This window comes from Pantoea sp. GW821-FHT03E06 (assembly GCF_059420725.1).
Window position 1 is genome coordinate 4,129,877 of sequence record NZ_JBWKUG010000001.1, and the last position, 57,671, is coordinate 4,187,547.

General features: G+C 53.4%; 48 protein-coding genes, 1 tRNA gene and 3 rRNA genes (2 of these 52 running past the window's edge). 32 read left to right on the forward strand and 20 right to left on the reverse strand.

Annotated features, from left to right (window positions below; genetic code table 11):
• Positions 1 to 523, reverse strand: partial view of a ribosome-dependent GTPase TypA gene (gene typA / locus AC07WB_RS19320; protein ID WP_097095544.1) — the 5' portion only. It extends 1,298 nt beyond the left edge of the window; the window shows 523 of its 1,821 coding nt (coding positions 1-523); the start codon lies at positions 521 to 523; its stop codon lies beyond the left edge, outside the window.
• Positions 524 to 962: 439 nt separating this feature from the next.
• Here typA and glnA point away from each other — a divergent pair, with 439 nt between their 5' ends.
• From glnA to glnG, 3 genes are all read left to right on the forward strand, one after another.
• Positions 963 to 2,372: a glutamate--ammonia ligase gene (gene glnA, locus AC07WB_RS19325; RefSeq protein WP_097095542.1), complete on the forward strand. Its 1,410-nt coding sequence runs from the start codon at positions 963 to 965 to the stop codon at positions 2,370 to 2,372.
• 260 nt (positions 2,373 to 2,632) lie between these two features.
• Positions 2,633 to 3,682: a nitrogen regulation protein NR(II) gene (glnL, locus tag AC07WB_RS19330; RefSeq protein ID WP_008109798.1), complete on the forward strand. Its 1,050-nt coding sequence runs from the start codon at positions 2,633 to 2,635 to the stop codon at positions 3,680 to 3,682.
• A 7-nt stretch (positions 3,683 to 3,689) separates the two neighbouring features.
• The gene (glnG, locus tag AC07WB_RS19335) at positions 3,690 to 5,099 is read left to right on the forward strand and encodes a nitrogen regulation protein NR(I) (protein WP_008109800.1); all 1,410 of its coding nucleotides are present in this window, start codon (positions 3,690 to 3,692) and stop codon (positions 5,097 to 5,099) included.
• Between the two features lie 48 nt (positions 5,100 to 5,147).
• On the opposite strand, the gene hemN is transcribed toward glnG, so the two are convergent.
• Both hemN and yihI read right to left on the reverse strand, forming a co-directional pair.
• Entirely contained in the window at positions 5,148 to 6,521 is a 1,374-nt protein-coding gene (gene hemN, locus AC07WB_RS19340; protein ID WP_494941034.1) for an oxygen-independent coproporphyrinogen III oxidase, read from the reverse strand.
• Positions 6,522 to 6,757: 236 nt separating this feature from the next.
• Positions 6,758 to 7,279: a Der GTPase-activating protein YihI gene (gene yihI, locus AC07WB_RS19345; RefSeq protein ID WP_097095539.1), complete on the reverse strand. Its 522-nt coding sequence runs from the start codon at positions 7,277 to 7,279 to the stop codon at positions 6,758 to 6,760.
• Positions 7,280 to 7,834: 555 nt separating this feature from the next.
• On the opposite strand from yihI, the gene yihA reads away from it, so the two are divergent.
• Entirely contained in the window at positions 7,835 to 8,476 is a 642-nt protein-coding gene (gene yihA / locus AC07WB_RS19350) for a ribosome biogenesis GTP-binding protein YihA/YsxC (RefSeq protein ID WP_345827678.1), read from the forward strand.
• Positions 8,477 to 8,548: 72 nt separating this feature from the next.
• Here the strand turns inward: yihA and spfP are convergent, their stop codons facing one another.
• From spfP to AC07WB_RS19375, 5 genes are all read right to left on the reverse strand, one after another.
• The gene (spfP, locus tag AC07WB_RS19355) at positions 8,549 to 8,596 is read right to left on the reverse strand and encodes a small protein SpfP (protein WP_071892919.1); all 48 of its coding nucleotides are present in this window, start codon (positions 8,594 to 8,596) and stop codon (positions 8,549 to 8,551) included.
• 274 nt (positions 8,597 to 8,870) lie between these two features.
• Positions 8,871 to 11,660, reverse strand: coding sequence for a DNA polymerase I (gene polA, locus AC07WB_RS19360; RefSeq protein WP_494941035.1), 2,790 nt, complete (start codon positions 11,658 to 11,660; stop codon positions 8,871 to 8,873).
• Between the two features lie 370 nt (positions 11,661 to 12,030).
• Positions 12,031 to 12,660, reverse strand: a complete 630-nt coding sequence (gene dsbA / locus AC07WB_RS19365) for a thiol:disulfide interchange protein DsbA (RefSeq protein ID WP_097095536.1) — start codon at positions 12,658 to 12,660, stop codon at positions 12,031 to 12,033.
• A 26-nt stretch (positions 12,661 to 12,686) separates the two neighbouring features.
• A complete protein-coding gene (locus tag AC07WB_RS19370) occupies positions 12,687 to 13,673 on the reverse strand; it encodes a serine/threonine protein kinase (RefSeq protein WP_494941036.1) in 987 nt (328 codons plus the stop codon).
• Positions 13,674 to 13,719: 46 nt separating this feature from the next.
• Complete coding sequence (locus AC07WB_RS19375) at positions 13,720 to 13,995, reverse strand: YihD family protein (RefSeq protein WP_494941037.1); 276 nt, start codon at positions 13,993 to 13,995, stop codon at positions 13,720 to 13,722.
• Between the two features lie 72 nt (positions 13,996 to 14,067).
• Here AC07WB_RS19375 and mobA point away from each other — a divergent pair, with 72 nt between their 5' ends.
• Entirely contained in the window at positions 14,068 to 14,643 is a 576-nt protein-coding gene (mobA, locus tag AC07WB_RS19380) for a molybdenum cofactor guanylyltransferase MobA (protein WP_494941038.1), read from the forward strand.
• The gene (mobB, locus tag AC07WB_RS19385) at positions 14,640 to 15,137 is read left to right on the forward strand and encodes a molybdopterin-guanine dinucleotide biosynthesis protein MobB (protein WP_097095532.1); all 498 of its coding nucleotides are present in this window, start codon (positions 14,640 to 14,642) and stop codon (positions 15,135 to 15,137) included. Before mobA ends, mobB begins: the two co-directional genes overlap by 4 nt.
• A 92-nt stretch (positions 15,138 to 15,229) precedes the next feature.
• On the opposite strand, the gene rrf is transcribed toward mobB, so the two are convergent.
• The 4 genes from rrf to AC07WB_RS19405 all read right to left on the reverse strand — a co-directional run bounded on the left by rrf (position 15,230) and on the right by AC07WB_RS19405 (position 20,270).
• Positions 15,230 to 15,345: ribosomal RNA gene (gene rrf / locus AC07WB_RS19390) — 5S ribosomal RNA — on the reverse strand.
• A gap of 102 nt (positions 15,346 to 15,447) precedes the next feature.
• Positions 15,448 to 18,352 (reverse strand): 23S ribosomal RNA (locus tag AC07WB_RS19395).
• A 213-nt stretch (positions 18,353 to 18,565) separates the two neighbouring features.
• A tRNA-Glu gene (locus AC07WB_RS19400) sits at positions 18,566 to 18,640 on the reverse strand.
• Between the two features lie 89 nt (positions 18,641 to 18,729).
• Positions 18,730 to 20,270 (reverse strand): 16S ribosomal RNA (locus AC07WB_RS19405).
• The 16S, 23S and 5S rRNA genes sit together here with 1 tRNA gene alongside, the layout of an rRNA operon.
• Positions 20,271 to 20,825: 555 nt before the next feature.
• On the opposite strand from AC07WB_RS19405, the gene mdtD reads away from it, so the two are divergent.
• Positions 20,826 to 22,229, forward strand: a complete 1,404-nt coding sequence (gene mdtD, locus AC07WB_RS19410; protein WP_097095531.1) for a multidrug transporter subunit MdtD — start codon at positions 20,826 to 20,828, stop codon at positions 22,227 to 22,229.
• Here the strand turns inward: mdtD and rbsR are convergent.
• The 7 genes from rbsR to AC07WB_RS19445 form a co-directional block, all read right to left on the reverse strand.
• Positions 22,226 to 23,218, reverse strand: coding sequence for a ribose operon transcriptional repressor RbsR (gene rbsR, locus AC07WB_RS19415; protein ID WP_370659788.1), 993 nt, complete (start codon positions 23,216 to 23,218; stop codon positions 22,226 to 22,228). The genes mdtD and rbsR overlap by 4 nt on opposite strands.
• A 4-nt stretch (positions 23,219 to 23,222) precedes the next feature.
• Entirely contained in the window at positions 23,223 to 24,152 is a 930-nt protein-coding gene (gene rbsK / locus AC07WB_RS19420) for a ribokinase (protein ID WP_494941039.1), read from the reverse strand.
• Positions 24,153 to 24,216: 64 nt separating this feature from the next.
• Positions 24,217 to 25,092, reverse strand: a complete 876-nt coding sequence (rbsB, locus tag AC07WB_RS19425) for a ribose ABC transporter substrate-binding protein RbsB (RefSeq protein ID WP_097095528.1) — start codon at positions 25,090 to 25,092, stop codon at positions 24,217 to 24,219.
• Positions 25,093 to 25,118: 26 nt separating this feature from the next.
• The gene (gene rbsC, locus AC07WB_RS19430; protein WP_345827667.1) at positions 25,119 to 26,090 is read right to left on the reverse strand and encodes a ribose ABC transporter permease; all 972 of its coding nucleotides are present in this window, start codon (positions 26,088 to 26,090) and stop codon (positions 25,119 to 25,121) included.
• Entirely contained in the window at positions 26,087 to 27,595 is a 1,509-nt protein-coding gene (rbsA, locus tag AC07WB_RS19435) for a ribose ABC transporter ATP-binding protein RbsA (protein ID WP_345827665.1), read from the reverse strand. The genes rbsC and rbsA overlap by 4 nt, the downstream gene beginning before the upstream one ends.
• A 7-nt stretch (positions 27,596 to 27,602) precedes the next feature.
• Complete coding sequence (gene rbsD, locus AC07WB_RS19440; RefSeq protein WP_097095525.1) at positions 27,603 to 28,022, reverse strand: D-ribose pyranase; 420 nt, start codon at positions 28,020 to 28,022, stop codon at positions 27,603 to 27,605.
• A gap of 172 nt (positions 28,023 to 28,194) precedes the next feature.
• Positions 28,195 to 28,590, reverse strand: a complete 396-nt coding sequence (locus AC07WB_RS19445; protein WP_097095524.1) for a YgiW/YdeI family stress tolerance OB fold protein — start codon at positions 28,588 to 28,590, stop codon at positions 28,195 to 28,197.
• Between the two features lie 180 nt (positions 28,591 to 28,770).
• On the opposite strand from AC07WB_RS19445, the gene qseB reads away from it, so the two are divergent.
• Positions 28,771 to 29,433, forward strand: coding sequence for a quorum sensing response regulator transcription factor QseB (qseB, locus tag AC07WB_RS19450; RefSeq protein ID WP_494941040.1), 663 nt, complete (start codon positions 28,771 to 28,773; stop codon positions 29,431 to 29,433).
• Entirely contained in the window at positions 29,430 to 30,761 is a 1,332-nt protein-coding gene (gene qseC, locus AC07WB_RS19455) for a quorum sensing histidine kinase QseC (RefSeq protein ID WP_345827662.1), read from the forward strand. Before qseB ends, qseC begins: the two co-directional genes overlap by 4 nt.
• Positions 30,762 to 30,772: 11 nt before the next feature.
• Here qseC and kup read toward each other — a convergent pair whose 3' ends face one another.
• A complete protein-coding gene (gene kup / locus AC07WB_RS19460) occupies positions 30,773 to 32,641 on the reverse strand; it encodes a low affinity potassium transporter Kup (protein ID WP_345827661.1) in 1,869 nt (622 codons plus the stop codon).
• A gap of 297 nt (positions 32,642 to 32,938) precedes the next feature.
• On the opposite strand from kup, the gene ravA reads away from it, so the two are divergent.
• The 23 genes from ravA to phoU form a co-directional block, all read left to right on the forward strand.
• Positions 32,939 to 34,435, forward strand: a complete 1,497-nt coding sequence (gene ravA, locus AC07WB_RS19465; protein ID WP_097097620.1) for an ATPase RavA — start codon at positions 32,939 to 32,941, stop codon at positions 34,433 to 34,435.
• Entirely contained in the window at positions 34,432 to 35,892 is a 1,461-nt protein-coding gene (gene viaA, locus AC07WB_RS19470; protein ID WP_097095520.1) for an ATPase RavA stimulator ViaA, read from the forward strand. Before ravA ends, viaA begins: the two co-directional genes overlap by 4 nt.
• Before the next feature lie 54 nt (positions 35,893 to 35,946).
• Positions 35,947 to 38,085, forward strand: a complete 2,139-nt coding sequence (ovoA, locus tag AC07WB_RS19475) for a 5-histidylcysteine sulfoxide synthase (RefSeq protein WP_494941041.1) — start codon at positions 35,947 to 35,949, stop codon at positions 38,083 to 38,085.
• Between the two features lie 107 nt (positions 38,086 to 38,192).
• Entirely contained in the window at positions 38,193 to 38,654 is a 462-nt protein-coding gene (asnC, locus tag AC07WB_RS19480) for a transcriptional regulator AsnC (protein ID WP_097095518.1), read from the forward strand.
• Between the two features lie 154 nt (positions 38,655 to 38,808).
• Positions 38,809 to 39,249, forward strand: a complete 441-nt coding sequence (gene mioC, locus AC07WB_RS19485; RefSeq protein WP_097095517.1) for an FMN-binding protein MioC — start codon at positions 38,809 to 38,811, stop codon at positions 39,247 to 39,249.
• A 441-nt stretch (positions 39,250 to 39,690) separates the two neighbouring features.
• Positions 39,691 to 41,580 (forward strand): tRNA uridine-5-carboxymethylaminomethyl(34) synthesis enzyme MnmG, encoded by a 1,890-nt coding sequence (gene mnmG / locus AC07WB_RS19490; RefSeq protein ID WP_097095516.1) that lies wholly within the window; start codon positions 39,691 to 39,693, stop codon positions 41,578 to 41,580.
• 47 nt (positions 41,581 to 41,627) lie between these two features.
• On the forward strand, positions 41,628 to 42,245 hold the full coding sequence (gene rsmG / locus AC07WB_RS19495) for a 16S rRNA (guanine(527)-N(7))-methyltransferase RsmG (protein WP_400458590.1): 618 nt from the start codon (positions 41,628 to 41,630) through the stop codon (positions 42,243 to 42,245).
• Between the two features lie 713 nt (positions 42,246 to 42,958).
• Positions 42,959 to 43,339: a F0F1 ATP synthase subunit I gene (gene atpI, locus AC07WB_RS19500; protein WP_097095514.1), complete on the forward strand. Its 381-nt coding sequence runs from the start codon at positions 42,959 to 42,961 to the stop codon at positions 43,337 to 43,339.
• Between the two features lie 8 nt (positions 43,340 to 43,347).
• On the forward strand, positions 43,348 to 44,166 hold the full coding sequence (gene atpB, locus AC07WB_RS19505) for a F0F1 ATP synthase subunit A (protein ID WP_097095513.1): 819 nt from the start codon (positions 43,348 to 43,350) through the stop codon (positions 44,164 to 44,166).
• Between the two features lie 49 nt (positions 44,167 to 44,215).
• Positions 44,216 to 44,455, forward strand: a complete 240-nt coding sequence (atpE, locus tag AC07WB_RS19510) for a F0F1 ATP synthase subunit C (RefSeq protein WP_003849523.1) — start codon at positions 44,216 to 44,218, stop codon at positions 44,453 to 44,455.
• A 107-nt stretch (positions 44,456 to 44,562) separates the two neighbouring features.
• Positions 44,563 to 45,033, forward strand: a complete 471-nt coding sequence (atpF, locus tag AC07WB_RS19515) for a F0F1 ATP synthase subunit B (protein WP_345827654.1) — start codon at positions 44,563 to 44,565, stop codon at positions 45,031 to 45,033.
• A gap of 14 nt (positions 45,034 to 45,047) precedes the next feature.
• The gene (gene atpH, locus AC07WB_RS19520) at positions 45,048 to 45,581 is read left to right on the forward strand and encodes a F0F1 ATP synthase subunit delta (RefSeq protein WP_097095511.1); all 534 of its coding nucleotides are present in this window, start codon (positions 45,048 to 45,050) and stop codon (positions 45,579 to 45,581) included.
• A 14-nt stretch (positions 45,582 to 45,595) separates the two neighbouring features.
• On the forward strand, positions 45,596 to 47,137 hold the full coding sequence (atpA, locus tag AC07WB_RS19525; RefSeq protein ID WP_097095510.1) for a F0F1 ATP synthase subunit alpha: 1,542 nt from the start codon (positions 45,596 to 45,598) through the stop codon (positions 47,135 to 47,137).
• 52 nt (positions 47,138 to 47,189) lie between these two features.
• Positions 47,190 to 48,056 (forward strand): F0F1 ATP synthase subunit gamma, encoded by an 867-nt coding sequence (gene atpG, locus AC07WB_RS19530; protein ID WP_097095509.1) that lies wholly within the window; start codon positions 47,190 to 47,192, stop codon positions 48,054 to 48,056.
• A 63-nt stretch (positions 48,057 to 48,119) separates the two neighbouring features.
• Positions 48,120 to 49,517 (forward strand): F0F1 ATP synthase subunit beta, encoded by a 1,398-nt coding sequence (atpD, locus tag AC07WB_RS19535; protein ID WP_007893594.1) that lies wholly within the window; start codon positions 48,120 to 48,122, stop codon positions 49,515 to 49,517.
• A gap of 24 nt (positions 49,518 to 49,541) precedes the next feature.
• Complete coding sequence (locus AC07WB_RS19540; RefSeq protein WP_097095508.1) at positions 49,542 to 49,961, forward strand: F0F1 ATP synthase subunit epsilon; 420 nt, start codon at positions 49,542 to 49,544, stop codon at positions 49,959 to 49,961.
• Between the two features lie 163 nt (positions 49,962 to 50,124).
• On the forward strand, positions 50,125 to 51,495 hold the full coding sequence (gene glmU / locus AC07WB_RS19545; protein WP_494941042.1) for a bifunctional UDP-N-acetylglucosamine diphosphorylase/glucosamine-1-phosphate N-acetyltransferase GlmU: 1,371 nt from the start codon (positions 50,125 to 50,127) through the stop codon (positions 51,493 to 51,495).
• Positions 51,496 to 51,624: 129 nt separating this feature from the next.
• The gene (gene glmS / locus AC07WB_RS19550; RefSeq protein ID WP_400458596.1) at positions 51,625 to 53,454 is read left to right on the forward strand and encodes a glutamine--fructose-6-phosphate transaminase (isomerizing); all 1,830 of its coding nucleotides are present in this window, start codon (positions 51,625 to 51,627) and stop codon (positions 53,452 to 53,454) included.
• Positions 53,455 to 53,630: 176 nt separating this feature from the next.
• Positions 53,631 to 54,674 (forward strand): phosphate ABC transporter substrate-binding protein PstS, encoded by a 1,044-nt coding sequence (gene pstS, locus AC07WB_RS19555; RefSeq protein WP_097095505.1) that lies wholly within the window; start codon positions 53,631 to 53,633, stop codon positions 54,672 to 54,674.
• Between the two features lie 89 nt (positions 54,675 to 54,763).
• Positions 54,764 to 55,726 (forward strand): phosphate ABC transporter permease PstC, encoded by a 963-nt coding sequence (gene pstC, locus AC07WB_RS19560; protein WP_345827648.1) that lies wholly within the window; start codon positions 54,764 to 54,766, stop codon positions 55,724 to 55,726.
• The gene (gene pstA / locus AC07WB_RS19565) at positions 55,723 to 56,610 is read left to right on the forward strand and encodes a phosphate ABC transporter permease PstA (RefSeq protein WP_097095503.1); all 888 of its coding nucleotides are present in this window, start codon (positions 55,723 to 55,725) and stop codon (positions 56,608 to 56,610) included. Before pstC ends, pstA begins: the two co-directional genes overlap by 4 nt.
• 43 nt (positions 56,611 to 56,653) lie before the next feature.
• A complete protein-coding gene (gene pstB / locus AC07WB_RS19570) occupies positions 56,654 to 57,427 on the forward strand; it encodes a phosphate ABC transporter ATP-binding protein PstB (RefSeq protein WP_007893584.1) in 774 nt (257 codons plus the stop codon).
• Positions 57,428 to 57,441: 14 nt separating this feature from the next.
• A protein-coding gene (gene phoU / locus AC07WB_RS19575) for a phosphate signaling complex protein PhoU (RefSeq protein ID WP_097095502.1) crosses the window boundary here: on the forward strand, positions 57,442 to 57,671 show its beginning. It continues 505 nt past the right edge of the window; 230 of the gene's 735 nt are visible here — the first part of the coding sequence; its start codon is at positions 57,442 to 57,444; the stop codon falls past the right edge of the window.

A 57,671-nucleotide genomic window follows, 5' to 3' on the forward strand; every position in this document is an offset into this window, starting at 1 on the left:
CCAGACCCGCGATACCATTCAACGCCGAAGCGAAGATGATCGGGAAGTCCAGCTGCTCGTCAGTCGCATCCAGGTTAACGAACAGGTCAAATACCTGATCAACAACCCAGTCAGGACGCGCGCCCGGACGGTCAACTTTGTTGATAACCACAATCGGCTTCAAACCATGAGCAAATGCTTTCTTGGTTACGAAGCGGGTTTGCGGCATAGGGCCATCCATCGCATCTACAACCAGCAGCACCGAATCCACCATGGACATGACGCGCTCCACTTCACCACCGAAGTCGGCGTGTCCTGGGGTATCAACGATGTTGATACGGTAATCATTCCATTTGATGGCGGTGTTTTTTGCGAGGATGGTAATCCCACGCTCTTTCTCCAAATCGTTGGAGTCCATTACGCGCTCAGTCGCTTCGGTACGAGCATCAAAAGTACCGGACTGTTGTAGCAGCTTGTCAACCAGGGTGGTCTTACCATGGTCAACGTGCGCGATGATGGCGATGTTACGCAAATTTTCGATCACAGCTTTGCCTCAGGCATTATAGAAATAACGCGGTATTGTACACGGATTAAGCGGAAGACTGAACATGATCACAGATTTCGCCGAAAGTTTCTCGTAGCGCTGGTTTTTAGCACCATTTACGGTGCATTAATCTGCACTGCGGTGGCGTTTTGCACCAATTTGGTGCTTATCTTCATCCGTGTTGCACCACAACAATGCAGGAAATCCATCCTGGTGCAGCCTTCGACTCACGAAAGCGCGCATTGTAGCGCCATTTTCGCCATTGTCATAAAGTTGGCACAGAATTCGCTTTATCTATTTCAAGCGATAACGACAGTTATAAAACGGTTGAAAGAGCTTGCCGAGATCTTTGGTTAGGAGTGGTCAGCAGTAGTGGCGCATTCCCGGCAACGAAGTTCTCTCACCATGACGATAATGACCATTTCCAGGAGAGTTGAGTATGTCCGCTGAACACGTTCTCTCGATGATGAACGAGCATGAAGTTAAGTTTGTTGACCTGCGTTTTACCGATACCAAAGGTAAAGAACAGCACGTTACTATCCCTGCTCACCAGGTTAACGCTGACTTCTTCGAAGAAGGCAAAATGTTCGATGGCTCCTCCATCGGTGGCTGGAAAGGCATTAACGAATCAGACATGGTGCTGATGCCGGATGCAACCACTGCAGTGATGGATCCGTTCTTCGAAGACTCGACCCTGATCATCCGTTGCGACATCCTTGAGCCAGGCACACTGCAGGGCTACGATCGTGACCCGCGCTCCATTGCTAAGCGTGCAGAAGAGTTCCTGCGTTCTTCCGGCATCGCGGATACCGTGCTGTTTGGACCAGAGCCAGAGTTCTTCCTGTTCGATGATATCCGTTTCGGTTCTTCTACTTCAGGTTCACACGTTGCTATCGATGATATCGAAGCCGCATGGAACACCGGTAAAGAGTACGAAGGCGGTAACAAAGGTCACCGTCCAGGTCTGAAAGGCGGTTACTTCCCAGTGCCACCGGTTGACTCCGCGCAGGACATCCGTTCTGCCATGTGTCTGACCATGGAGCAAATGGGCCTGGTGGTTGAAGCACATCACCACGAAGTCGCCACTGCTGGTCAGAACGAAGTGGCAACCCGCTTCAACACCATGACCAAAAAAGCGGACGAAATTCAGATCTACAAATATGTGGTGCACAACGTTGCTCACGCGTACGGCAAAACGGCAACCTTCATGCCTAAGCCAATGTTCGGCGATAACGGTTCTGGTATGCACTGCCACATGTCCCTGTCAAAAGGCGGCGTGAACCTGTTCTCTGGCGACAAGTACGGCGGCCTGTCTGAAACTGCTCTGTTCTACATCGGCGGTATCATCAAGCACGCTAAAGCGATCAACGCCCTGGCAAACCCAACCACCAACTCATACAAGCGTCTGGTCCCAGGCTACGAAGCACCGGTTATGCTGGCTTACTCTGCCCGTAACCGTTCTGCTTCTATCCGTATCCCAGTGGTTGCTAGCCCGAAAGCACGCCGTATCGAAGCACGCTTCCCGGATCCAGCGGCTAACCCATACCTGGCCTTCACCGCGCTGCTGATGGCGGGTCTTGATGGTGTTATCAACAAGATCCACCCTGGCGATGCGATGGACAAAAACCTGTATGACCTGCCACCGGAAGAAGAAGCTGAGATTCCAAAAGTTGCAGGTTCTCTGGAAGAAGCACTGAACGCACTGAACGAAGACCGCGAGTTCCTGACCCGTGGCGGCGTGTTCACTGATGACGCCATCGATGCTTACATCGAACTGCGTAAAGCCGACAATGACCGCGTGCGTATGACTCCGCACCCCGTTGAGTTCGAGCTGTACTACAGCGTTTAATCAGCATTAAAGATTCGCGGACTTTGCATCGCCGCAAGGCGGCAATCGAGAGGATCCCGGGGAGCTGAGATAACTCAGTGACTCGGGGGAACGAGTGCAGCCAACGCAGCGGGGTGTAAAAGACGCCGAAGATTTTATATTGCCGTGGAAACTTTAGCCCATCTCCGGATGGGCTTTTTTCTCCGCGTATTCATGGTTCGAAGCACAGATTTCCGTCCTGTAAGGCTATAATGCACTAAATTAGTGCAGAGGAACGCTGTATGGCAACTGGCACGCTGCCCGACGCGGGGCAGATTCTCAACTCCCTAATCAACAGTATTTTGCTGGTCGATAACGATTTAGTTATCCATTACGCCAATCCGGCGGCTCAGCAATTACTGGCGCAAAGCTCACGTAAATTGTTCGGCACGCCATTACCGGAATTAACCGGCTATTTTTCGCTGAATATTGAGGTGATGAGCGAGAGTCTCGGGGCTGGCCAGGGCTTTACCGATAGCGAAGTCACCTTAGTGGTGGATGGCCGCGCGCACATTATGTCGCTGACGGCACAGCGTTTACCGGATGGCTTTATTCTGCTGGAAATGGCGCCGATGGATAATCAACGTCGTCTTAGCCAGGAACAAATTCAGCATGCTCAGCAGGTTGCTGCCCGCGACTTAGTCCGCGGTCTGGCGCATGAAATAAAAAACCCGCTGGGGGGATTACGTGGTGCCGCGCAACTGCTTACCCGCGCATTGCCCGATCCTTCGCTGCATGAGTACACGCGCATCATCATTGAGCAAGCCGACCGACTGCGTAATCTGGTCGATCGCCTGTTAGGCCCGCAACAGCCAGGTCTGCACGTGACGCAAAGTATTCATCAGGTGGCGGAGCGCGTGGTGAATCTGGTGTCGATGGAGCTGCCGGATAATGTTTCGCTGGTACGTGATTACGACCCAAGCCTGCCGGAACTGCCGCACGATCCCGACCAGATTGAACAGGTGCTGTTAAACGTGGTGCGCAATGCGCTGCAAGCCTTAGGTGATGAAGGTGGCACCATCGTGATTCGCACGCGTACCGCCTTCCAGCTCACGCTGCACGGCACGCGTTATCGTCTGGTCGCACGCATTGATATTGAAGATGATGGCCCAGGCATTCCGGCCCAGCTACAAGATACGCTGTTCTATCCGATGGTGAGCGGACGCGAAGGTGGCACCGGCTTAGGTCTCTCCATCGCCCGTAGCCTGATCGATCAGCATTCAGGAAAAATAGAATTTAACAGTTGGCCAGGTCACACCGAATTCTCGGTTTACCTGCCTATTCGCCAGTGAGGTTTGTATGCAACGAGGGATAGTCTGGATCGTCGATGACGATAGCTCCATCCGCTGGGTGCTTGAACGAGCGCTCACTGGAGCCGGTTTGAGCTGTGCAACCTTTGACAGCGCTAACGAGGTATTGGACGCGCTCGCAAGCAAAACCCCAGACGTATTATTGTCAGATATTCGTATGCCTGGCATGGATGGTCTTGCGCTGCTGAAACAGATTAAACAGCGCCATCCGATGCTGCCGGTCATCATTATGACCGCGCACTCCGATCTGGACGCGGCGGTTAGCGCTTATCAGCAAGGGGCGTTTGATTACCTGCCAAAGCCGTTTGATATTGATGAAGCGGTGGCGTTGGTTGAACGTGCGATTAGCCATTATCAGGAACAGCAGCAGCCGCGTAATCAACCCGTTAGCGGCCCAACCACCGATATCATCGGCGAAGCGCCGGCAATGCAGGATGTGTTCCGCATCATTGGTCGCCTTTCGCGCTCTTCCATTAGCGTGCTGATCAACGGGGAATCCGGTACCGGTAAAGAGTTGGTCGCGCATGCGCTGCATCGTCATAGTCCACGCGCGAAGTCTCCTTTTATCGCGCTGAACATGGCGGCGATTCCTAAAGATTTGATCGAATCTGAGCTGTTTGGTCACGAGAAAGGCGCATTTACCGGCGCGAACCAGATTCGTCAGGGACGTTTTGAGCAGGCTGATGGCGGCACGCTGTTCCTCGACGAAATTGGTGATATGCCGCTCGACGTGCAAACCCGATTATTGCGCGTCTTGGCCGATGGCCAGTTTTATCGTGTGGGCGGCTATGCGCCGGTGAAAGTGGACGTGCGCATCATCGCGGCAACCCACCAGAACCTTGAATTGCGCGTGCAGGAAGGCAAATTCCGTGAAGACTTGTTCCATCGTCTTAACGTGATTCGCGTTCATCTGCCACCGTTGCGTGAACGTCGTGAAGATATTCCGCGCCTGGCGCGCTACTTCCTGCAGGTTGCTGCACGTGAGTTGGGCGTGGAAGCAAAGATTCTGCATCCGGAAACCGAAACCGCGCTGACACGTCTGCATTGGTCCGGTAACGTGCGCCAGTTGGAAAACACCTGTCGCTGGTTAACCGTAATGGCGGCGGGCCAGGAAGTGTTGATTCAGGATCTGCCGCCTGAACTGTTTGAATCCAGCACGCCGGACAATCCAGTGCAGTCGCTGCCGGATAGCTGGGCCACGCTGCTGGCGCAGTGGGCCGATCGCGCCTTGCGTTCCGGTCATCAAAACCTGTTGTCCGAAGCGCAGCCGGAGATGGAGCGAACGCTGCTCACCACCGCGCTGCGTCACACGCAGGGGCATAAACAGGAAGCAGCGCGTCTGCTCGGCTGGGGACGTAATACCCTGACGCGCAAGTTGAAAGAGCTGGGAATGGAATAACGCAGAAGTTTGCGTTTTGAAGCAGGGGAGCACATTGCTCCCCTGTTTTTATATCACTCGCGAAAACTGCTGCATGCGCGCTTTTTGCCGCATATATACATCGAAGCACATACAGATGTTACGAATCAGCAATCGCCCCACGCCAGTAACGCGCAGGCTGCGACCGCGCTGCTCCAGTAAACCATCGGCCACCAGCGGCGCTAACAGCGCCAAATCCTCGGCAAAATACGCTTCAAATGCCACCGGGTATTGCGCCTCTATCGCCGCAAAATCCAGTGCGAAGTTGCAGATTAATGACTTAATCACATCCCGGCGCAGACAGTCATCATCGCTGAGCGTCAGTCCGCGCCACAGCGCATCACCGCGCTGCTCGACGTCCGCGTAATACGCCTTCAGCTCTTTATGATTTTGCGCATAGCCGTCGCCCAGCATGCTGATTGCTGACACGCCCAATCCCAGCAGATCGGTTTCGCCCTGCGTCGTGTAGCCCTGAAAGTTACGATGCAACTCGCCGGCGCGTTGTGCGACCGCCAGCTCATCATCCGGACGCGCGAAGTGATCCATGCCGATGAACTGATAACCTTCGCCGGTTAAGGTGGTGATGGTTTCCTGCAGGATTTGCAGTTTCTGCGCCGCGCCCGGCAGCTCATCATCTTTAATTTTGCGCTGTGCAGCGAACAAGGTTGGCATGTGCGCATAGTTGAAAACGCTGAGGCGATCGGGATTGAGTGCAATCACGCGCTGTAAGGTAAACGCGAAGCTTTCCGGCGTTTGCAGCGGCAGACCATAAATCAGATCAAGGCTAACCGAACGAAAACCCTGTTCACGCGCGCGCTGCACCAGCGCGAAGATGGTCTCTTCATCCTGAACGCGATTGACGCGCTCCTGCACCGCTTTATTGAAGTCCTGCACGCCCATGCTGAGGCGATTGAAACCTTCTGCCCGCAGATGATCGATCATCTCCAGCTCAATTTCGCGCGGATCAACCTCGATCGACATTTCGATATCATCGGCCAGCGTAAAATGATCGCGTAGCAGCGCCACCAGCCGGCTCACCTGCTGCGTGTTAAGGAATGTTGGTGTGCCACCGCCCCAGTGCAATTGGGTGACCAGCCGCCCAGTAAACAGCGGTGCGCGCTGGCGGATTTCCTGCTCCAGCACGTCCAGATAGCGATCGGCTTTATGCAGCTGACGCGTCACAATTTTATTGCAGCCACAGAAGTAGCAAAGACGATGGCAAAACGGGATATGCACATACAGCGATAATGGACGATCGGGATAGCGCTCAACCGCCTGCTGGAAATCTCCCTCACTAAAGTTCTCACTGAACTCCAGCGCAGTGGGATAAGAGGTATAACGCGGGCCCGCGTAATTATATTTTTCGATGAGGCTCTGGTCCCAATCAATCTGCGGCGATGACATGCTCACTCCTTACGGTGACGTCGTCTGAGAGAGGGTCGCGTAGCAGAAGAGTGGACGAAGCGATGGGCTGAACGCCGACGTAAACGCGACTTCAGACGCGACAGGCGGCGTAGTTTAAACAATAACCAGATCAGATAACATGTCAGCAACAGCGCGAAAATTGATCCAGGCCAAAGCATAGGTGAATACCTGTTTAGCGCGGCATGCCTTTATACGCATGCCGATCAAAATTGGCCTTAATTACCTTTTAGCAGGCGCATCATATCTTCTTCGGCCTGCTCATCTTCTACTTCATCATCAAGTGCGATGCCCAGCGCTTCCATCAGTTCGTCGATGCGATCTAAGGTTTGATCCAGCCAGGCCTGATCTTCGCCGCTGAGGGTTTCACCGTTTTCCAGGCGATCCAATAAGGTATCCAGACGTTCATCATTTTCCAGCTTCGCCAGCTCTTCTTGTGGCGTCAGACGAACTTTCTCCGCTTTTGGCTTCGGTTTGGCAGCGGGCTTCTTCGCCGGCTGGGTTTTACCATCAGCAACGAGTGCAATAGGGGTTTTGCTGCCCAGGCGCGGATCCTGAACCTTTTTACCCTGGCCTTTGCCAGCAGTTTGCGTTTCTGGATTAGCACGGCTGCCAGATTTGTGGCCGCTGTGCTTTTTGTCGCGTTTGCGATCGCGCGCTTCCTGATTGAGGTCTTCACGCGATTTGCGTTTGGCTTTCGCAGCAGGTTTGCCACGCGGGGCTGATGCAGGTTGCTTCATGGTGTCCGGTCTCGGCGATGCTTTGTGAGTTCAGTATAGAATTGCGGCGAAATCTAGCAGAAAGTAAGCAAAGAAAAAAGGCGATAGCCTGTGCTATCGCCTTATTTCGCACCTTCATCCGAAGGAAACACGTGATAAATCCTTTACGGCTCACAACGTCCCGGTTGCTCCCTCGCCACATCGCTCCTGCGATTATTCCCTTTCCCTGTCCGATTCCTACCTGAATCGCTTCCTGCCATGCTCTTGGTCATCCCCGACGCTCCTGAGCTCATCATCCTGATGGGTGCTGCCGTGCACTGACAACAAATGTAGACTAATGGGTAAAATGAACAAGTGAGACTTGTCTCTAATTAAGAGCGGTATTTCCCATAAACAAACCAAGCTATTGAAAAATAACCTTTAAACTAAAGATTAACTTTCAATGAAACGGTAATAACTGGCAGTAAAAATCCTAGATCTCTTACAAAATGGCGTGTTAAGACGCTATCGGGCACTTTTGCGCCATTACAGGTATAATCAGCCCCATTGCCCGATTCATTTTGCTGGAGTTTCACTTTGTCTGCTTTGAACTATCACATGACCCATTTCATGCTCAGCGCCCCTGATATTCGCCACCTACCGGCGGATGTGGGTATTGAAGTTGCTTTTGCCGGGCGCTCGAATGCAGGCAAATCCAGCGCGCTGAACACCATTACCAATCAAAAAGGTCTGGCTCGTACCAGTAAAACGCCAGGTCGAACTCAGCTAATTAACCTGTTTGAAGTGGTTGAAGGTAAATGTCTGGTCGATTTGCCCGGTTACGGCTATGCCCAGGTGCCGGAGGAGATGAAACGTAAATGGCAGCGCTCGCTGGCAGAATATCTGCAAAAACGTCAGGCGCTGAAAGGGCTGGTGGTATTGATGGATATTCGCCACCCGCTGAAAGACCTCGATCAGAACATGATTGAATGGGCAGTTCAGAGCCAAATTCCAGTGCTGGTGCTGCTTACCAAAGCCGATAAGCTGGCATCTGGCGCACGTAAAGCGCAACTCACCATGGTGCGTGAGGCCTCGCTGGCGTTCAATGGCGATGTCCAGGTGGAAATGTTTTCTTCACTGAAGAAGATGGGCGTTGATATTGTGCGCAAGAAACTGGATAGCTGGTTTAACGAACTGGAGCCAGCACAGGAAGGCGACGGCGAAGAGAGCGAAGAGTAATTTCGCAACGGCTTTTGAGAGAAAGCCCAATAAAAAACGCCCCAGTCATAAATGACTGGGGCGGCTAAATATTCAGCCAAATCCGATTACGTGAAGTAAAAGGTCTGAAAGATAGAACATCTTACCTCTGTACCCTACGCGATAAACTCTACCTGATTTTCTGCGCCCTACAAAGGGTTTTTTGTTGCTAACTTTCAGAGTTTGGCATCTTTTTTACTAAGCTCATCACACTTTCACGCGTGCGATGTAGTTTAATTACTAAAAAAATGCTTAGCCGTTAGGCAGTTACAAAACGCGTATCCTGAAGGCCGCTTTGCGACGTGGCTGAACCGATTAAGTAAACTTTTTTCTTATGATGGTGTCAGCGGCTGACATTTGCCGCTGACTGGCAGCATCAGTGTGCCTCATCCCAGTTATCACCGGTTCCAACTTCAACCTGCAACGGCACATCCAGCTTCATGCTGTTTTCCATCAGTGCACGGATGCTCTTTATCGCGCCGTCCACCGCATCGCTGCGGATCTCAAACACCAGTTCATCGTGGACCTGCATAATCATCCGTACGGCATCGTCCTTTTGCTCTAACAGCCAACCATCTACCGCAATCATGGCACGCTTGATGATATCTGCAGCCGTGCCTTGCATTGGGGCGTTGATTGCAGCGCGTTCGGCAGCTTTACGACGGATCGCATTGCTGGAGGTGATATCCGGCAACCATAGACGACGACCATCGAGCGTTTCGACATAGCCTTTTTCGGCTGCTTTTGAACGCGTCTCTTCCATATAGCGCAGCACGCCCGGATAACGTTCAAAGTAGAGGTCCATGTATTTCTTCGCCTCGCCCGCGCCAATATTCAACTGACGTGAAAGGCCAAAAGCGCTCATCCCGTAGATCAGCCCAAAGTTGATGGCTTTAGCACTGCGACGCTGCTCGCCAGAAACCTTACTGAGCGTGACGCCAAACACTTCTGCCGCAGTCGCACGGTGGATGTCTTCCCCTTGTGCAAAGGCCTCCAGCAAGCCTTTATCTTGCGACAGATGCGCCATAATACGCAGCTCAATCTGTGAATAGTCCGCAGCAACAATAATATTGCCCGGCCCAGCAATAAACGCCTGGCGAATACGGCGGCCTTCTTCGTTGCGCACAGGGATATTTTGCAAGTTAGGATCGGTGGAAGAGAGTCGCCCCGTCGCCGTTACCGCCTGATGATAGGACGTATGCACGCGACCCGTTACCGGATTGATCATCTGCGGCAGCTTGTCGGTATAGGTCGATTTTAGCTTGGAGAGACCGCGATGCTCGAGGATGACCTTCGGCAACGGATAATCCAGCGCCAGTTCGGCCAACACTTCTTCACTGGTGGAAGGGGCGCCACCGGGGGTTTTTTTCGTCGGCTTAATACCCTGCTTTTCAAACAGAATGGTTTGCAGCTGCTTAGGTGATGAGAGATTAAATGGCTCGCCCGCCAGCTCATGAGCCTTTAGCTCCAGTTCCGCCACGCGGGTGGTAAGTTCCTGAGAGTGTTTTGCCAGAATGTTTTGATCAATCAGCACGCCATTGCGTTCAATGCGCGAGATGACCTTTAACAAAGGCATTTCAATCTCTTCAAATACCTTCTTCGGCCCGGCTTCAGGCTCCAGCTTCGCCCAAATTTTCAAATGCAGTTGCAGGGTGACATCCGCGTCTTCAGCAGCATAGTGCCCTGCTTGCTCAATGGCGATCTGGTTGAAGGTGAGCTGGTTTTTCCCTTTTCCTGCGATCTCTTCAAAGGTCACCGTTTTATGGTTCAGCCAGCGTGCGGCCAGGCTATCCATATCATGTTTACCTCCCACGCTGTTGAGGCAATAGGACTCCAGCATGGTGTCGAACTTGATGCCGTTCAGCTCAATATCGTAATTCTTCAACACGCCGCGATCATATTTAAGGTTCTGCCCAACCTTTGCCGCTTTGCCATCTTCCAGCAAGGGTTTCAGCTGTTTCATTACCTCGCTACGGTCAAGCTGGTCTGGTGCATCAAGATAATCATGGCCAACCGGTAGATATGCCGCTTCTCCCGGTGCAACGGCAAATGCAATACCAACAATGTTGGCACTGAGCGTATCCAGTGAATCGGTTTCCAGATCGAAAGCGAACAGCTCGGCGCTTTTCAGCTTCTGCAACCACTCAGCAAATGTCGCCTCATCGAGAATGGTAACGTAGCCATCCGCGGAGAGTACGCTGGTGGTTTCCACTGCAGGTGTGGCAGGCTCATTAAGCTGGGTTTTCTGGGCCTGAATATTGCTCTTTTTACCCTGTAGCCAGGATCCATCCTGCAAATCAGCGATCCAGCGTTTGAATTCAAACCGGCTGAATAACGTTTGCAGTGCGACCACGTCCGGTTCATTGACCGTAAGTTGATCGCAGGTTAGGTCAAGTTCAACGTCAGTTTTGATCGTTGCCAGCTGATAAGAAAGGAAGGCCACTTCACGATTCTGTTCCAGTTTCGCCGCCATGGTTTTCGCACCGCGGAAGGAGAGCTCGGCCACTTTGTCGAGATTATCGTAAATTGATTGCATCCCGCCCAACCCCTGCAGCAAGGCTTGGGCAGTCTTCTCACCCACGCCCGGCACGCCAGGGATGTTATCTGAACTGTCACCCATCATGGCGAGAAAATCGATAATCAATTCCGGTGGCACGCCATATTTTTGCTCAACCTCTTCCGGACCTAGCACGGTATTCGTCATGGTGTTAATCAGCGTAATCGCCGGCGTCACCAGCTGCGCCATGTCTTTATCACCGGTGCTAATCAGTACCGGACGACCACGTTTTTCCGCCTGCTGCGCCAGCGTACCGATGACGTCATCTGCCTCAACGCCAGATACCGCTAACAGCGGCAGGCCCATCGCTTTCACCATTTCATGCAGAGGCTCAATCTGCGCACGCAGATCATCCGGCATAGGTGGACGATGCGATTTGTAGTGCTCAAATAACTCATCGCGGAAGGTTTTTCCTTTGGCATCGAAGACCACAGCCACATGGCTGGGTTGATACTGCATCAGCAAGCTTTTGAGCATGTTGAGCACACCGTACATGGCGCCAGTTGGCTCGCCCGCACTGTTCGTTAGCGGCGGAAAGGCATGATATGCACGGTATAGATAAGATGAGCCGTCGACCAGAATCAGGGGGTTTTCTGCAATTTGCGCCATAGGTTCGTATTTTCTTCGTTGCGATGTTGAGGGCTATAAGGATGCCACAACCGGAGGAGAATGTTGAATGCGCTCAGAGATGTCAGGATCTTTTTCATCGTTACGCGGGGCCGATCGCAAGGATCGGGTTGTGGATAAGTTTGTGCGTAAAAATCATAACGTATTGTTATTTCCGTTAATTGTAATTATATTTATTTCACAACCTGATTAAAATCAAATAGTTATTTAGTTTTTGCGACTTAACGCACCAAAATGAAAAGACGATCGTCCATGTGGATATTTAGTGAAGGGGAATAATCGAGACGAGAGAATAACAAGGCGATATATAAAATAAAAATGCCGACAATGTCGGCATTTTTATTAGGCTAAATTACTTCTTTTCAACCAGGAACTTCACTACGTTGGCGTAATCGGCAACGAAATTGTCCATTGAGCTGGTGTCTAACCCACCGTTGTTAACCATGTATTTGCCGTTAACAAAGATCGCTGGCACACCTTGAAGATTGACATCCGCAGCGGCTTTCTGTTGCTGAGCAACCAGCGCTTTTACTGCGAAGCTATTCCACGCAGCATCGTAATCTTCAGAAGAAATACCGGCTGCTTTAATAAAGGTCTCTTTCAGGCTCGCTGCATCGGTCACGGTTTGGGTCTTCTGAATACCGTCGAATATCGGTGCAGTTACTTTGCTTTCTACGCCCAGCGCCATTGCAACAGCCCATGCCTGAGTAACGATTGGACCGAATTGGCCACCAAGGAAATCAACGTGGTATTTCGTCACTTTAGTGTCAGCCGGCAGGTTCTTTTTCACTGCATCGCTCACGTGATAAACGCGTTCGAACTGGTAGCAATGCGGGCAGAAGAAGGAGAAGAACTCCAGAACCTGCGGCTCACCTGCCACTGGTTTTGGCAGAGTATTAAACTGCTTACCATCAGTGAACTGTGCCGCTGAGGCGCCAAATGCCAGCATTAGACCTACCAGCGCAAACATGATCTTTTTCATCGTGAAACTATCTCCTGAGTACTTCATTAATATTGCGGGCTAAGCTGCAACGGCGGTTCGTGTAACAGCCTTTCCTGCTCGATAAATAATCCAATCTGCCGGCGCCAAAAATCCTCATCTGTCATCCAGGGAAAGGCGCGCGGAAATGCGGGGTCCTGCCAGCGGCGTACCACCCAGGCCAAATAATAAACCATGCGCATAGCGCGTAAAGGCTCAATCAGTGACAATTCATGTAAATCGAAATCGCCGAATTCATTGTAAGCTTCCAGCAAAATATCCCATTGAATCAACTGTTCCTGACGATCGCCATTGATCAGCATCCATAAATCCTGCACTGCCGGTCCGCTGCGCGCATCATCAAGATCGACAAACATTGGGCCTTCACGCCACAAAATATTGCCGGGATGACAGTCGCCGTGCAACCTGAGCGGCTGCCATTCGGTGTGCCAACGCTGCTGCAGTGTCGCGGCTAGCTTATCAACGGCGGCAAGCAGTGAATCTTTGAGAGAAGTCGGTACTAATGCGCTTTGCTCCAGCTCACAACGCGGTTGAAGTACATACTCTTCCAGTCCAAATGTTGGGCGCTGTTGAAACGGACTTTGTCTGCCAGTTTGATGAATTCGCCCAAGAAAGCGGCCAACCCATTCCATCTGTTCCTCATTGTCAGTTTCATACTGCCGCCCACCCAAACTGGGGAAGACCGCGTACATAAATCCGGCATGATGATTAAGCGTGCTCCCCTTGAGGCTCAGCGGTGCGGCTACCGGCACTTCATCGGCCAACAGATCATGAGTGAATTGATGTTCTTCAAGGATTTGTTGTTCACTCCAGCGCTGCGGACGATAAAATTTCGCCACGTAGCGTCGCTTCTCATCATCGCTAAATTGATAGACGCGGTTTTCGTAGCTGTTGAGGGCGGTTAAGCCTGATTCGACACGCAGACCCGCGTCCCAAAGAGCATCTAGAATGACATCGGGATTCAGCGTCTGGAAATTAAAGGCGGCTTCGCTCATCATTTTGCCTGTGTATTACCTTTGCTATTAATGCGCAAGGATAACACTACTCATCATCCTTAATCACACCGCGTGCTCGTAATAGCGCGGTTTTGAAGTCCATTTCATAATCCTTTTTTAGTCCGGGGATCTCTGCATCACTACCTGCTTCTCGCATTTTGAGATGGTAAATCAATACATCATCCGTTAATTCACTTAATGGGCCACTGAAACCAGATTCTTGCGCCAGTTTTTGTAAAAATGCCAACAAGTTGAGATCGGAATCCTTTTGCCATGCAGGCTGCAGGAGTTCAAGCAGTTCATTTAGACGGTGGTATTTCATCATGGATTCCTTTATGCAAGTGGTACGCTGCCGCTATGTAAGTATCGTCCAGAATGAAGCAAGGAGACGAAGATGACAGCATTTACCGGCGTGATCCTCGCAGGTGGGCAAGGCAACCGTATGGGTGGACAGGATAAAGGGTTGCTGGTGCTACAGGGACAACCGCTTTATCAGCACGTTTTGCGGAAATTGCGACCGCAGGTCAATATTGTGTTGATAAGTGCCAACCGTAACATTGATCGCTATCAGGCAAGTGGTTGTCAGGTTGTTACAGATTCAATGCCGGATTATCCCGGACCGCTGGCCGGCATGCTCAGCGGACTGCGCCACAGTAAAACTGAATGGGTGGCTTTCTCTGCTTGTGATACCCCGTGGCTTCCACACGATTTTGTTGCTCGTTTATGGCAGCAACGAGGGACAGCACCTGCGGTGTGGGTGAAATCTTCACAGCGCGACCATCCGGCTTTGGCACTGGTCAATTGCTCGCTAGCGGATGAGCTTGAGGCCTGGCTGCTGCGCGGTGAGCGACGTCTCATGCAGTTTTTACGTGAGCATGGTGGACATCCAGTTGAATTTTTAGACCCAGAATCATCCTTCCGTAATATTAATACGCCGGACGATTTAGCAAATGAGGAAACTTTGCCATGAACGTGCCTTTACTGGCATTTACTGCCTGGAGCGGAACCGGGAAAACCACACTCCTTGAAAAAGTCATTCCGCTGCTAAAGGCGCAAGGAATACGATCGGGATTGATTAAGCATACGCATCATCAAATGGATATTGATACGCCGGGAAAAGACAGCTATTTGCTGCGCAAGGCTGGAGCGGATCAGGTTATTGTCGCCAGTAATCAGCGATGGGCTTTGATGTCTGAAACGCCTAATCAGCCACTTAATCTCGTGGCATTAGCATCCAGAATGGAGCTTTCCACGCTGGATTTGGTACTGGTCGAAGGCTTCAAAGATGAGCCGGTACCTAAAATTGCGCTTTGGCGGCGTGGTGTTAAGGGAGAGATTGAAGATTTACTCGACAGTCATGTGATCGCAATCGCCACTGACGAAGATTTAGAGATCAAATTGCCTCTTTTAGATATTAACCAGCCGCAAAGGGTTGCTGATTTTATTGTTGAATGGCTGAAATAATATGGAGATAGATGTTGTTTTAGCTGTTTTTGCTATTCCCTGGACGTAAAAAAGCCCTGAACGTCAGTTCAGGGCTTCTTCACTTATTTAATGCCTGGCAGTTCCCTACTCTCGCATGGGGAGACCCCACACTACCATCGGCGCTACGGCGTTTCACTTCTGAGTTCGGCATGGGGTCAGGTGGGACCACCGCGCTAAAGCCGCCAGGCAAATTCTGTTTCGTTCACGAAGCCCTGTCAGGCACCGCAAACCAATCCATAAACAAGCTGAAAATCTCTGGTCTCTCTCACCAAAACGCCTCTGGCGTTGTAAGGTTAAGCCTCACGGGTCATTAGTACCGGTTAGCTCAACGCATCGCTGCGCTTACACACCCGGCCTATCAACGTCGTAGTCTTCAACGTCCCTTCAGGACTCTCAAGGAGTCAGGGAGAACTCATCTCGGGGCAAGTTTCGTGCTTAGATGCTTTCAGCACTTATCTTTTCCGCACTTAGCTACCGGGCAGTGCCATTGGCATGACAACCCGAACACCAGTGGTGCGTTCACTCCGGTCCTCTCGTACTAGGAGCAACCCCCCTCAATTCTCCAGCGCCCACGGCAGATAGGGACCGAACTGTCTCACGACGTTCTAAACCCAGCTCGCGTACCACTTTAAACGGCGAACAGCCGTACCCTTGGGACCTACTTCAGCCCCAGGATGTGATGAGCCGACATCGAGGTGCCAAACACCGCCGTCGATATGAACTCTTGGGCGGTATCAGCCTGTTATCCCCGGAGTACCTTTTATCCGTTGAGCGATGGCCCTTCCATTCAGAACCACCGGATCACTATGACCTGCTTTCGCACCTGCTCGAGCCGTCACTCTCGCAGTCAAGCTGGCTTATGCCATTGCACTAACCTCCTGATGTCCGACCAGGATTAGCCAACCTTCGTGCTCCTCCGTTACTCTTTGGGAGGAGACCGCCCCAGTCAAACTACCCACCAGACACTGTCCGCAGCCCGGATTACGGGCCTACGTTAGAACATCAAACATTAAAGGGTGGTATTTCAAGGTTGGCTCCACGCAGACTGGCGTCCACGCTTCAAAGCCTCCCACCTATCCTACACATCAAGGCTCAATGTTCAGTGTCAAGCTATAGTAAAGGTTCACGGGGTCTTTCCGTCTTGCCGCGGGTACACTGCATCTTCACAGCGATTTCAATTTCACTGAGTCTCGGGTGGAGACAGCCTGGCCATCATTACGCCATTCGTGCAGGTCGGAACTTACCCGACAAGGAATTTCGCTACCTTAGGACCGTTATAGTTACGGCCGCCGTTTACCGGGGCTTCGATCAAGAGCTTCTCCTTGCGGATAACCCCATCAATTAACCTTCCGGCACCGGGCAGGCGTCACACCGTATACGTCCACTTTCGTGTTTGCACAGTGCTGTGTTTTTAATAAACAGTTGCAGCCAGCTGGTATCTTCGACTGGCTTCAGCTCCGGGAGCAAGTCCCTTCACCTACGCGCCAGCGTGCCTTCTCCCGAAGTTACGGCACCATTTTGCCTAGTTCCTTCACCCGAGTTCTCTCAAGCGCCTTGGTATTCTCTACCTGACCACCTGTGTCGGTTTGGGGTACGATTTCGTGTTACCTGGAGCTTAGAGGCTTTTCCTGGAAGCAGGGCATCAGTTACTTCACCACCGTGGTGGCTCGTCGTCACGCCTCAGCCTTAAGACACCCCGGATTTACCAAAGATGTCAGCCTACACGCTTAAACCGGGACAACCGTCGCCCGGATAACCTAGCCTTCTCCGTCCCCCCTTCGCAGTAACACCAAGTGCAGGAATATTAACCTGCTTCCCATCGACTACGCTTTTCAGCCTCGCCTTAGGGGTCGACTCACCCTGCTCCGATTAACGTTGAACAGGAACCCTTGGTCTTCCGGCGAGCGGGCTTTTCACCCGCTTTATCGTTACTTATGTCAGCATTCGCACTTCTGATACCTCCAGCATGCCTCACAGCACACCTTCAACGGCTTACAGAACGCTCCCCTACCCAACAACACATAGTGTCGCTGCCGCAGCTTCGGTGCATGGTTTAGCCCCGTTACATCTTCCGCGCAGGCCGACTCGACCAGTGAGCTATTACGCTTTCTTTAAATGATGGCTGCTTCTAAGCCAACATCCTGGCTGTCTGTGCCTTCCCACATCGTTTCCCACTTAACCATGACTTTGGGACCTTAGCTGGCGGTCTGGGTTGTTTCCCTCTTCACGACGGACGTTAGCACCCGCCGTGTGTCTCCCGTGATAACATTCCTCGGTATTCGCAGTTTGCATCGGGTTGGTAAGCCGGGATGGCCCCCTAGCCGAAACAGTGCTCTACCCCCGAGGATGAGTTCACGAGGCGCTACCTAAATAGCTTTCGGGGAGAACCAGCTATCTCCCGGTTTGATTGGCCTTTCACCCCCAGCCACAAGTCATCCGCTAATTTTTCAACATTAGTCGGTTCGGTCCTCCAGTTAGTGTTACCCAACCTTCAACCTGCCCATGGCTAGATCACCGGGTTTCGGGTCTATACCCTGCAACTTAACGCCCAGTTAAGACTCGGTTTCCCTGCGGCTCCCCTATACGGTTAACCTTGCTACAGAATATAAGTCGCTGACCCATTATACAAAAGGTACGCAGTCACCCCATAAAGAGGCTCCCACTGCTTGTACGTACACGGTTTCAGGTTCTGTTTCACTCCCCTCGCCGGGGTTCTTTTCGCCTTTCCCTCACGGTACTGGTTCACTATCGGTCAGTCAGGAGTATTTAGCCTTGGAGGATGGTCCCCCCATATTCAGACAGGATACCACGTGTCCCGCCCTACTCTTCGAACTCACAGAATGTGCACTTTCGTGTACGGGACTATCACCCGGTGTCGTGCGACTTTCCAGACGCTTCCACTAATGCACAAACTGATTCAGGTTCTGGGCTGCTCCCCGTTCGCTCGCCGCTACTGGGGGAATCTCGGTTGATTTCTTTTCCTCCGGGTACTTAGATGTTTCAGTTCCCCGGGTTCGCCTCGCAACACTATGTATTCATGTTGCGATGATGCACTGGGTGCACCGGGTTTCCCCATTCGGACATCGTCGGCTGTAGCGGTTCATATCACCTTACCGACGCTTTACGCAGATTAGCACGTCCTTCATCGCCTCTGACTGCCAGGGCATCCACCGTGTACGCTTAGTCGCTTAACCTCACAACCCACAGGCGTTTTGCAACGCTTGGGACTGCAGGCATTGAGAGACTCGAACATGTTGTTATTCATTTCTTATTACGGAGAAATGAACCAACACGTCGTTTCAATTTTCAGCTTGTTCCGGATTGTTAAAGAGCAGTATCTCAAACATGACGGTTACGTCAGTTTTGAGATACGTCGTGGAGACACCTTTCACCTGTCACCAAGCAAGTGGCGTCCCCTAGGGGATTCGAACCCCTGTTGCCGCCGTGAAAGGGCGGAGTCCTAACCGCTAGACGAAGGGGACACGGTAGTGTCACGACTTCGCAGCCGTCTTGCTCATTACTTTTCTATCAGACAATCTGTGTGAGCACTTCGCGGGAAGGTATCTTCAGGTAAGGAGGTGATCCAACCGCAGGTTCCCCTACGGTTACCTTGTTACGACTTCACCCCAGTCATGAATCACAAAGTGGTAAGCGCCCTCCCGAAGGTTAAGCTACCTACTTCTTTTGCAACCCACTCCCATGGTGTGACGGGCGGTGTGTACAAGGCCCGGGAACGTATTCACCGTAGCATTCTGATCTACGATTACTAGCGATTCCGACTTCACGGAGTCGAGTTGCAGACTCCGATCCGGACTACGACGCACTTTATGAGGTCCGCTTGCTCTCGCGAGGTCGCTTCTCTTTGTATGCGCCATTGTAGCACGTGTGTAGCCCTACTCGTAAGGGCCATGATGACTTGACGTCATCCCCACCTTCCTCCAGTTTATCACTGGCAGTCTCCTTTGAGTTCCCGGCATTACCCGCTGGCAACAAAGGATAAGGGTTGCGCTCGTTGCGGGACTTAACCCAACATTTCACAACACGAGCTGACGACAGCCATGCAGCACCTGTCTCACGGTTCCCGAAGGCACCAAAGCATCTCTGCCAAGTTCCGTGGATGTCAAGAGTAGGTAAGGTTCTTCGCGTTGCATCGAATTAAACCACATGCTCCACCGCTTGTGCGGGCCCCCGTCAATTCATTTGAGTTTTAACCTTGCGGCCGTACTCCCCAGGCGGTCGACTTAACGCGTTAGCTCCGGAAGCCACTCCTCAAGGGAACAACCTCCAAGTCGACATCGTTTACGGCGTGGACTACCAGGGTATCTAATCCTGTTTGCTCCCCACGCTTTCGCACCTGAGCGTCAGTCTTTGTCCAGGGGGCCGCCTTCGCCACCGGTATTCCTCCAGATCTCTACGCATTTCACCGCTACACCTGGAATTCTACCCCCCTCTACAAGACTCTAGCCTGCCAGTTTCGAATGCAGTTCCCAGGTTAAGCCCGGGGATTTCACATCCGACTTGACAGACCGCCTGCGTGCGCTTTACGCCCAGTAATTCCGATTAACGCTTGCACCCTCCGTATTACCGCGGCTGCTGGCACGGAGTTAGCCGGTGCTTCTTCTGCGGGTAACGTCAATCGGTGAGGTTATTAACCTCACCGCCTTCCTCCCCGCTGAAAGTACTTTACAACCCGAAGGCCTTCTTCATACACGCGGCATGGCTGCATCAGGCTTGCGCCCATTGTGCAATATTCCCCACTGCTGCCTCCCGTAGGAGTCTGGACCGTGTCTCAGTTCCAGTGTGGCTGGTCATCCTCTCAGACCAGCTAGGGATCGTCGCCTAGGTGAGCCATTACCCCACCTACTAGCTAATCCCATCTGGGCACATCCGATGGTGTGAGGCCCGAAGGTCCCCCACTTTGGTCTTGCGACGTTATGCGGTATTAGCTACCGTTTCCAGTAGTTATCCCCCTCCATCGGGCAGTTTCCCAGACATTACTCACCCGTCCGCCACTCGTCACCCGAGAGCAAGCTCTCTGTGCTACCGTCCGACTTGCATGTGTTAGGCCTGCCGCCAGCGTTCAATCTGAGCCATGATCAAACTCTTCAATTTAAGTTTGATTTGCTGCAACAAGTGCAGCGATGCTCATCTGTAAAACGTCATAATGAATTTCATTATGTGTTCACTCGTGAGGCTTTGATATTTTTTTACGTCCGGAGACGCTGATATCAATCCTGCGAGTGCCCACACAGATTGTCTGATAAATTGTTAAAGAGCGTTGCGAGCAGCGGGTTAACCGCCTGTCGCGAGGTGGCGTATATTACGCTTTCCCTCTTCAGAGTCAAACACTTTTTTCAGCGCTTTCATCCGGCGGGATGAATTTCTTCACTCCCTGCTGAGCCGCCTGCGTTGCCGCTTTGCCGTCTCAGTGGTGGCGCATTATAGGGAGTTATTCGGAGCTGACAAGCATTTCCTGTAAAAAAATAACTGAGCGCCTCTTTTTTAAACGAACGCGTTAAAAACAGACATTTCTCGCTGAAGAATCAGTCAAAATCGCCAATGCAGTGACATAAATCAGCGCCACCACCTTAAACTCCAATGCTATTCTGTTTAGCCAAATGCAATTAACTTTGTTGTAGGCTGACAATTATTAGAGAAGGATTTTCAATGATTCGCTCCGCGCGCAGTATGGCCGGTTTGCCCTGGATCGCCGCCATGGCGTTTTTCATGCAAGCCCTCGACGCCACCATCCTTAATACTGCGCTTCCCGCTATTGCCACCAGCCTTGAACGCTCTCCACTCGCCATGCAATCCGCCATCATCAGTTACACGTTAACGGTAGCGATGCTGATCCCGGTAAGTGGCTGGCTGGCCGATCGCTACGGCACACGCAAAATCTTCATTCTTGCCGTTTCGCTGTTTACCTTGGGTTCACTGGCTTGTGCCTTATCTGGCTCACTGAGCATGTTGGTGATTTCACGCGTGATACAAGGGATTGGCGGAGCAATGATGATGCCCGTCGCGCGCCTGGCACTGCTGCGTGCTTATCCGCGTAGCGAACTGCTACCCGTTTTGAACTTCGTCACTATGCCGGGTTTAGTTGGACCGATTCTCGGCCCGATGCTCGGTGGCTTGCTGGTAACCTACGCCAGCTGGCACTGGATATTCCTGATCAACATTCCAATCGGCATCGCAGGCATCTTTTATGCGCGTAAATATATGCCAGACTTCACCACGCCAAAACGTCGCTTTGATTTTTTAGGCTTCCTGCTGTTTGGTTTGGGCCTTGTGCTGATTTCCGTTGGCATCGAACTGTTTGGCGAGCGCGTCGTGTTGCCATGGCAAGCCGTATTGGTGTTAGTAAGCGGTATTGTGTTACTGCTTCTTTATATTGTGCATGCACGGCGTCATGCAGCACCGCTGATCAATCTTCCCATGTTCAAAACCCGCACCTTCTCGGTCGGCATCCTTGGCAATATTGCCTCACGTCTGGGTACAGGTTGTATCCCCTTCCTGATGCCGCTGATGTTACAGGTGGGCTTTGGTTATCCTGCGATAATCGCAGGATGCATGATGGGACCAACCGCGATTGGCGCAATACTGGCTAAATCCACGGTGACGCAAGTGCTTCGGCGTCTCGGTTATCGCCGTACGTTGGTTGGCATCACAATGATTATCGGTGTACTCATCGCGACGTTCTCATTGCAATCACCGGGCGGGAGCGTAGTTATGCTGCTGGCAGCGCTATTGATTTTGGGTATGGCGATGTCGACACAGTTCACCGCAATGAACACCATAACGCTCGCAGATTTGAATGATGAGAACGCCAGCGGGGGGAACAGTGTGCTGGCAGTCACGCAGCAGCTGTCGATCAGCTTTGGTGTGGCAGTTAGCGCCGCGGTGCTGCGTTTTTATCAGGATTTCGAGACGACCACCGTGCAGCAATTCCACGCCACCTTCCTAACGATGGGCGTTGTCACCGTGTTGTCGGCCTTTACCTTTATGATGTTGCGTCCAGGCGATGGCCGAAATCTCATCGCCAACCGCGAGAAAAAGAAAAAAGCGGTTTAAACCGAACCACGTTCTACCAGCTCCGGCGTCAGCACCAGCGTTTGCTGACTGGCGTCGGGATCGCTCATGCGATGTATCAAGGTATCAATCGCCAGTTCGCCGAGCTCATCTTTCGGTTGATGGACGGTGCTGAGCGGCGGCGTCAGGTAACGCGCCAGCTCGATGTTGTCATAGCCCATCACCGCAATATCCTGCGGCACACGCAATCCAGCCTGAAACAAGGCGTGATAGACGCCAACGGCCATCGCATCGTTGCTGGTAAAGACCGCTTCAGGCAACGAATCTAAAGTCAGTAATTGATTCATGGCGTTAAAACCGCCCTGAAACTCAAAATCACCATCAACGACATAGCCCGGCGGTACCAACAACCCGCTATTAACCATCGCTTTATGGAAACCCTCAAGACGCAAACGCGCCGGGGTTTTATCCTGTGGACCCGCAATACACGCGATGCGCGTATAGCCGCGATCGATCAGATGCTGGGTAGCCAGTTCGCCGCCGAGCAGGGCGTTATCCTGAATGATGTCACCCCGTCCTTCAAACGGTGCCCAGTCCATCATCACCATCGGCACCGACGGATAACGATTGAGGATCTCCGCTGAAGGCAGATGCGTTTCGGTACACATCATTAGCAAACCATCGACACGCTTTTGCATCAGCGTTTCGAGGCTGCGGTTCATGCGTTCTTCATCACCTTCGGTATTGCACAGAATCAGGCTATAGCCGCGTTCGTAACAGCTGTTTTCCACGCCGCGCACCACTTCGGAGTAAAACGGGTTGCTGCTGGCGGTCAGCAACATGCCAATGGTGCGCGTTTGCTTAATCTTCAGGCTGCGCGCCAGCGCGGACGGCGCATAGTTGAGTTCGCGAATCGCCTGATCGACCTTTTCCCGCACCTGTTCGCTAACAAAGCGATTGTTATTGATGACGTGCGAAACGGTGGAGGTCGAGACGCCCGCCAGGCGGGCGACATCTTTCATGGTAGCCAAGCGCTTAACCCTGTTGTTGCAGGAAGGCGTCGATCTCAGTGCGCCACGGCACTGAGGGCTGCGCGCCTGGACGCGTCACCGCAATCGCCGCGGCGGCATGGGCGAAACGCACGGCATCATGCATCGCCACACCTTCCAGACGCGCGGTGATAAACGCACCGTTAAAGGTATCGCCCGCAGCGATGGTATCGATGGCCTGCACGCTGAAGCCCGGAATACGCACGCCGTTTCCTTGTTCACTCAGCCACACGCCGCGACGGCCTAACGTGATTAATACGGTAGCAATACCTTTGGCATGCAATGCCTGCGCGGCACGCGCTGCGTCTTCATCGTTCTTTACCGCGATGCCGGTGAGAATTTCTGCTTCGGTTTCATTTGGCGTGATGATGTCAATCAATCCGAGCAGCTCATTAGAAAGCTGTGTAGCCGGCGCGGGATTGAGAATGACCTGGGTATGCTGCTCACGGGCAATTTTCGCCGCCGCCAGTACGCTTTCCAGCGGTGATTCCAGCTGCATCAGTAACGCATCGGCATCGGCAATTACCTGCTGATGGTGTGCAACGCGAGCCGGCGTCAGCGCTGCATTGGCGCCGGAATAAATGCCGATATTATTTTCGCCTTCGCCATTCACGAAGATCATCGCCACACCGGTGGCTTCATCCGCAACGATTTCGACCGGCGCAGTATCAATGCGATCCTGCTGCAGCTGCTGACGAATGCGTGCGCCAATATCATCGGCACCGACGCAGGCAATAAAGGCAATGTCAGCACCGGCACGGCCAGCGGCCACCGCCTGATTGGCCCCTTTGCCGCCAAAGGCAATTTGATACTGTTTCCCGATCACCGTTTCGCCCGGACGTGGAAAGTGGGTGAGGTTAAGGATGTGATCGGCATTAATGCTGCCGAGAACGGCCAGTTTTGCGCGTTTGCTCATTGGGATTCATCCAGAAAGATGCGCCACCGGGAAGGTGGCGCGTTGCCCTGCTTTTCTTTACTTATTATTTAGTCACCAGCTTCAGGTCAACCGGGTTCACCGACTGCACCTTCTCGCCTTTCAGTACTTTATCGGCGGTCTGCACGCCAATCACGCCAATTTTGTCTGGCATCTGTGCCACAGTAGCGGTCAGTTTACCCGATTCTACCGCTTTCACGCCGTCAGCAGTGCCATCGAAGCCCACCACCAGCACGTCGGTTTTACCGGCCGTTTGCAGCGCACGCAGCGCGCCCAGCGCCATTTCGTCATTCTGTGCGAACACCGCCTGCACATCCGGATGGCCCTGCAGCAGGTTCTGCATGACGTTCAAACCTTTAGTACGGTCAAAGTCAGCAGGCTGGCTCGCCAGGATGTTGAATTTGTGCGCATCTGCCGCTTGTTTAAAGCCTTCGCCACGCTCGCGCGCCGCAGACGTACCGGCAATGCCCTGCAGTTCAATGATTTTCGCGCCATCGCCCAGCTTTTTAGCGATGAAGTCACCGGCCATTTTGCCGCCGAAACGGTTGTCAGAAGCAACGTGGCTCACCACGGTACCTTGCGCAGCAACACGGTCCAGAGTGATCACCGGAATGTTCGCCTGGTTCGCCATTTTCACCGCGTTGCCTACCGCATCAGAATCGGTTGGGTTGATCAGCAGCAGCTTGGTGCCGCGTACGGTCAGATCCTGCACGTTCGCCAGCTCTTTCGCCGGGTTGTTCTGCGAATCCAGCACGACAAGGTTATAACCCAGTTGATCAGCTTCTTTCTGTGCGCCATCTTTCAGTGACACAAAGAACGGATTATTCAGGGTTGAAACCACCAGAGCAATGGTGTCCTTGGCCATTGCGCCAGCACTGAGGGTGGCGCCAAGAATGACGGCCAATGCAGTTAACTTTTTCATTTTTAAATCCTGTGTGAAGGTCAGAGTTATTTACTGCTTTTGTTATCCACCAGCACCGCTAGCAGAATGACGACGGCTTTAACAATCATTTGGTAGTAAGACGATACGCCCATCAGATTCAGGCCGTTATTCAGGAAGCCGAGGATCAGCGCACCAATCAGCGTGCCCATGATGCGGCCTTTACCGCCCGCCAGGCTGGTGCCGCCCAGCACCACCGCGGCAATGGCATCCAGTTCATAACCGGTACCCGCCGTGGGTTGTGCGGAAGAGAGGCGTGCCACTTCGATGGTGCCTGCCAATGCCGCCAGCAGGCCGCACAGCGAATAGACGATGATTTTGACGCGGTTAACGCTGATACCGGATAAGCGTGTAGCCGCTTCGTTACCGCCCAGCGCGTAGATGTAACGTCCGAGGCGCGTGTGATGCAGCATGTACCACGCGAGTGCAAATACCACTGCCATCAGCCAAACCGGCGTTGGGATGCCCAGCGGGCGGCCAATACCGAACCAGCCGAACAGATCGGCGTTATCGTTGAAACCGGTATTGATTGGGCTGCCGTTGGTATAAACCATAGTGACGCCGCGCAGCAGCAGCATCATCACCAGCGTGGCGATAAAAGCCTGCACCTTGCCGCGTGCGACTATTACACCGGTAAGAGCGCCAATTGCCGCGCCGAGCGCCAGCGAAGCCGCTACGGCGACCAGCGCATTCACTTCTAATCCGACAATTGATGCCGCTACCGCGCCCGTCAGCGCCAGCAGCGATCCCACCGACAAATCAATGCCTGAAGTCAGAATCACCAGCGTCATCCCCACCGCCATGATGGCGTTGACCGACGTCTGCTGCAGAATGTTGAACATATTCGGCAGCGTAAAGAAATTTGGGCTCTGGCTGGCGACCACGGCGATCAGCACGATCAACGCAATCAGGGATTTCTGCTCCAGCAGCCAGGCTTTGCTGAACCAGCGGCGGCTGGCGGGTAAGGTTTGGGTGCTCATACAACTAACTCCTCGCTGTGTTGCTTACCGACTGCCGCCGCCATCAGGGATTCCTGGGTAGCCTGCTCACGGGAAAATTCGCCACTCAGATGGCCTTCATGCATTACCACGATGCGATCGCTCATGCCCAACACTTCCGGCATTTCTGACGACACCAAAATGATGCTCAGCCCTTCGGCTTTAAACTGGTTAATTAACTGATAGATCTCTTTTTTCGCCCCAACGTCGACGCCGCGTGTTGGCTCATCAAGAATCAGCACATCGGGGCGTGTCATCAGACCGCGCGCAATCGCTACTTTCTGCTGATTACCACCGGACAGCAGCCCAATCGGCTGCTCCATGGAGGGGGTTTTAACGTTGAACAGGCGGATAAAATCGCCCACCGCCAGCTGCTCATCGCTGTGCCGGAGATTGCCCGCGCCGGTACTGAAATAGCGCAGCGCGGTCAGCGACATGTTCTCTTTCACCGACATGCCGAGCACCAGGCCATCGCGCTTGCGGTCTTCGGAGATATAGACGATGCCGTTCGCTAAGCCATCCTGCGGTGAGCGGGTCACGATCTCACGTCCATTCAGCGTGACTTTGCCTTTGCTGCGTGGCAGCGCGCCGTACAGCACTTTCATCAGTTCAGTGCGGCCCGCGCCCATCAGGCCAGACACGCCAAGGATTTCCCCTTTACGCAGCGTAAAGCTGACGTTATCAACGCCCGGCCCGCTCAGGTTTTCGACTTTTAAACGGATCTCGCCGGGTTGTTGATCAATGCGTGGATATTGATCTTCCAGTTTGCGCCCCACCATCATCTCGATCAGGCTCTCTTCGCTGAGATCGCTGACCGCGCGCTCGGCAATAAACTGCCCGTCACGGAACACGGTGACGTCATCGCAAATCTCAAAGATCTCTTTCATGCGGTGCGAGATATAGACAATGCCGCAGCCCTGCGCTTTTAGTTCGTTGATCACGCGGAACAGCGACAGCGTTTCGGTATCGGTGAGCGCATCGGTCGGTTCATCCATAATGATGACTTTTGACTCGAAGCTAAGCACTTTCGCGATCTCAACCATCTGCTGATCGCCAATCGACAAATCGCCCACCAGCTTGTGGCTGCTGAAGCGCAGATTAAGGCGTTGTAACAGTCCATCCGCCGCGGCATACATCTTTTTCCATTCGATGCGGCCAAAGCGGTTAACAAATTCACGACCAAGGAAAATATTTTCGGCGACGGTCAGCTGCGGAATCAGGTTCAGTTCCTGATGGATAATACCAATGCCCGCTTCCTGCGAAGCTTTCGGGCCCGAGAACGCCACATCCTTACCCAGCCACTGCATGGAGCCGGCGTCCATGCTGTAAATGCCGGTCAGCACTTTCATCATGGTAGATTTACCGGCACCGTTTTCGCCCACCAGCGCCATCACGCGGCCAGGATAGACGGCAAGCGAGGCGCCATTCAGCGCTTTCACGCCCGGAAAAGATTTTTCAATCCCTTTGAGTTGCAATAACGGTTGCATAACGGCCTCAGAAGGTCACGCCAGCGCTCAGGATGACATTCGCATACGGAGAACACTCTCCGCTGCGAATGACCGCCTGACTGCGCTGTGTCTGTTGTTTGAATTGTTCATGGCTGGTGTAACGGATGGTGATGACATTCCCCTGGTGCCGTTGCAAGGCTTCGAGCACGGCGAGCAGTGCGCTGTGGAGCGGCGGATTATGCTGTTTAATCTCCTCCGCCATCAGGGCGCTTTCGACCTGCATCTCCTGCGTGATAACGTCGACCACCTGTAAAAATTCGGGCGTACCCGGCGTTAATGCCAGATCGATGCGCTGTGGACCGGCCGGAATCGGCAAGCCTGCATCTGCAATCGTCAGCGTATCGGTGTGCCCCAGGCGGGCAATCACATGAGAGACTTCAGCGTTTAACAAGCGACCTTTTTTCATTTCTTCCACTCCACAGCGAAACGTTTCGCTGATCGGGAGTGTATAAAATGCGCGCGGCAACTCAATGACGACATTACGGAAATGTGATCGCCATCGAAACGTTTCGCTTGTGCCAGCGGGAATTTGAGTTTGGTGGGATGGCGGAGCCGCTTACGCGGCACCGGGGAGGAAATTATGGCAGTTTACGTACCTGTTTCACGTCCAGTTCGATCGCGTTGAAATCCTTATCCAGTTCACCGGTCAGCTCCACCTGATCCTTCGGTGTGATGGTCAAACCGTTCCAGCGTTTATGATCGATTTCGACCTTCATGGTGCCAGTAGCATCGCGGAACTGATAATCCTCATCACCAATTTGCTTCTCCAGCGTACCGCGTACGGTAATCCAGCTATCGTCTTTCATCTCTTCGGCCTGTTTCACCGTGACGATGCTAGTGTTATCGGCTTTGAAACCACCAGACTTGACCTGTGCCGTTGGTGCAGTGGGATCCACAAAACCCCCTTGCTGCGCAGCAAGAACCGGCGTAGCAGCCAGCGCGACAATCGCGAATAAAGCAGCAGATTTTTTCATTTCTCACCTCGTTTCCATGAATGTGTTGGTTTACATGCGCTATTTCACCATAAGGTTCTTAACAGGATCTTAAGAGAACGCTTTGCGCGTACATTCCTGAAAAATAGCCTATTTGCCGCGATTTTCGCTGTACAAGAAAGAATGTGCTTCGTATAACTCCGCTTAACAGAAGGAGAAGTTATGCGCATTTTATTGATAGAAGATGACGCCCTGATTGGCGACGGTTTGAAGGTTGGCCTCACCAAACTCGGCTTCAGCGTGGACTGGTTTGTCTCGGGGGAAAGCGGATTTCAGGCCCTAACCGCCGCGCCCTGGGATGCAGTAGTGCTGGATCTGTCGCTGCCGGAACGCGATGGTTTAGATATCCTGCGTCAATGGCGCCAGCAAGGACACGATGTGCCGGTGCTGATCCTCACGGCGCGCGATGCGCTCGATCAGCGCGTGCAAGGATTGCAGCTCGGCGCCGACGATTACCTGTGCAAGCCGTTTGCGCTAACAGAAGTAGCCGCACGTTTGCAGGCGCTGATCCGTCGTCGTCATGGACAGCTGCAGCCAGAGCTTAAACACGGCAAGGTTACCCTGGCACCCGACAGCCACAGCGTAATGTGCGATGGCGAAGCCGTCAGCCTGAAGAGTCGGGAACTGGCGCTGTTGGAGCTCTTTCTGCGTAATCCTGGCCGCGTGCTAACGCGCAGCCAGCTGGAAGAAAAACTGTATAGCTGGGATGAAGATGTCTCCAGCAATGCGGTGGAAGTCCATATTCATCATCTGCGTAAAAAACTCGGCAGCCAGTTTATTCGTACCGTGCATGGCGTGGGCTATACGCTGGGAGCGGTGGAATGAGTCTGTTCCTGCGCCTCGCCATCGGCTTTGTCGTGCTGATCCTCTTGTGCGGCGGACTTGCCGGCCTCAGCGCCTGGCAGCAAACCCGCGATACGGTGAACGAGCTGTTTGATACGCAGCAAATGCTGTTCGCAAAGCGCCTGATCGCGCTCGATCCCACCTCGCGGCAAGACGTTACGCTGCCAAAAACCAAATCTATCCTGCGTCATCATCGGGGCGATCAGGATGATGATGCACTGGCATTTGCCATTTACAGCGCCGAGGGCAAGCCGCTGTTGAACGATGGCGAAAACGGTCGCGATTTGCAGTTTGATCATCAGCGCGATGGTTTTGTCGATGGCCACCTGCGCGACGATAAAGACAGCTGGCGCTTAGTGTGGCTTACCTCTGCCGATAAACGCTATCGCGTGGTGGTGGGTCAGGAGTGGGAATATCGCGATGATATGACGCGCGATTTGGCACTCAGCAGCTTGTTACCCTGGCTGATCGCCATGCCTTTTATGCTGCTGTTTTTGCTGGCGCTGGTGTGGTTTGAGCTGCGTCCATTGAAACGCCTTACCGCATCGCTGCATCAGCGTGCGCCGGATGATGCTAAACCGCTGCCGGACGCGCGCCTGCCCAAAGAGGTGAAACCGCTGGTGGTAGCGCTCAACGGTTTGTTTAACCGCATGGCACAGCTGGTACAACGCGAACGCCGCTTTACCTCCGATGCCGCCCATGAGCTGCGTAGCCCGCTGGCGGCGCTGCGCGTACAGAGCGAAGTGATTCAGCTGGCCGATGATGATGAAACGATGCGCAAACGCGCCATTCAGCAGCTGGATAGCGGCATCGTGCGCGCCACGCGCTTGGTGGATCAGCTACTGACGCTTTCACGCGTCGAGGCTGACGATCTGCGCAGCGAATTTCAACCGGTCGCGCTGGCGCCGCTGCTGCAAAATCTGCTGGCGGAGCATTTCCCGCAGGCGGAACAGCAGCATACCGATTTAGTATTTACTCACCACGCCGAACCGGTGATGAACGGTCATCCGCTGTTGCTGAATTTAATGGTGCGTAATCTGCTGGATAACGCGCTGCGCTACTCACCTTCGGGCAGCAGCATCAATGTGCAGCTTAATGCGCGCGCCATTACCGTTGACGATAACGGACCAGGCGTCAGCGAAGAACAACTGGCGAGGCTGGGTGAACGCTTCTGGCGACCGCCGGGACAGACACAAACCGGCAGTGGATTGGGGCTTTCCATTGTGAAGAATATTGCCCAGCTGCACGGCATTCGATTGCAGTTCAGCCAGCGCGCCAGCGGAGGATTGCGCGTCACCTTAAGCTGGTGACGCGCAGAGCGTTAAATCTCGACCTGGGTTCCCAGTTCAATCACGCGGTTCGGTGGGATTTCAAACTGATCTGGCGCGCGCAGCGCATTACGTTGCAGCGCGAGGAACAGCTTGCCACGCAGGCGCAGATACCACGGACGATCGCCGATTATCAGCGATTCATGCGACATGAAGAACGAGGTTTCCATCATGCGGCAATTCAGCCCTTCAAGGCCGCAGCGGTGGAAAATCTCCTCCACGTTCGGCGTTTCACGCCAGCCGTAGCTGGCCACTACGCGCCAGAAAGTGGGCGACAGCTGCTCAATCGTCACTCGACGTACGTTGTGCACGTAAGGTGCATCTTCAGTGCGCAGCGTCAGCAGCACCACGCGCTCATGCAGCACTTTGTTGTGTTTGAGATTATGTAGCATGGCAAATGGAATCACATTGAGCGCACGCGACATGTATACCGCAGTACCTGGCACGCGCACCGGCGGCGATTTCTCCAGTGAAGCAATCATCGCTTCCAGAGAGTTACCGTGCTCATGCATACGACGCAGCAGGCGGAAACGCTCGCTTTTCCAGGTGGTCATAATGATGAACATCATCAGCGCCAGCGTCAGCGGCAGCCAGCCGCCGGAGAACACTTTGATCAAGTTGGCGGAGAACAGCGACACATCGATGCACAACATGGCAATCAGAATCAGCACTACCAGATAGCGGTTCCAGTGCCAGTTTTGAATCGCCACGGTAGAGCAAAGAATCGCGGTCAGCACCATGGTGCCCGTTACCGCAATGCCGTACGCCGCGGCCAAATTGCTGGAGTGCTCGAAGCCGACAATCACAATTACCACCGAGAAGTAGAGCAGCCAGTTGATCACCGGAATATAAATCTGCCCGGACTCTTCCTCAGAGGTGTGCACAATGCGCATTGGCGGCAGGTAGCCGAGACGCACCGCCTGACGGGTTAACGAGAACACGCCGGAAATCACCGCCTGCGAGGCGATCACCGTGGCTAAGGTCGCCAGAATCAACATCGGGATCAGCATCCAGTCCGGCGCGAGCAGGAAGAACGGGTTTTTGATCGCTTCCGGATGTTTGAGCAGCAGCGCCCCCTGGCCAAAGTAGTTCAGCACCAGCGATGGCAGCACCACGATGAACCAGGCAAGACGAATCGGGAATTTACCGAAGTGGCCCATATCGGCATACAGCGCTTCCACGCCGGTAATTGCCAGCACCACCGCGCCAAGCGCGAAGAAGGAAACGGTTTTGTATTCGATAAAGAAGTGCAGCGCCCAGTAGGGATTCATCGCGTGCAGCACGTCCGGGTTGCTGATGATGCTGCGCGCGCCCAATACCGCCAGAACCAGGAACCACAGCAGCATTACCGGTGCGAACAGCTTACCGACAATGCCGGTGCCGTGCTTCTGGATAACAAACAGCAGGGTCAAAACGGCGATCGCCAGGGGCACGATATAGGCATCCAGACTTGGGGCCGCAATTTCCAGCCCCTCAATTGCAGAAAGCACCGAAACGGCTGGTGTAATCACCACTTCGCCGTAGAAGAAGCTGCCGCCAATCAGTCCCATGATCACCAGAATCGCCGTTGCTCTGGCGCCAGTATTGCGTCCGGCCAGCGACATTAGCGTCAAAATTCCGCCTTCTCCGGCGTTATCTGCACGCATCACGTAGCTGATGTACTTGAGTGATACCACCAGAATCAGCAGCCAGAAGATCAGCGAAAGAAAGCCAAAAACCGCTTCACGTTCAACGCCAAAACCAAACTGGCCAGAGAGACATTCACGCAATGTATAGAGCGGGCTGGTACCGATATCGCCATACACCACGCCAATAGCCGCCAGCGTGACTGCACCAAGGGACTGTTTCTTATCCGAGCTCATAAGTTGTCTTTTGTTGGAGCCGGAGGCACTTGCCTACCGCTCAAGCCATCAAAAAGCGCACAGTATGCACATATTCCCAAAAAAACCTACTCTTACAAAGTGTCACCATCGCGTCGGTGACGCGGTTTTTCGCCGAAAATCCGGCTAAAAAACCGTTGGAAGCGGCGAGTTCTCTCGCATCAACCTTCTGAAACAAAAAAGCTGACGGCTATCAACGCATTCGCGCATGATAATCAGTAGAGTATTGCGCTCGCCAAACTATGACGGCACCAGGATCAAAAGGATAATGATGTGATTATGGCTCAACCCCATCTTTTGGCAGAAAGAATTTCTCGCCTGAGCAACGCGCTGGAAAAAGGGCTGTATGAACGCCATCACGCGATCCGTCTCTGTCTGCTGGCCGCGCTCAGCGGGGAAAGCGTGTTTTTGCTTGGGCCGCCGGGCATCGCCAAGAGCCTTATCGCCCGCCGCCTGAAATATGCCTTCCAGCACGCCCGCGCTTTTGAATATCTGATGACCCGTTTTTCTACCCCTGAAGAGGTGTTTGGCCCGCTGTCGATTCAGGCACTCAAAGATGAGGGCCGCTATCAGCGACTGACCAAAGGCTATCTGCCCGATGCTGAGATTGTCTTCCTTGATGAAATCTGGAAAGCCGGCCCGGCGATTCTGAATACCCTGCTAACCGCCATCAACGAACGCCGCTTCCGTAACGGCGATAGCGAAGAAAAAATCCCGATGCGCCTGCTGGTTACCGCCTCCAACGAATTGCCTGAAGCGGATAGCGGACTGGAAGCACTGTATGACCGCATGTTGATTCGTCTGTGGCTGGATAATGTGCATGAGAAACAGAATTTCCGCAGCATGCTCACCCATCAGCAGGACGAAAACGACAATCCTGTGGCGGAGTCACTGCGCATCAGCGATGAAGAGTATGAGCAGTGGCAGAAAGGCATCAGCCAGGTCAGCCTGCCGGATCACGTGTTCGAACTGATTTATCAGCTACGTCAGCAACTAGAAACGCTGCCGGATGCGCCCTACATCTCCGATCGCCGCTGGAAAAAAGCCATTCATTTATTGCAGGCCAGCGCATTCTATAGTGGTCGCGTGACCATCGCCCCCATCGATTTAATTCTGCTGAAAGATTGTCTATGGCATGACGTGGCCTCGATGAAGCTGCTGGATCGCGAAATTGATACGCTGATGTCGCAACATGCGTGGCAGCAACAGGCGCTGCTACACAAACTGCAGCAGATCAAAGGCCGTCGCCTGGCGCTGCAACAGCAGCAAAGCGTTGCGCAAGCGCTGACGCTGGAGAAACACAGCGGCATGTTCAGCCGCAAACCGCATTATGAATTACCCGCCGCGATCGCGGACGAACAGCTGACACTGATGCTGCAACAGCCGCTAATGCTGCACGATATGCAGGTAACGCACATTCTGCTGGGGCGTGAAGCCCTGAATCAGTGGCTGCTGAAAGGCGGCGAAATCCGTGGCAAGCTAAATGGCATTGGCTTTGGTCAGACGCTCGATATGCTGGTGGATACGCATCACTGCCTGACGCTACGCGATGTTAGCCTGCAATCCACGCGACTCACGCTGCCGGGCGCCAGCAACAGCAGCGAGATGCCGCAAGAGATCGCCGATGAATATGAGGCGCTGGAAACGCAGCTGCGCACGCAACGTACGCTATTTAGCCAGCAGCAGCGCTGCTTGTTCATTAGCGATGACTGGCTGGCTCGCATTGAAACCAGCCTGCAGGATGTAGCGGAACAGCTGAAACAGGCGAGAAAATGATCTCGCTAGAGACGCTGAGTACGCTGCTATCGATTGGTGAAACCGAGCTGATAGAAGAGCTGATCATCGCGTTACTCGCCTCGCCGCAGCTGGCGCTTTTTTTTGAAAAATTTCCCCGCATGAAGCAGGCATTAATGCGCGATCTGCCGCGCTGGCGATCCGAGATTGCCGAGCAGATCAAAGCCACGCCGGTGCCGGAAACGCTGGCGCAGGAATTTCAGCTGTTTCAGCAGATGCAGCTGCTCAGCACGCAAAATTTCACCCAGCAGTTACCCCACATCATGACGCAGCTGAAAAGTCTGCCGTCGCCGTTTATTGAAGAAGCCAGCAAACTGCTTCTTAATGCCGAAAACACACAGCTCAGTAACGCGCAGCACACGCTGTTTCTGCAACGCTGGCGCCTCAGCCTGACACTGCAAACGCTGACGCTAAATGAAACCATTCTGGAAGAGCAGCGCGAACGCCTGATGGCGGAGCTGCAGCAGCGCATGGCGATCAGCGGTCAGCTGGCACCGATTCTTACCGATGACGATGAGGCCGCGGCTGGTCGCCTGTGGGATTTGAGCAAAGCGCCGCTGCAACACGGCGATTACGAGCTGATTGTGCAGTATGGCGATTTCCTTGCTCAGCAGCCGGAACTGATGAAGCTGGCGCAACAGCTGGGACGCAGCCGCGAGGCCAAATCGGTGCCATCGCAGGATGCGCCGCTGGAGGCGTTTCACCAACTGGTGCGTGAACCGGATAATGTGCCGGAAGAGGTCAGCGGCATTCATCAGAGCGATGATGTGCTGCGCCTGCTACCGCCAGAGCTGGCGGCGCTGAGCATTAGCGAGTTAGAGCTGGAATTTTATCGACGTTTGGTCGAGAAACGCTTGCTGACCTACCGTTTACAGGGTGATGCGTGGCACGAAAAAGTCACCATGAGACCGGTTAGCCACCAGCAACACGAAGAGCAGCCGCGCGGACCGTTTATCGTCTGCGTGGATACCTCCGGTTCGATGGGCGGTTTCAACGAACGCTGCGCCAAAGCTTTTTGCCTGGCGCTGCTGAAAGTGGCGCTGGCGGATAAGCGCCGCTGCTACATCATGTTGTTTGCACATGAAGTGATCGGCTATGAGCTCACCGCCGACAATGGCATTGAGCAGGCCATTCGTTTTCTCAGCCAGCGCTTTCGTGGCGGCACCGATCTCGCCGCCTGCCTTGCCGCCGTAGTAAAACGCATGGAAGGCAACGCGTGGCAGGAAGCGGATGCGGTGATCGTGTCGGATTTTATTGCCCAGCGTTTGCCCGACGATGTCGTTAGCACCATTAAGCAGCGTCAGCGCCACTATCAACAGCGCTTCCACGCGGTCGCAATGTCGCTGCATGGCAAACCCGGCATTCTGCGCATTTTCGATCACATCTGGCGCTTTGATACCGGCCTGAAAAGTCGCCTGCTGCGCCGCTGGCAGCGCTAAGTCATCTGGCGGAAATGCTAATTTGCTATAGTGATAAGTTCGCACACCAAGCAAATGGAGCACCTTGTGACCACCGCCCAACTTCCCGCACCGACCCACACGCTGCGACTCTCCGGCCAAAATACCGAACAAAAAAGAGCCGAACTGCTAACGTACTTCACCCAAACCTGGGAACTGTATGAAAGCCTGTTTGATTGTCTGGCCGACGAACGCGCCTGGTTTAATAAAGCCATTTCGCTGCGTCATCCGCTGATCTTCTACTTTGGCCACACTGCGACCTTCTACATTAACAAGCTGATGGCCGGACGCTATCTCGATCAACGCGTCGACGATCGTATTGAGGCGATGATGGCGATCGGCGTGGATGAGATGAGCTGGGACGATCTCAACGACAACCATTACGACTGGCCAACTATCGCTGAAGTCCGCGACTATCGCGGCAAAGTAAAAAGTCTGGTGAGCGAGTTCATTCGCACCATGCCGTTGGCGCTGCCCATCGATTGGGAAAGCCCGGCGTGGGTGGTTTTGATGGGGATCGAGCACGAACGTATTCATCTGGAAACCTCCAGCGTGCTGATGCGCCAGTTGCCCATCGAGTGGGTAAAAGCGCAACCACACTGGCCGGTTTGCCCGCAGGCGCGTCACGATCGTCAATCTGTGCCAGCCAATACGCTGGTCGCCATGCCCGGGGGTCGCGTGCAGCAGGGCAAAACAGACGACACTTACGGCTGGGATAATGAATATGGCAGCCAGCAGACAGAACTGAAGCCGTTTAAGGCCAGTAAAATGCTGGTGAGCAATGCCGAGTTTTACCGCTTTATCGCGGCGGATGGCTATAACGATCGCCGCTGGTGGGATGATGAAGGCTGGGGCTGGCGCGAATTCTCCGGCGCGCAAATGCCGACGTTTTGGATCGGGGACGAAAAGCAACCCGATCAGCTAAAGCTGCGCTTGCTGGCTGAGGAAGTCGCGATGCCCTGGGACTGGCCAGCGGAGGTGAATCAGCTGGAAGCCGCTGCGTTCTGTCGCTGGCTGGCTGAAGAGACCGGTAAATCCGTGCAACTCCCCTGTGAAGCGGAATGGGCGCAGCTACGTGAACAGGTAAGCGGCGACCAGCCGGATTGGATTGACGCGCCAGGCAATATCAATCTGGCGTATTGGGCTTCGTCCAGCCCGGTCGATCGCTTTGCTCAGGGCGAGTTCTACGACATTGTCGGCAACGTATGGCAGTGGACCACCACGCCGACCAACGGCTTCGAAGGTTTTAAAGTCCACCCGCTCTACGATGATTTCTCCACGCCGACCTTTGATGGCAAACATGCGCTAATTAAAGGCGGCAGCTGGATTTCTACCGGCAACGAAGCGCTGAAATCCGCACGCTACGCTTTCCGCCGTCACTTCTTCCAGCACGCCGGTTTCCGCTATGTGGTTTCATCACATGAAGAAACGATGGCGCTCAATCCTTATGAAACGGATAGCATGGTGTCGCAATACCTCGATTTCCAGTACGGTCCGAGTTACTACGGCGTGCCCAACTACGCGGCTGCGCTGGTGGAAAAATTGCTGCCGCATTGCCAGGAGCGTGGCCAGGCGCTGGATATCGGTTGTGCCACCGGACGCGCCAGTTTCGAGCTGGCGCGCCATTTTGATGCAGTAACCGGAATGGATTACTCGGCGCGCTTTATTGATGTCGCGCTACAGCTGACATCAGGAGAAGATTTCCGCTACGTGGTGCCAGAAGAAGGCGAGCTGGTGGAGTATCGGCAGGTACGGCTGAAAGAGTTTGGTCTTGAGGCTCAGCAAGCGCAGCGTATCCAGTTTGTGCAGGGCGATGCCTGTAACCTGAAGCCACAGCCGGATCGTTACGATCTGGTACTCGCTTCCAACCTGATTGATCGTCTGCGTCAGCCCAAACGCTTCCTGCAGGATGTTACGCCGATGATCCGGGCCGGCGGCTTGCTGGTGCTGTCGTCACCTTATACCTGGCTGGAGGAATTCACGCCGAAAGAAAACTGGCTGGGTGGTGTGCGTGAGAATGGCGAAGCACTCACCACTTACCAGGCGTTGCAACGCGTATTACGTGACGCGTTTGACGAAGTCGCACCGCCGCAGGATATCCCCTTTGTTATCCGCGAGACGGCGCGCAAATTCCAGCATACACAGGCGCAAGTGACCTTCTGGCGCAAGCGCTAATAAAGCGTGCAGACAACGGCATGGCTGTTGTCTGCACCTTGCCTGCACCGCTAATTTGCTGCACATTCTCCTCTATTCATAGAAGAAGAACTCAACGAGGATGGACAATGGCGGAAAACCTTCAGCTGGATAACCTGGATCGCGGCATTTTGAATGCGCTGCTGCAAAATGCACGCACCGCGTATGCCGAACTCGCTAAACAATTCAACGTGAGCCCGGGCACCATTCATGTTCGCGTGGAAAAAATGCGTCAGGCGGGGATTATTTTAGGCACCCGCGTGGAGATTGATCCGCGCCAGCTTGGCTTCGATGTGTGCTGCTTTATCGGCATTATCCTGAAGAGCGCACGTGATTATCCGGCGGCGCTTAGTAAGCTGGAAGCCTTAGATGAAGTCGTTGAGGCCTGGTACACCACCGGCCATTACAGCATTTTTATCAAAGTGATGTGTCGATCAATCGACGCGCTGCAGCAGGTGTTGATCAACAAGATCCAGACTATCGACGAAATTCAGTCCACCGAAACCCTGATCTCACTGCAAAACCCCATCATGCGCACCATTAAGCCGTGATCCCCATCTAAACTGTGCACAAACTTATCCCCGGCAGATCGCGCGCACAGCGTGACTTGCCGCCTGATGCTTTCTACTATTAACCCTGTTTTCCACAGGTGGATCACGGCTTGATCACAGCGTACAATGCTCGCCTTTAGTGCGGGAGAGCATCATGGCCGATATTACGTTAATCAGTGGAAGTACCCTTGGCAGCGCCGAATATGTTGCTGAACATCTGGAAGAAAAACTGCAGGAAGCGGGCTTCTCAACCGAGGTGCTGCATGGGCCTGAGCTCGATGAGCTGCAGCAGGAAGGCATTTGGCTGATTGTGACCTCCACGCACGGTGCCGGTGAACTCCCCGACAACTTGCTTCCTTTATATGAAGCATTGCAGGAGACGCAACCGGATCTTTCCGGCTTACGTTATGGTGCAGTCGGCATCGGCAACCACGAATACGATCTTTTCTGTGGCGCGATCAAGCTGCTGGAAGAGCAGTTGAACCAATTGGGTGCCAAACGCATCGGCGATCGCCTTGAGATCGACGTGCTTGAGCATGAGATCCCGGAAGACGCGGCTGAAGTGTGGGTGTCCACATGGAAAACCCAGATTTAAAACGATCTTTGCCGGCCGGGGATCGGGTAAATAGAACGATCCCCAGTTTATTGCGCTGTTTTTTTGCTTTAAACACGCGATCATCTGTGGATAACATAGCCTGATTCATGCGTATAACCGGTAGTTATCCCAATAACAACCGCTGTTTCTTTTTTAGGCTGTGCATAAGTTGCTGTTTTGATCCCAGCTTATACGGATCAGGATCACCGATCATTCACAGCAAACGATCCTCTCTAATACGCTGTTAAATCGTGGCTTTTCCGGGTTATCAACAGCCTGGTGCGATCCTAATAGTAGATCTAACAGAGAGATCATATAAAAGAATAAAGATCCTTTCTTTTAAACCTCAGGATCCCGCGACTTTCGCCGCCGAGATAATTTCAGTAGAATCCACCGCCCAGGGCAACGATCCCTGTCCGAACATTAACGAGGACCCACTTCATGTTTTATCCAGATCCTTTTGACGTCATCGTAATCGGTGGTGGTCATGCGGGCACCGAGGCCGCGATGGCCGCCGCCCGAATGGGTCAGCAAACCCTGTTACTCACCCATAACATTGATACGCTTGGACAAATGTCCTGTAACCCGGCGATCGGTGGCATCGGGAAAGGACATCTGGTGAAGGAAGTGGATGCCTTAGGCGGTTTGATGGCCACGGCAATTGACCAGGCTGGCATCCAGTTTAGGATACTAAACGCCAGTAAAGGCCCAGCAGTACGCGCTACGCGCGCTCAGGCTGACCGCGTGCTGTATCGCCAGGCGGTACGCACTGCGCTGGAGAACCAGCCAAATTTGATGATCTTCCAGCAGGCAGTTGACGATCTGATTGTGGAAAACGATCGCGTCGTCGGTGCTGTGACACAGATGGGTTTGAAATTCCGCGCCAAAACCGTGGTACTGACCGTCGGGACGTTCCTTGATGGCAAAATCCACATTGGCCTGGATAACTACAGCGGTGGACGAGCGGGCGATCCGCCATCAATCCCATTGGCGAAGCGTCTGCGTGCACTGCCGCTGCGCGTGAACCGTCTGAAAACCGGTACGCCACCGCGCATTGATGCGCGCTCGATTGATTTTTCAGTACTGGCTCCGCAGCACGGTGATAACCCGATGCCGGTGTTCTCGTTCATGGGCAAAGTCTCACAGCATCCACAGCAGGTGCCGTGCTGGATTACCTCTACCAACGAACAGACCCATGACGTGATCCGCAATAACCTTGATCGTAGCCCGATGTATGCCGGGATCATCGAAGGCATTGGTCCACGTTACTGCCCGTCGATCGAAGATAAAGTGATGCGCTTTGCCGATCGTAACGCGCACCAGATCTTCCTCGAGCCGGAAGGTCTCACCAGCAATGAAATTTACCCAAATGGCATCTCCACCAGCCTGCCATTTGACGTTCAAATGCAGATCGTCCGCTCCATGAAGGGCCTTGAAAACGCGAAGATCGTGCGTCCGGGTTATGCCATTGAGTATGATTTCTTCGATCCTCGCGATCTAAAACCAACGCTGGAAAGTAAATTTATCCACGGCTTGTTCTTTGCCGGTCAGATCAACGGCACCACAGGCTACGAAGAAGCGGCGGCGCAAGGTCTGCTAGCCGGCCTCAATGCGGCGCGTTCTTCTGCAGACAAAGAGGGCTGGGCGCCACGGCGCGATCAGGCTTATCTCGGTGTTTTGGTCGATGACCTCTGCACATTGGGTACCAAAGAGCCGTACCGCATGTTCACCTCGCGCGCCGAGTATCGTTTGATGCTGCGTGAAGATAACGCCGATCTGCGTTTGACAGAGACAGGCCGTGAACTCGGTTTGGTTGATGATGCTCGCTGGGCACGTTACAACCAAAAACTGGAAGCGATTGAGCAAGAGCGTCAACGCTTGCGCGATCTGTGGGTGCACCCAAAATCAGATCACGTGGCGGAGGTAAACACGGTGATCAGTGCACCGCTTACCAAAGAAGCCAGCGGTGAAGATTTACTGCGCCGTCCAGAAATGACCTATCCGCTGCTTACCTCGCTGGCAAGCTATGGCCCGGCGCTCGCTGATGAGCAAGCCGCCGAGCAGGTTGAAATTCAGGTGAAGTACGAAGGCTACATTGCACGCCAGCAGGAAGAGATTGATCGCCAGCAGCGCAATGAAAATACCTTGTTGCCTGTGGATCTCGATTATCGGCAGGTTAATGGTCTGTCGAATGAAGTGATTGCCAAGCTTAACGATCACAAACCCACCTCCATCGGCCAGGCCTCTCGTATTTCGGGCATTACGCCTGCGGCGATCTCGATTCTGCTGATCTACCTGAAAAAACAGGGCCTGCTGCGTAAAAGCGCCTGATAGACTTCGGGGCGAGGTACCTCGCCCCCGTTAATGGAATTCTCGTCGTGATTAACAAACTCTCCTCGCTGCTGAAAGCGGCAAACATTTCCCTTACCGATCAACAAAAACAGCAGTTGGTTGGCTATGTTGAGCTGCTGCATAAATGGAACAAGGCCTATAACCTGACATCGGTGCGCGATCCGCAGCAGATGCTAGTACGGCATATCCTCGATAGCGTGGTGGTTGAGCCGCATCTGCAGGGCGATCGCTTTATTGACGTTGGCACCGGGCCTGGCTTACCGGGTATTCCGCTGGCCATTGTACGTCCGCAGTCGCATTTCACACTGCTTGATAGCCTTGGCAAACGCGTGCGTTTCCTGCGGCAGGTTCAGCATGAGTTAGGACTTACTAACGTTACACCCGTGCAGAGCCGCGTGGAGGAGTTCCCATCCGAGCCGCCGTTCGATGGCGTTATTAGCCGTGCTTTCGCCTCACTGGAAGATATGCTGAACTGGTGCCATCATTTGCCGGGTCGTGAAGGACGTTTTTATGCCTTGAAGGGGGTACGTCCGGATGATGAGATATCAGCCTTGCCTGCTGGCTTTGTCGTGGAGAAAATTCAACCGCTGCAGGTGCCGGAACTGGACGGTGAACGGCATTTAGTCGTGATTAGCCGAAAATAGCCTTTTCAACGGTATGGATTTAGGTCAATCCATGCCGTTTGCTTTCGTGATGAAATTGAATGAAAAAGCAGCGATTGAACACTTTGGGATAAAAGCATTTATTCGGTGGGGCAGGGTAAGCAAGTTAACATTCATCCCGGAAATTATCCGAAAAGTCCTGTTACATTTAACGATTAATTCACATTTCATTATCACTTAGATCACGTTATGGCGTGTATTTACGCACTCAAATAATCACTGTGGAAAATATAACTCTGCAATAAATCGGCGTGCGTAATATCAGTTTTACGTTTTTATTGCAGGACATGATGTCAATAGAGTGTTTTTATCGATAATCAATGATATGTAGTTTCCGGATAATTATAATCTATTGATAAATAATTAATTTATTGGGTTGTGAAATGTTAATTTTCATAACTTAAACAAATTCACATCGCCATTCCTTGTTTATTATGTGATCTAAAGCACGCTTTAAAAGCAAGTCGGAAGGGCAATTTCAGATTTTTATCGAACCCTGCTCGCCAGGCGATGTTTTCAAAAATAGCGCTCCAGAAAGAAATTTAAATAATTGTTCACCTTTTCGCTACTTACCGATTGAAATCGCAGGTGGCGCCCGTATAATTTGCACGGCTTTTGCTGCTTGACTCAAATGAGTAAAGGCAGTCTTATACGACACGCGACATACCCCGTTCGGGGCAGGAGAGTTCAGCGTCATGTCAGTGTCTCTTTACAGTGTGAAATTAGCCCGGGCCGTGCTGATCATTCAGCTGGTGACCTTTGTCATCATCGGTGCGCTCTTTACCCTGAAAGAGGTCTCCTGGGGCGCCTCTGCCATCGCCGGTGGAGCGGCAGCCTGGCTGCCGAACGTGTTGTTTATGTTTTTAGCCTGGCGCCTGCAGGATCAAACGCCTGCGAAAGGCCGTGTTGCCTGGAGCTTCGCCCTCGGTGAAGTGTTGAAGGTGTTCACAACGGTCATTTTTCTCGCGGTGGCGTTGGGTGTGTTTGGTGCGGTCTTCTGGCCGCTCGCAATCACGTGGTTATCGGTGCTGGTGGTGCAGATCGTCGCGCCGGCTGTAATTAACAACAAAGGGTAAGAGGCATCATGGCTGCTGGAGAAATCTCTACTCCGCAAGAATACATAGGTCACCACCTGAATAACCTTCAGTTGGACCTGCGTACTTTCGAGTTGGTGAATCCGCACGACGCTCCCGCGACGTTCTGGGTAATAAATATCGATTCCATGTTTTTCTCTGTGGTGCTGGGACTGATTTTCCTGGTGTTGTTCCGCAAAGTAGCTAAAAGCGCTACCAGCGGTGTTCCAGGGAAATTACAAGCGGCTATCGAACTGGTTGTCGGCTTCGTTGATAACAACGTGCGTGACATGTACCACGGTAAAAGCAAACTTATCGCCCCGCTGGCTCTGACGATTTTCGTTTGGGTCTTCCTGATGAACTTCATGGATCTGCTGCCTATCGATTTGCTGCCGTTTATCGGCGAGCACTATTTAGGTTTGCCGGCGCTGCGCGTCGTGCCATCTGCAGACGTGAACATCACGCTGTCTATGGCGCTGGGCGTATTTATTTTGATTCTGTTCTACAGCATCAAAATGAAAGGCATTGGCGGCTTCACCAAAGAGTTGACGCTGCAGCCTTTTAATCACCCGATCTTCATCCCCATTAACCTGATTCTTGAAGGTGTTAGCCTGCTGTCCAAGCCAGTATCACTGGGTCTGCGACTGTTCGGTAACATGTATGCGGGTGAGCTGATCTTTATCCTGATTGCCGGCCTGCTGCCGTGGTGGTCGCAGTGGTTGTTGAATGTGCCATGGGCCATTTTCCACATCCTGATCATTTCGCTGCAGGCTTTCATTTTCATGGTCCTCACGATCGTCTATCTGTCGATGGCATCTGAAGAACATTGATTTTTATCTCAACACTTAAGCTTTTAACTGAAACAAACTGGAGACTGTCATGGAAAACCTGAATATGGATCTGCTGTACATGGCTGCCGCTGTGATGATGGGCCTGGCGGCAATCGGTGCTGCGATCGGTATCGGCATCCTCGGAGGTAAATTCCTGGAAGGCGCCGCGCGTCAACCGGATCTGATCCCTCTGCTGCGTACGCAGTTCTTTGTTGTAATGGGTCTGGTGGATGCTATCCCGATGATCGCTGTAGGTCTGGGTCTCTACGTGATGTTTGCTGTCGCTTAAACCTGGTAGCCTTGTTCACTCATGGCACCTGGTGTGATGAGGGACGGATTCTGCCGTTTATCGCTGATAGCGGCAGAGCAAGTTAACTTAATAAGAGGCATTGTGCTGTGAACATTAATGCAACAATCCTCGGCCAGGCCATCGCGTTCATTCTGTTTGTCGCGTTTTGCATGAAGTACGTATGGCCGCCGATTATGGCTGCCATCGAAAAGCGCCAGAAAGAAATTGCTGAAGGCCTTGCTTCTGCTGAGCGCGCGAAGAAAGATTTAGATCTCGCGCAGGCCAATGCGACCGACCAGCTGAAAAAAGCGAAAGAAGACGCTCAGGTCATTATCGAGCAGGCGAACAAACGCCGTGCCCAGATTCTGGACGAAGCGAAAACTGAAGCTGAGACTGAACGTAACCGCATCGTGGCACAGGCGCAGGCAGAAATTGATGCCGAGCGTTCACGTGTCCGTGAAGAGCTGCGTAAGCAAGTCGCGTTGCTGGCATTAGCTGGCGCCGAGAAAATCATCGAACGTTCCGTGGATGAAGCTGCTAACAGCGACATCGTTGATAAACTGGTCGCTGAACTGTAAGGAGGGAGGGGCTGATGTCTGATCTTATTACTGTAGCTCGCCCCTACGCCAAAGCAGCTTTTGACTTTGCTGTTGAGCATCAAAGCATCGATCGCTGGCAATCAATGCTGGCGTTTGCCGCAGAAGTGGCTCGCAACGAACAGATCGCAGATCTTCTTTCCGGTGCGCTTGCACCGGAAGCGTTATCTGCTTCTTTCATTGCAGTTTGTGGCGATCAACTTGATGAAAACGCCCAGAACCTGATTAAGGTAATGGCCGAAAACGGACGTTTGACAGCGCTTCCAGCGGTACTGGAACAGTACATTCAACTGCGTGACGCTTATGAAGCGACAGCCGAAGTTGATGTGATTTCTGCCAGTACGCTGAGTGACAGTCAGCTGACTAAAATCAGCGCCGCGATGGAAAAACGTCTGTCACGTAAAGTTAAGCTGAATTGCAAAATTGATAAGTCTGTAATGGCAGGTGTGGTTATCCGTGCGGGTGACCTGGTCATTGATGGCAGCGTACGCGGCCGTCTTGATCGTCTGGCAGACGTCTTGCAGTCTTAAGGGGACTGGAGCATATGCAACTGAATTCCACCGAAATCAGCGAACTGATCAAGCAGCGCATTGCTCAGTTCAATGTCGTGAGTGAAGCTCACAACGAAGGTACTATTGTTTCTGTAAGTGACGGTATCATCCGCGTACACGGCCTTGCCGATGTGATGCAGGGTGAGATGATTGCCCTGCCGGGCAACCGTTACGCTATCGCACTGAACCTCGAGCGTGACTCGGTTGGTGCAGTAGTGATGGGCCCGTATGCTGACCTCGCGGAAGGCATGAAAGTGAAATGTACGGGTCGTATTTTAGAAGTTCCAGTTGGCCGTGGCCTGCTGGGCCGTGTGGTGAACACCTTGGGTGCACCGATCGACGGTAAAGGCGCAATCGACAACGACGGCTTCTCGCCGGTTGAAGTGATTGCACCAGGCGTTATCGACCGTCAGTCAGTAGACCAGCCTGTTCAGACCGGTTACAAATCTGTCGATGCGATGATTCCAATCGGCCGTGGCCAGCGTGAGCTGATCATCGGTGACCGTCAGACCGGTAAAACCGCAATGGCAATCGACGCCATCATCAACCAGCGCGATTCAGGCATCAAGTGTGTCTACGTTGCGATTGGCCAGAAAGCGTCAACCATTTCTAACGTGGTTCGCAAACTGGAAGAGCACGGCGCGCTGGCTAACACCATCGTCGTTGTCGCTTCTGCTTCTGAATCTGCAGCGCTGCAGTACCTGTCACCGTACGCCGGTTGTGCGATGGGTGAGTACTTCCGTGACCGCGGTGAAGATGCACTGATCGTGTACGATGACCTGTCTAAGCAGGCTGTTGCTTACCGTCAGATTTCTCTGCTGCTGCGCCGTCCACCAGGTCGTGAAGCCTTCCCTGGCGACGTGTTCTATCTCCACTCTCGTCTGCTGGAGCGTGCATCACGCGTTAGCGCTGACTACGTTGAGCGCTTCACCAACGGTGAAGTGAAAGGCCAGACCGGTTCATTGACCGCACTGCCAATCATCGAAACTCAGGCGGGTGACGTTTCCGCGTTCGTTCCGACCAACGTAATCTCGATTACTGATGGTCAGATCTTCCTGGAATCGAACCTGTTCAACTCCGGTATTCGTCCAGCCGTTAACCCGGGTATCTCGGTATCCCGTGTTGGTGGTGCTGCACAGACCAAGATCATCAAGAAACTGTCCGGTGGTATCCGTACCGCATTGGCACAGTATCGTGAACTGGCAGCGTTCTCTCAGTTCGCTTCCGATCTGGACGATGCAACGCGTAAACAGCTGAGCCACGGTCAGAAAGTGACCGAGCTGCTGAAACAGAAACAGTATGCGCCGATGTCAGTCGCGCAACAGGGTCTGGTGCTGTTTGCTGCTGAGCGCGGCTATCTGAACGACGTTGAACTGGCGAAAATCGGCAGCTTCGAAGCCGCTCTGCTGGCATTCGCGGATCGCGATCACGCTGAGCTGATGGCTGAAATCAACCAAGCGGGTAACTTCAATAACGAAATCGAAGAGAAGCTGAAAGGCGTCCTCGAAACGTTTAAAGCAACCCAGTCCTGGTAATGTCTGGCGGCTTGTCTGAAAAGGCAGGCCGCAAGGCTTTGAGGAGAAGCTAATGGCCGGCGCAAAAGAAATACGTAGTAAGATCGGCAGCGTAAAAAATACGCAGAAGATCACCAAAGCGATGGAAATGGTCGCCGCCTCCAAAATGCGTAAAACGCAGGAACGCATGGCGGCCAGCCGTCCGTATGCAGATACCATGCGCAAAGTGATTGGTCACCTTGCACTGGGTAATCTGGAATACAAGCACCCTTACCTGGATGAGCGCGACGTTAAGCGCGTCGGCTACCTGGTCGTTTCGACTGACCGCGGGCTTTGTGGTGGTTTGAACATTAACCTGTTCAAAAAATTGCTGGCAGATATGAAGAGCTGGTCTGATAAAGGCGTGCAGAGCGATCTGGCGATTATCGGTTCTAAAGGCAATTCATTCTTCGGCTCTGTAGGTGGCAACATCGTGGCTCAGGTCACCGGTATGGGCGATAAGCCCGCACTGTCTGATTTGATTGGCCCGGTAAAAGTGATGTTGCAGGCCTATGATGAAGGTCGCATCGACAAGCTGTATATCGTTGGCAACAAGTTTAATAACACCATGTCTCAGACTCCGACCATTACCCAACTGCTGCCGTTACCGCCAGCGGAAGGTGAAGAAGAGATGAAGGCGAAGACCTGGGATTACCTGTACGAACCCGATCCGAAAGCGCTGCTGGATACCCTGCTGCGCCGTTATGTCGAATCGCAGGTTTATCAGGGTGTGGTGGAAAACCTGGCCAGTGAGCAGGCCGCACGTATGGTGGCGATGAAAGCTGCAACCGATAACGGCGGAAACCTGATCAAAGAGCTGCAGTTGGTTTACAACAAAGCTCGTCAGGCCAGCATCACCCAGGAACTTACCGAGATCGTCTCGGGAGCCTCCGCGGTTTAACCAGGCATATATCCTGTCGCGCGAGCGCGGCTGGGTATTTTCGTATTAGGTAGAGGATTCAAGATGGCAGCTGGAAAGATTGTCCAGATTATCGGCGCCGTAGTTGACGTCGAATTCCCTCAGGACGCGGTACCGCAGGTATATAGCGCTCTCGAGGTGAAAAATGGTGATGCTCGTCTGGTGCTGGAAGTTCAGCAGCAGCTGGGTGGCGGCGTGGTTCGTACCATCGCCATGGGTACTTCTGACGGCCTGAAGCGCGGTCTGGAAGTTACCGACCTGAAAAAACCTATCCAGGTTCCGGTTGGTAAAGCAACCCTCGGCCGTATCATGAACGTATTGGGTGAGCCAATCGACATGAAAGGCGACCTGCAGAATGACGATGGCAGCGCATTAGAGGTTTCCTCTATTCACCGCGCAGCACCTTCATATGAAGATCAGTCTAACTCCCAGGAACTGCTGGAAACCGGCATCAAGGTAATCGACCTGATGTGTCCGTTCGCTAAGGGCGGTAAAGTCGGTCTGTTCGGTGGTGCGGGTGTAGGTAAAACCGTAAACATGATGGAGCTGATCCGTAACATCGCGGCTGAGCACTCAGGTTACTCGGTATTTGCTGGTGTGGGTGAGCGTACTCGTGAGGGTAACGACTTCTACCACGAAATGACTGACTCCAACGTTATCGATAAAGTAGCGCTGGTGTATGGCCAGATGAACGAGCCGCCGGGTAACCGTCTGCGCGTAGCACTGACCGGCTTGACCATGGCGGAAAAATTCCGTGATGAAGGCCGTGACGTTCTGCTGTTCATCGACAACATCTATCGTTACACCCTGGCCGGTACTGAAGTATCAGCACTGCTGGGTCGTATGCCATCTGCGGTAGGTTATCAGCCGACGCTGGCAGAAGAGATGGGTGTGTTGCAGGAGCGTATTACCTCTACCAAGACCGGTTCAATCACCTCTGTACAGGCCGTTTACGTTCCTGCGGATGACTTGACTGACCCGTCACCAGCAACCACCTTTGCTCACTTAGACTCAACCGTTACGCTGAGCCGTCAGATCGCCTCTCTGGGTATCTACCCAGCCGTTGACCCGCTGGATTCTACCAGCCGTCAGCTGGATCCGCTGATCGTGGGTCAGGAGCACTATGATGTTGCGCGTGGCGTGCAGTCTCTGCTGCAGCGTTACCAGGAACTGAAAGACATCATCGCCATCCTTGGTATGGACGAGCTGTCTGAAGAAGACAAACTGTTGGTGGCACGTGCGCGTAAAATTCAGCGCTTCCTGTCTCAGCCGTTCTTCGTTGCTGAAGTCTTCACCGGTTCTCCAGGTAAGTACGTTACCCTGAAAGACACTATTCGTGGCTTCAAAGGCATCATGGAAGGCGAATTCGACCACCTGCCAGAGCAGGCGTTCTACATGGTCGGCGCTATCGAAGAAGCCGTAGAAAAAGCGAAGAAACTGTAATTTCGGTTTCCCAGGAGGAATGGTATGGCTATGACTTATCATCTGGACGTGGTCAGTGCGGAGCAACAAATGTTCTCCGGTCTGGTGGAGCGCATCCAGGTGTCAGGTAGCGAAGGTGAGCTGGGTATTCGCCCGGGCCACGCCCCGCTGCTGACAGCCATCAAGCCTGGTATGATTCACATCGTGAAACAGCACGGCGAAGAGGAGTATATCTACCTCTCTGGCGGCGTGCTGGAAGTACAACCTGGCAGCACCACCGTTTTGGCTGACACCGCGATTCGCGGCGAAGACCTCGACGAAGCGCGCGCGCAGGAAGCGAAACGTAAAGCGGAAGAGCACATGAACAGCAGCCACGGCGACGTGGATTATGCTCAGGCTTCTGCGGAGCTGGCGAAAGCCATCGCAAAACTGCGTGTTATCGAGCTGACCAAAAAAGCGATGTAATCAGGCTTTATGCGTCACGAAATGCCAGCCCATTGGGTTGGCATTTTTTTTGCCCAAAATTTGCCGTTGCGCTTTAACCCCGGCTAATTTCGACCCGAGAAAAATGTAGTAATCTCAGGGCTAAACCTTACACTTTCGAAAGTTAAATTCAGTCAGGATAGTTATGTCTACAAACGCGATGAGTGTGGTGATCTTAGCCGCTGGCAAAGGCACCCGAATGTATTCCGATCTGCCCAAAGTTCTGCACACCCTTGCAGGTAAACCAATGGTTCAGCACGTGATTGATGCCGCAACCGGTTTGGGCGCTCAACACATCCATCTGGTGTATGGTCACGGCGGCGATTTACTCAAGTCTGCGCTTGCGGATAACGCACTTAATTGGGTGCTGCAGGCTGAACAGCTCGGTACCGGGCACGCAATGCAGCAGGCAGCCCCCTTCTTTGCTGATGATGAAGATATCCTGATGTTGTACGGCGACGTGCCGCTGATCTCTCAAGAGAGCTTGCAGCGTCTGCGTGCGGCTAAACCGGCGGGTGGCATTGGCTTACTTACGGTGGTTCTGGATAACCCAACCGGCTATGGCCGCATCGTGCGTGAAAACGGCACGGTGACCGGCATTATCGAGCAGAAAGATGCGTCGGCAGAACAGCTAAAAATCCAGGAAATTAACACCGGTATCCTGATTGCCAACGGCAGCGACCTCAAGCGCTGGCTGGCGCAGCTCAACAATAACAATGCGCAGGGCGAATTCTATATCACCGATATCATTGCCATGGCGCACCGGGAAGGTCGCGTTATCAATGCGGTGCACCCAGCGCGCATCAGTGAAACCGACGGCGTGAATAATCGGCTGCAGCTGGCAACACTTGAGCGCGTTTACCAAAGCGAGCAGGCGGAAAGGCTGCTGCTGGCGGGTGTCATGCTGCGCGATCCGGCGCGTTTCGATCTGCGCGGTGCGCTGCAACACGGGCGGGATGTGGAGATTGACACCAACGTGATTGTTGAAGGCAACGTTACGCTCGGCAACCGCGTGAAAATCGGCGCGGGCTGCATCATCAAAAACAGCGTGATTGCGGATGACTGTGAAATCAGCCCCTATTCGGTGATCGAAGATGCCACCTTAGCCGCCGGCTGTACGGTTGGTCCGTTTGCGCGTCTGCGTCCGGGCAGCGAGTTAGCTGAAGAGGCGCACGTGGGTAACTTCGTGGAGATGAAGAAAGCCACGCTGGGCAAAGGCTCAAAAGCTGGCCATCTTTCCTATCTCGGTGATGCCGAAATTGGCGCGGGCGTGAATATCGGCGCAGGCACCATTACCTGTAATTACGATGGCGCTAGCAAATCCAAAACCATCATCGGCGACAACGTATTCATCGGCTCAGATACGCAGCTGATAGCGCCCGTCAGCGTGGCGAGCGGCGCGACCATTGCCGCGGGTACTACCATCATGAAGGATGTGACGGCCGCTGACCTGGTTTATAACCGTAAAGAGCAGAATCACAAGTCTGGCTGGCAGCGCCCGGTGAAGAAGAAATAAATTTTAAGGGCCGGCAACGATCGGCTCGTTAGCAGTGCCATAAAAACTATCCCCACTCTCTACAAGGCTCGGGGAAATCAGGTCAGATGACAACGCAATGGCCAAAAGCCATGAAGTCAGGAAATTACTATGTGTGGAATTGTTGGTGCAGTAGCGCAGCGTGACATCGCAGAAATTCTGCTGGAAGGTTTGCGTCGTCTTGAGTATCGCGGGTATGACTCTGCCGGGCTGGCGGTGGTTGATCGTCAGGGCCATATGACGCGTCTGCGTCGTTTAGGCAAAGTACAGAACCTGGCGGAAGCGGCAGAACAGCAGCCGCTGATTGGCGGCACGGGGATCGCACACACGCGTTGGGCGACCCACGGTGAACCCTCGGAAGCCAATGCGCATCCGCATATTTCTGAGCACATCATCATCGTGCACAACGGTATTATTGAGAACCATGAGCCGCTGCGCGCCCAGTTGCTTGAGCGCGGCTACCACTTTGCTTCGGAAACCGACACCGAAGTGGTGGCGCATCTGGTGCATTGGGAGCAGAAGCAGGGCGGCACGCTGCGTGAAGTGGTGCTGCGCGTGATCCCGCAGCTGCGCGGCGCTTATGGCATGGTGATCATGGACAGCCGCGATCCTACGGTGCTGGTGGCGGCGCGTTCCGGTAGCCCGCTGGTGATTGGTCGTGGCGTGGGCGAAAACTTTATCGCTTCCGATCAGCTGGCCTTGCTGCCGGTGACGCGCCGCTTCGTTTATCTGGAAGAGGGGGATATCGCTGAGATTACCCGCCGCGAAATCACCATCATCGACCGCGCTGGCAAGCCGGCTAAACGCGCTGAAATCGAATCCACTGCGCAGTACGATGCCGGTGATAAAGGCATCTATCGTCACTACATGCAGAAAGAGATTTACGAGCAGCCGAACGCGATTAAAAACACCTTAACCGGGCGTTTTAATCACGGTGAAGTTGATCTCAGTGAGCTGGGCCCGGATGCAGAGAAATTGCTGAGCCAGGTTGAGCATATCCAGATCATCGCCTGCGGCACCTCTTACAATTCCGGCATGGTGTCGCGCTACTGGTTTGAGTCGCTGGCCAACCTGCCTTGTGATGTCGAAATCGCCTCCGAATTTCGCTATCGCAAATCAGCGGTGCGCAAAAATAGCCTGCTGATCACGCTGTCACAATCGGGTGAAACCGCCGATACGCTGGCCGCGCTGCGTCTGTCGAAAGAGCTGGGTTATCTCGGTTCGCTGGCGATCTGTAACGTGGCCGGTTCCTCGCTGGTGCGTGAGTCAGATTTGGCGCTGATGACCAAAGCCGGCACCGAAATTGGCGTCGCGTCGACCAAAGCCTTCACCACGCAGCTAGCGGTATTGCTGATGCTGGTGGCGAAACTCGGCCGTCTGCACGGCATGAAAGCCGAAACCGAGCACGAAATTGTGCACGCGCTGCAGGCATTGCCGAGCCGTATCGAGCAGATGCTGGCGCAGGATAAAGTGATCGAAAATCTCGCTGAAGGTTTCTCCGACAAACATCACGCGCTGTTCCTTGGCCGCGGCGATCAGTATCCCATCGCCATGGAAGGTGCGCTGAAGCTGAAAGAGATCTCCTACATTCACGCCGAAGCCTATGCGGCTGGTGAGCTGAAGCATGGCCCGCTGGCGTTAATTGATGCGGATATGCCGGTGATCGTGGTGGCGCCGAACAACGAGCTGCTGGAGAAGCTGAAATCCAACATCGAAGAGGTGCGCGCGCGCGGCGGTTTGCTGTATGTGTTTGCCGACCAGGATGCCGGCTTCAGTGACAGCGATGGCATGAAAATCATCTCACTGCCGCACGTAGAAGAGGTGATTGCTCCAATCTTCTATACCGTGCCGTTACAGCTGCTTTCATATCATGTGGCGCTGATTAAAGGCACCGACGTCGATCAGCCGCGTAACCTGGCAAAATCCGTTACCGTAGAATAATCAATCATAAGAGTGGGCCCGCAACGGGCCCGCTTCATTTCTGCACGCTGTCATATAACTGTCATATTTCGTACATTTCACTGTCATCAAACTGTCCTATTTTCCCTCCAGCAGCAATCACTGACTCCTACTAAAAAGGCATTGAGCCTGATTTTTTTAAATCCCCTGGAGGGAACATGACACTGATGCGTAGCACCGTAGCCCGAATCCTCGCCGCCACCTTCGCAGTAAGCGCGGTCTCTGCTTTTGCAGCAACCGATCTGACGGGCGCAGGCGGGACATTCCCGGCACCGGTTTATGCCAAGTGGGCAGCAGAGTACCAGCAAGCCACCGGTAGCAAAATTAACTATCAGGGTATTGGTTCTTCAGGCGGCGTTAAGCAGATCATCGCAAAAACCGTCGATTTCGGTGCGTCTGATGCACCAATGAAAGATGAAGATCTGGAGAAAAACGGCCTGTTCCAGTTCCCTACCGTCATCGGTGGTGTGGTGCTGGCGGTTAACATTCCAGGCGTGAAATCAGGTGAATTAACCCTCGACGGCAAAACTGTAGGTGATATCTACCTCGGCACCATCAAAAAGTGGAACGACCCGGCGATCACTAAACTGAACCCCGGTGTGAAACTGCCCGATTCCAACATCAACGTGGTGCGCCGCGCTGACGGTTCCGGTACTTCATTCGTCTTCACTAGCTACCTGGCGAAAGTGAACGAAGAGTGGAACAGCAAAATCGGTAAAGGTAACACCGTTAACTGGCCAACCGGTCTGGGCGGTAAAGGTAACGATGGCGTAGCCGCCTTCGTGCAGCGTCTGCCGGGTTCGATTGGCTACGTGGAATACGCCTACGCTAAGCAGAACAACCTGACCTACACCAAACTGGTTGATGCTGATGGCAAAGCGGTAGCGCCAAGCGAGGCCAGCTTTGCTAACGCCGCGAAAGGCGCGGACTGGAGCAAATCGTTTGCCCAGGATCTGACCTTCCAGAAAGGCAACGATGCATGGCCGATCACCTCAACTACGTTCATCCTGATTTACAAAGATCAGGCTGATGCGGCGAAAGGTAGTGAAGTGCTGAAGTTCTTCGACTGGGCCTACAAAGGCGGCAGTAAAACCGCAACGTCTCTGGACTATGCCGCGCTGCCAGAGAGCGTAGCGAACCAGATTCGTGCAGCGTGGAAAGCGAACATCAAAGATAGCTCCGGTAAAGCGCTGTACAAGTAACGGATTTACCCGGCCAGCCAGCACGGTTGGCCAGCTCAATGGGCGGCATCACCTGCCGCCCTGATATCCTCCTGAGAACAGAGAATTCTATGGCTGCCACTAAGCCGACGTTCAAAGCCCCCGGTAAACAAGGCGATATGATTTTCGGCGCACTGGTCAAACTGTCTGCGCTTATCGTGTTGCTGTTGATGGGTGGCATTATCGTCTCCCTGATTTTCTCCTCCTGGCCTAGCATCCAAAAATTTGGTTTCTCCTTCCTGTGGAACAAAACCTGGGATGCGCCAAACGAACAATTTGGTGCGCTGGTGCCGATTTACGGCACCCTCGTTACCTCAATTATTGCGCTGATCATTGCCGTGCCAGTGAGCTTCGGCATCGCGCTGTTCCTGACCGAACTTGCGCCGGGCTGGCTACGCCGCCCGCTGGGCACCGCCATTGAGCTGCTGGCCGCGATACCCAGCATCGTTTACGGCATGTGGGGCCTGTTTGTTTTCGCCCCGCTGTTCGCCGAATATTTCCAGACGCCAGTGGGCAATGTGTTATCGAATATCCCGATCGTTGGCGCGCTGTTCTCTGGCCCGGCATTCGGTATCGGTATTCTGGCGGCGGGCGTGATTCTCGCCATCATGATCATTCCTTACATCGCTTCGGTGATGCGTGACGTGTTTGAGCAAACGCCGGTGATGATGAAAGAGTCGGCTTACGGTATCGGCTGTACCACGTGGGAAGTGATCTGGCGCATCGTGCTGCCGTTCACCAAAAACGGCGTGATCGGCGGCGTGATGCTGGGACTGGGCCGCGCATTGGGTGAAACCATGGCGGTGACCTTTATCATCGGCAACACCTACCAGCTCGACAGCCCCTCGCTGTTTATGCCGGGCAACAGTATCACCTCCGCGCTGGCCAACGAATTCGCCGAAGCGGAATCCGGTGTGCACGTCGCGGCGCTGATGGAGCTGGGTCTGATCCTCTTCGTGATTACCTTTATCGTGCTGGCGATCTCCAAACTGATGATCCTGCGTCTGGCGAAGAGTGAAGGAGCCCGTTCATGACCGCTATTGAAGTTCAGGCTCGCGCTGAGCTGGAAGCCTCGCGCCGCAAAATGCAGGCGTGGCGCAGTACTAAAAACAAAATTGCCCTGACGCTGTCGCTGTTGACCATGGCTTTCGGCCTGTTTTGGCTGGTGTGGATTCTGTTCACTACCGTGACGCGCGGCGTCGATGGTTTAAGCTGGTCGCTGTTTACCGAATCAACTCCGCCACCGAATACAGCAGGCGGTGGCTTAGCCAATGCCTTAGTCGGCAGCGGCTTACTGATTTTCTGGTCGACGATCATCGGAACGCCACTTGGCATCATGGCCGGAATTTACCTGGCGGAATATGGGCGTAAACATTGGCTGGCGGAAGTGATTCGCTTCATCAACGATATTCTGCTGTCTGCGCCGTCGATTGTGGTCGGCCTGTTTGTTTACACCATTGTGGTGTCGCAGATGCAGCATTTCTCCGGCTGGGCGGGCGTGGTGGCGCTGGCGCTGCTGCAGATCCCGATTGTGATTCGTACCTCCGAGAACATGCTGCGTCTGGTGCCGGACAGCATGCGTGAAGCGGCTTATGCGCTCGGTACGCCGAAATGGAAGATGATCTCAGCTATCACGCTGAAAGCCTCTGTTTCCGGCATCATCACCGGTGTGCTGCTGGCTGTGGCGCGTATCGCCGGTGAAACCGCTCCGCTGCTGTTCACTGCGCTGTCGAACCAGTTCTGGAGTACCGACATGATGCAGCCGATCGCTAACCTGCCGGTCACCATCTTTAAATTCGCCATGAGCCCGTTTGCCGAATGGCAAAGCCTGGCGTGGGCGGGTGTGCTGATTATTACGCTGTGCGTGCTGCTGCTGAACATTGTGGCGCGCGTGATTTTCGCCAAGGGCAAACACTAATTTCCCGGCGCGGCTTCGGCGGCGCTGCTTATGAGAGACGAGAATGAGTAACGTGACTTCATCAGCCGGTAAAATTCAGGTCCGTAATCTGAACTTCTATTACGGTAAGTTTCACGCGCTGAAAAACATCAACCTGGATATCACTAAAAACCAGGTCACCGCGTTTATCGGCCCATCAGGCTGCGGTAAATCCACGCTGCTGCGTACCTTCAACAAAATGTACTCGCTCTATCCCGAGCAGCGTGCAGAAGGTGACATCCTGCTGGATGGCGATAACATTCTGGCATCTAATCAGGATATCGCCCTGCTGCGCGCGCGCGTTGGCATGGTATTCCAGAAGCCAACGCCGTTCCCGATGTCGATTTACGATAACATCGCCTTCGGTGTACGGCTGTTTGAAAAGCTGTCGCGTGCCGATATGGATGAGCGCGTGCAGTGGGCGCTAACCAAAGCCGCGCTGTGGAATGAAACCAAAGACAAGCTGCATCAGAGCGGTTACAGTCTTTCCGGCGGTCAGCAGCAGCGTCTGTGCATCGCGCGTGGCATCGCCATTCGCCCGGAAGTTTTGTTGCTGGATGAGCCATGTTCCGCGCTGGATCCGATCTCAACCGGTCGTATCGAAGAGCTGATCACCGAGCTGAAGCAGGATTACACGGTGGTAATCGTGACGCATAACATGCAGCAGGCCGCACGTTGTTCTGATCACACCGCTTTCATGTATCTGGGTGAGCTGATTGAGTTCAGCGATACCGATACGTTGTTCACTAAGCCCGCACAGAAGCAAACCGAAGATTACATCACCGGTCGCTACGGCTGATTCAGGAGACGCACATGGATAATTTAAATCTGAACAAACACATCTCCGGTCAGTTTAATGCGGAGCTTGAGCACATTCGCACTCAGGTGATGATCATGGGGGGCATGGTAGAGAAGCAGCTTACCGATGCCATTACCGCGATGCATAACCAGGATGGCGAGCTGGCGCGTCACGTGATTGACGGCGACCAGAAGGTCAACATGATGGAAGTGGAGATTGATGAAGCCTGCGTGCGCATCATCGC

Excerpts from the sequence above, each read along its gene's own strand:
- dsbA (WP_097095536.1), bottom strand. The coding sequence starts at position 12,660 with ATGAAAAAGATCATGTTTGCGCTGGTAGGTCTAATGCTGGCATTTGGC.
- glnA (WP_097095542.1), top strand. The coding sequence starts at position 963 with ATGTCCGCTGAACACGTTCTCTCGATGATGAACGAGCATGAAGTTAAG.
- glmU (WP_494941042.1), top strand. The coding sequence starts at position 50,125 with ATGTCTACAAACGCGATGAGTGTGGTGATCTTAGCCGCTGGCAAAGGC.
- AC07WB_RS19375 (WP_494941037.1), bottom strand. The coding sequence starts at position 13,995 with ATGAAATACCACCGTCTAAATGAACTGCTTGAACTCCTGCAGCCTGCA.
- rbsA (WP_345827665.1), bottom strand. The coding sequence starts at position 27,595 with ATGCAACCGTTATTGCAACTCAAAGGGATTGAAAAATCTTTTCCGGGC.
- rbsD (WP_097095525.1), bottom strand. The coding sequence starts at position 28,022 with ATGAAAAAAGGTCGCTTGTTAAACGCTGAAGTCTCTCATGTGATTGCC.
- mioC (WP_097095517.1), top strand. The coding sequence starts at position 38,809 with ATGGCCGATATTACGTTAATCAGTGGAAGTACCCTTGGCAGCGCCGAA.
- mobB (WP_097095532.1), top strand. The coding sequence starts at position 14,640 with ATGAACGTGCCTTTACTGGCATTTACTGCCTGGAGCGGAACCGGGAAA.
- viaA (WP_097095520.1), top strand. The coding sequence starts at position 34,432 with ATGATCTCGCTAGAGACGCTGAGTACGCTGCTATCGATTGGTGAAACC.
- qseC (WP_345827662.1), top strand. The coding sequence starts at position 29,430 with ATGAGTCTGTTCCTGCGCCTCGCCATCGGCTTTGTCGTGCTGATCCTC.
- qseB (WP_494941040.1), top strand. The coding sequence starts at position 28,771 with ATGCGCATTTTATTGATAGAAGATGACGCCCTGATTGGCGACGGTTTG.
- AC07WB_RS19370 (WP_494941036.1), bottom strand. The coding sequence starts at position 13,673 with ATGAGCGAAGCCGCCTTTAATTTCCAGACGCTGAATCCCGATGTCATT.
- mobA (WP_494941038.1), top strand. The coding sequence starts at position 14,068 with ATGACAGCATTTACCGGCGTGATCCTCGCAGGTGGGCAAGGCAACCGT.
- pstC (WP_345827648.1), top strand. The coding sequence starts at position 54,764 with ATGGCTGCCACTAAGCCGACGTTCAAAGCCCCCGGTAAACAAGGCGAT.
- mnmG (WP_097095516.1), top strand. The coding sequence starts at position 39,691 with ATGTTTTATCCAGATCCTTTTGACGTCATCGTAATCGGTGGTGGTCAT.
- atpA (WP_097095510.1), top strand. The coding sequence starts at position 45,596 with ATGCAACTGAATTCCACCGAAATCAGCGAACTGATCAAGCAGCGCATT.
- atpG (WP_097095509.1), top strand. The coding sequence starts at position 47,190 with ATGGCCGGCGCAAAAGAAATACGTAGTAAGATCGGCAGCGTAAAAAAT.
- atpD (WP_007893594.1), top strand. The coding sequence starts at position 48,120 with ATGGCAGCTGGAAAGATTGTCCAGATTATCGGCGCCGTAGTTGACGTC.
- glmS (WP_400458596.1), top strand. The coding sequence starts at position 51,625 with ATGTGTGGAATTGTTGGTGCAGTAGCGCAGCGTGACATCGCAGAAATT.
- rbsK (WP_494941039.1), bottom strand. The coding sequence starts at position 24,152 with ATGAGCAAACGCGCAAAACTGGCCGTTCTCGGCAGCATTAATGCCGAT.
- ovoA (WP_494941041.1), top strand. The coding sequence starts at position 35,947 with ATGGAGCACCTTGTGACCACCGCCCAACTTCCCGCACCGACCCACACG.
- polA (WP_494941035.1), bottom strand. The coding sequence starts at position 11,660 with ATGGCGCAAATTGCAGAAAACCCCCTGATTCTGGTCGACGGCTCATCT.
- kup (WP_345827661.1), bottom strand. The coding sequence starts at position 32,641 with ATGAGCTCGGATAAGAAACAGTCCCTTGGTGCAGTCACGCTGGCGGCT.
- atpI (WP_097095514.1), top strand. The coding sequence starts at position 42,959 with ATGTCAGTGTCTCTTTACAGTGTGAAATTAGCCCGGGCCGTGCTGATC.
- glnL (WP_008109798.1), top strand. The coding sequence starts at position 2,633 with ATGGCAACTGGCACGCTGCCCGACGCGGGGCAGATTCTCAACTCCCTA.
- atpH (WP_097095511.1), top strand. The coding sequence starts at position 45,048 with ATGTCTGATCTTATTACTGTAGCTCGCCCCTACGCCAAAGCAGCTTTT.
- mdtD (WP_097095531.1), top strand. The coding sequence starts at position 20,826 with ATGATTCGCTCCGCGCGCAGTATGGCCGGTTTGCCCTGGATCGCCGCC.
- glnG (WP_008109800.1), top strand. The coding sequence starts at position 3,690 with ATGCAACGAGGGATAGTCTGGATCGTCGATGACGATAGCTCCATCCGC.
- AC07WB_RS19445 (WP_097095524.1), bottom strand. The coding sequence starts at position 28,590 with ATGAAAAAATCTGCTGCTTTATTCGCGATTGTCGCGCTGGCTGCTACG.
- atpE (WP_003849523.1), top strand. The coding sequence starts at position 44,216 with ATGGAAAACCTGAATATGGATCTGCTGTACATGGCTGCCGCTGTGATG.
- atpB (WP_097095513.1), top strand. The coding sequence starts at position 43,348 with ATGGCTGCTGGAGAAATCTCTACTCCGCAAGAATACATAGGTCACCAC.
- asnC (WP_097095518.1), top strand. The coding sequence starts at position 38,193 with ATGGCGGAAAACCTTCAGCTGGATAACCTGGATCGCGGCATTTTGAAT.
- rbsB (WP_097095528.1), bottom strand. The coding sequence starts at position 25,092 with ATGAAAAAGTTAACTGCATTGGCCGTCATTCTTGGCGCCACCCTCAGT.
- pstB (WP_007893584.1), top strand. The coding sequence starts at position 56,654 with ATGAGTAACGTGACTTCATCAGCCGGTAAAATTCAGGTCCGTAATCTG.
- pstS (WP_097095505.1), top strand. The coding sequence starts at position 53,631 with ATGACACTGATGCGTAGCACCGTAGCCCGAATCCTCGCCGCCACCTTC.
- rbsC (WP_345827667.1), bottom strand. The coding sequence starts at position 26,090 with ATGAGCACCCAAACCTTACCCGCCAGCCGCCGCTGGTTCAGCAAAGCC.
- ravA (WP_097097620.1), top strand. The coding sequence starts at position 32,939 with ATGGCTCAACCCCATCTTTTGGCAGAAAGAATTTCTCGCCTGAGCAAC.
- AC07WB_RS19540 (WP_097095508.1), top strand. The coding sequence starts at position 49,542 with ATGGCTATGACTTATCATCTGGACGTGGTCAGTGCGGAGCAACAAATG.
- pstA (WP_097095503.1), top strand. The coding sequence starts at position 55,723 with ATGACCGCTATTGAAGTTCAGGCTCGCGCTGAGCTGGAAGCCTCGCGC.
- hemN (WP_494941034.1), bottom strand. The coding sequence starts at position 6,521 with ATGTCATCGCCGCAGATTGATTGGGACCAGAGCCTCATCGAAAAATAT.
- yihI (WP_097095539.1), bottom strand. The coding sequence starts at position 7,279 with ATGAAGCAACCTGCATCAGCCCCGCGTGGCAAACCTGCTGCGAAAGCC.